Below are 48,324 nucleotides of genomic sequence, written 5' to 3'. Positions count from 1 at the left end.
AGACCTCCCTTGAGGGCCGTGGAAGACGACCACGTCGATAGGCCGGGGGTGCAAGCGCGGCGACGCGTTGAGCCGACCGGTACTAATCGCCCGATTGGCTTGATCGCTCTCGTGATCCGTGTCCGGACTGGTTCGGCAGCCGCAAGGCTGGCGAACCAGACGATGCGGTTGCAAAACAGACCAGAGGCCGTCCTCGCCAAAGCGCGACGACCGCCACCACATGCTTGCCGAACCGGACACCCGCCGTCGCAGCACCCTGCGAAGGCCCGTCCGACAAAGAATTGCGATGCGCCGGTCTGGTGGCCTGAGCGGCGTGCCCAGAACCCGATCCCATCTCGAACTCGGCCGTTAAACACGCCAGCGCCCATGGTACTGTGTCTCAAGACACGGGAGAGTCGGTCGCCGCCAGACCCGCACATCGCAAGCAACAGCCCCTCACCACGTACACCGATCCGGCCCCCGGACATACCGCCCGCTCACCAGAGCCGGCGCATCCGGGCCAGCCGCACACACTTGCGGATCATCCGCACACACTTGGCGCGGGGTGGAGCAGCCCGGTAGCTCGTCAGGCTCATAACCTGAAGGTCACAGGTTCAAATCCTGTCCCCGCAACCAAATCCCGACACACGAAACCCGCCGCGCCCACAAGCGCGGCGGGTTTCGCGTTTTCCGCGATCTCTTGCGCTGGCGCGCCCTTAGCGCGGACCCGCGCCGGCATCCGTGCTCCGGCAGGGGAGGGGAGGCCGAGAACCGCGCGGTGATCGGCCGCGGTGCCGAAGCGATGACGCCGCTCAGGATTGCCCGACGGCCAGCCGCGCCCGGAGCAACCGATCCAGGTTCGTGGGCACGGACTCCGTGCCGCGACCTTGGCGGTGTTGGCCTCGCAGGCACCTGGCCTTAAGATGCGGCGGGGTACGCCGTGATACGGCGTGAGGGGGGAATGGCATTGATCTCACAGGCAGGCGGCACGGCCGACCTCGATCGGAGCTGAAGAGCGCGGTTTGCGCGTCTCCGCTCCTCCTCATCGTCCGGCCCGCCCGGTGATGCGTCGCGCGTCGCTGCGGAGGCTGGCCGTCCTGTCCCTGGCCCTGCTGGTCGTGGCCGGGGCGCAACCCGCGCGCGCCTTCGACCTGTTCGGCCTGTTCGGCAGCGAGCCGGAGCCGCCGCCACCGAGCGCGACCGCGCTGCCGTACACGCAGCGGATCACCGGCACGGACGATTCCGACGTGCTGCGGGCCCTGCAGGACACGTCCACGCTCTATCGCCTGCGGCAGGAGCCGCCGCCTGACGGCGAGGGCCTGCTGCGCCGGGCCGAGACCGACCGCGCCAAGCTCGCCGACGTCCTGTCGGGCTACGGCTACTATCAGGGAACGGTGTCGATCCGGATCGACGGCGCGCCGGTGCCGGGCCAGGCCGCCTCCGCGGTCGGCGCCGCAGAGGCGTGGCGCAACCGCGGCCTGGTCCCGGTGCGGATCGCGGTCGATCTCGGGCCCCTCTACCATCTGCGCCGGATCACCGTGCGCGATCCGGCGGGCAACCCGTTCCCGGACTCCGCGCTGCCCGCGCGGGTCACCCGCGTCGACGAGGATGTCCCGGCGCGCTCCGCCACGGTTCTGGCGCGGGAAGCGCAGATCGTCGACCAGTTCCGCGCGCAGGGCCATCCCTTCGCGAAGGTGATCGCGCGCGACCCCGTGGTGGACGATTCCGCCCACGTCATGGACGTGACCTTCACGGTGGCGCCGGGCCCGGTGGCCGCGCTCGGCCCGGTCGCGGTCAGCGGCGCGCCGGGGATCGACCCGGCGACCATCCGGTCCTTCATCTACGCCGAGCCGGGCGACCCGTACTCGCCCCAGGCGGTGGCGGCGATCCGCCGGTCGGTGGCGCGGATCGAGGGGATCGGCGGCGTCCGGGTCCGCGAGGGCACGACCCTCGACGCCGACGGGAACCTGCCGCTGTTCGTCGCGGTCACCGAGCGCGAGCGCAATCTCGTGGGCGTCTCGGCGCGCTACTCCACCGTCGACGGGCCGGGCGTCCGGGCCTACTACGCCAACCGCAACCTGTTCGGCGGCGGCGAATCCTTCCGGGTGGACGCCGACATCTACTATCTCGGCCTCGGCAACGACCCGTTCGCCAACCAGCGCAAACTCGCGGGGATCGGCACGAACGGCCTCGGCGGGCGCCTCTCGGCGACCTACGTCCAGCCGGCCGTGTGGGGGACGCGCAACGACTTCCTCGCGAACGCCTTCGTCACGCGCGAGGTGCAGCAGAGCTACCTCGTGGATGGCGGGGGCGTCTCGGGGGCGATCCGGCACCGGTTCTCGGACACGTTCTCGGCGCAGGTCGGGCTCGATGCCCAGGCCGGCCGGTCGAAGGACGCCCTCGGCACGGTCAATTACCGGCTGATCGGCGTGCCGGCCTCGGTGACCTACGATTCCACCGACAGCCTACTCGACCCGACGCGGGGCGTCCGGGCCATCGCGTCGCTGGCCGTCTATCCCGGCGCGATCTCCTCGCCCGGCATCGTCGTGGCCAAGGCGCAGGGCTCCACCTACTACGCCCTCGACGACGAGGCCCGCGTGATCCTGGCCGGCCGCGTCGGCTTCGGCTCGGTCTCGGGCGCGCCGCTGGGGGAGATCCCCGACAATTTCAGGTTCTTCGCGGGCGGCGGCGGCTCGGTGCGGGGTTATCCGTACCGGACCCTCGGGCCGATCGGACCCTTCAACCTCCCGATCGGCGGCCGCAGCCTGCTGGAGGCCTCACTCGAGGCGCGCATCAAGGTCACCGACACGATCGGCGTGGTGCCGTTCTTCGACGCGGGCACCGCCTTCGCCTCGGCGACGCCGGATTTCGACGAGAAGATCCGCAAATCCGTGGGTATCGGACTGCGCTACTACACCGGCATCGGGCCGATCCGCGCGGACGTCGCCTTCCCGCTCGACCCCTACAAGGGCGGACACGTGCGTCCCGCCGTCCTGTATCTCAGCCTGGGGCAGGCGTTCTGAATGGTGTTCCGAACCGGACTCACGCCGCCCATCGCGCGTCCGACCGCCCGTCACGGCCGGTGGAGTCTGGCGCTCGTCCTGGTCTGCCTCGCCCTGCTGCTACCCTGGACCCTCGCGGCGACGCGCGCCGACGAGGGTGACAAGTCCGTGCTCGGCGGACTCCTGTCCCGCGCCCTGTCGACACCGTCGTCGCGGGTGGCGATCGGCGCCGTCGACGGCGCCCTGTCGTCCGACGCCACCATCCGGGACGTGGCGATCAGCGACCGCGACGGCGTCTGGCTGAAGCTCGACCGGGCCCGAATCGTCTGGCGGCGGCTTGCCCTCCTGTCGGGCCGGCTGGAGGTCGACAGCCTCGAGATCGGGCATCTCGACGTCCTGCGCCGGCCGATCCCAGGCCCGCCGCCGCCCGAGGCCAAGCCCGACGGGCGGCTCCTCCCGGACCTGCCGGTCAAGGTCGAGATCAAAGGGTTCAAGCTGGCCGAGCTGACGCTGGGCGAGGCGGTGGCCGGGCAGCCGGCGCGGCTGTCGGCCGAGGGCCGGGCGAAGCTCGGCGCCGCCAGCGAGGGGCTCGACCTGCAGGCGAAGGCGCAGCGCCTCGACGCGCCGGGCCGCTTCCTGCTGTCGCTGCTATTCGTGCCGAACGGCGAGCGGCTTGAACTCAAGGCGAACCTGGTCGAGCCGGCGGGCGGCCTACTCTCGAAGGCCGCCAACCTGCCCGGCACCCCGCCGATCGACTTCGCGCTCGACGGGACCGGGACACTGGATGCCTGGGGGGCCAAGCTCGACTTCACGGCCGGTCCCGACATCGGCGCCAGGGGCGGGGCGAAGATCTCCCGCATTGGGGCCGAGCGGCGCCTCGCCCTCGACCTCGCGGCCCGGATCGAGGGGCTGATGCCCGGTCCGGCGGCGGCGGTCTTCGCCGGCACCACCAAGCTCGACGGCGGCCTCGCCTTCGCGGATAGCGGCGCCTTCCGGATTGACCGGCTGGAGCTGACCTCCCGCACGGCGCGCCTGACGGCCGGCGGCAGCCTGACCCGCGACCGGGTCGCCGACCTGACGCTGCAGGCGCGCGCCGTGCCGACGGAGGGCGACGTCACCCGGGCCGGCGAGGCCGAGATCGGCAAACTCGTCTTCGACGGCAGCCTCAAGGGACCGCTGGCGGCGCCAACCGTCCGGGGCCGTCTCGACGCGGCCGCCCTGCGCAGCCGCGACTCTAGCCTGGACCGGATCGAGGCCAGCCTCGGGATCGACCCGCAGGGCGAGCCCTCGGCGCAGCGTTTCGCCATCGCGGCGGACGGCCGGGTCGACGGCCTGAAGCTCGCCGACCCGGCCCTGCGCCGGGCGATCGGCAGCCGGGCCACCGTGACGCTCCGGGCCTCGGCCAGCGCCGACGGCGTTCTCGATATCGCGGCGCTCAAGCTCGATTCCGACACGGCGCGGGCCGCCTATGCCGGCCGGGTCGGCCAGAACACCCTGACCGGCACCGTGGACGCGGCGCTGCCGGACCTCTCCGTCTTCTCGGGTCTCGCGGGCCAGGGCCTCGCGGGCAGCCTCGACGCCAAGGCGCGGCTCAGCGGCGACCCGGCGCGCAAGGCCGTCGCCGCCGACCTCGCCGTGACGACGAGCGGCCTCGTCACCGGGATCCGGGCGGCCGACCGCACCCTCGGCCGCGCGCCGACCCTCCAGGGGCGCGTCTCCCAGACCTTCGACGGGTACGGCTTCGACCATCTGCGCCTGGAAGGTTCCGGCGTCACCGCGACCCTGCAGGGTGAGGCGACGTCAGCGCGCGCGGACGTCACCGGACGGATCGACCTCAAGAGCCTCGCGGATCTCGACGGGCGCCTGACCGGCAGGGCCGGCGTCGACGCGCGCCTGACCGGATCCCTGGAGCGTCCGGACGTGACCGCGACCCTGACAGCCCCCTCCGCCACCGCGGCTGGCAGGCCGATCCGGGACCTGCGCGTCGAGGCGGTCCTGCGGGACGCGCTCCTCGCGCCGGACGGCACGGTCCGGCTCGGCGGCGATGTCGGCGGCAAGCCGCTGACCGGCGGCGCGCACCTCGCGCGCGTGGGCGGGGACTGGGTCCTCGACCGGCTCGGCCTCGATCTCGGCTCGGTCTCCGTCGCCGGCCAGGCGACGGTCGCGGCCGACACGTGGCTGTCGGCGGGCGCGCTCGCCGTGCAGGCCGGCGACCTGACGGACATCGCGCCCCTGGTCCCGGAACCGGTCGCGGGCCGCCTCGACGCCGCGCTGACCCTCGCCCGGGACGGCGGGCGCCAGGACGTGACCCTCCGCGCCGCCGGGGCCGGTCTCCGCTACGGCGAGACCGCCCTCGCGCGGCTCGACGCGGACCTCACGGGCCGCGACCTGCGCGCCCACTCGGTCATCGACGGGCGCGTCGAGGCCGACCGGCTCCTGGCCGGCGGCCAGCAGGTCGACACGATCCGGCTCGTCGCGAACGGCACCCCCGCGTTCAGCGACGTGAGCCTCACCGCCAAGGCGCGCGGGTTCAATCTCGACGGCGCCGCGCGGGTCGTCCCGGCCGCGGACACGCGGATCGAGATCCAGCGCCTGACGGCGGCCCGCGGCACCGACCGCTTCGCCCTCACAGGGCCGGCGGCGATCACGCTCCGGGACGGCAGCGCGGTGATCGACGGCCTGTCGATCGCGGCGGGGTCCGGCCGCATCGCGGTCGCGGGCCGCGCCGGACGGGATCTCGACCTCAAGGTGGCGATCCGGTCGCTGCCCCTGTCGCTCGCCCGGATCGCCGCGCCGAGCCTCGCCCTCTCGGGGACCCTGGACGGGGAGGCGGATCTCCGCGGCCCCGCGACGCGGCCGGAGGGGCGCTACGCGGTCAGCGTCGCCAAGCTCGTCGCCCCGCAGACGCGGCAGGCCGGCTTGCCGGCGATCGACGCGACCGCCAAGGGCACGCTGTCGGACGGGCAGGCGAGCCTGGACGGACGGGTCACGGCCGGGCGCGGCGTCGCCCTGACGGTCTCCGGGTCGCTCCCCGTGGAGGCCGGGGGTCCGCTCGACCTGCGCGCCCGCGGGACACTCGACGCCGCCCTCGCCAATTCCCTCCTGAGCGTCGGCGGCCAGAGCGTCACCGGAAAGGTCGCCATCGACGGCGGCGTCACCGGCACGCTCGCGGCACCGCGGGCCCAGGGCGCCGCGGTGCTGAGCGGCGGGAGCTTCACCGATCCGCTGAACGGGCTCCGCTTCACCGGGATCGAGGGTCGCGTCACCGGCCGCGGCGACAGCGTCGTGGTCGAGCGCCTGACCGCGACCGCCCGCAACGGCGGTCAGGTCTCCGTCACCGGCCGCGTCGCCCTCGCGCCCGACTTCCCGGGCAATTTCCACGTCGTCGCCGACAAGGCCGAGCTCGTCTCGAGCCCGCTGATGACGGCCGTGTCGAGCGTCGACATCACGCTGGCGGGGCCTCTGGCGCGGACGCCGCGGATCGCCGGCCGGGTGAACGTCGTGTCGATCGACGTCGCGGTTCCGGACCGGCTGCCGGCCACCATCCGGCCGCTGCCGGGCGTCCGCCACGTCAACACGCCGCCGGCCCTGAAGGCGCGCCTGGCGCAGCGGGCGGAGCGGAAGGCCGCGACCCGGTCCGGGCGACGGGGCGGGAAGCCGGCCGTCCCGTTCGACGCCACCCTCGACGTGACGATCGACGCGCCGAGCCGCATCTTCGTGCGCGGGCGCGGCATCGACGCGGAACTCGGTGGCGCGCTGCGCGTCACCGGCACCTCCGCGTCGCCCGACGCCAACGGCGCGTTCTCGCTGCGGCGGGGCCAGTTCGAGCTCGTCGGCCAGCGCCTGGATTTCAGCCGCGGCCGGCTGACCTTCGCCGGCAGCCTGACCACGCCGGAACTCGATTTCGTCGCCGAGACCAAGGCCACCGACGTGACCGCCCGCATCGCGGTCTCGGGCTTCGCGGACGCGCCGCAATTCTCACTGACCTCGGACCCGGTGCTGCCGCAGGACGAGATCCTGTCGCGGATCCTGTTCAAGAAGGCCTCGGCCGGCCTGTCGCCGTTCCAGGCGCTGCAGCTCGCCCAGGCGGTCACCCAGCTCTCGGGCGGCGCCGCTGGTCCGGACGTGTTCGAGCAGGCGCGCAAGAGCCTCGGCCTCGACAGTCTCGACGTCTCCACCGGCGCGAGCGGCGGACCGGCGCTCGGCGCGTCCCGCTACATCTCGGATCGGGTCAGCGTCGGCGTGAAGGCCGGGGCGAAGCCGGCCGACACCGCCGTCGGGGTCGACTTCGATGTCACGCGGCGGATCAAGCTGAAGGGCGAGGCCGGGAGCGACGGCCGCACCAGCCTCGGCGTCGGCGCCGAGTACGAGTGGTAGCCGGCAAGGTCACACGGCCGGCCGTTCGACCGCGCCCCCGGGCGCTGCGGGATCGACACGCCCGGTCAATGGTTTAGGTTCGGCGCAGGCGGCCGCCAGGGCCGCCGTTCGGGCGGGAAACACCACGGGCGATGGACGAGCTTTTCGAGACCGATGACGATCCGCCGGTTCCGGAGGGCGGCCTTCTCCGCAAGCTCCCGATCATCAACAGGCGAGGCCTCCACGCCCGCGCCTCCGCGAAGTTCGTGCAGACTGTGGAGCGCTACGACGCCGCCGTGACGGTCACCCGGGCCGGCGAGACGGTCGGCGGGCGCTCGATCATGGGCCTGCTGACGCTGGGCGCCGCCATGGGCACGCGCATCGCCGTCACCGCCGTCGGCCCGGACGCGGAGAGCTGCCTCGACGCGATCGAGGCCCTGCTGGCCAACCGCTTCGGCGAGGACGAGTAGCGTCTAGGCCGTCGCCTTGCTCGGCCACGCGCAGAGGTCCGACACCGGGCATCGGGGGCAGGTGGGATTCCGGGCCGTGCAGATGTCGCGCCCGTGTCGGAACAGCCAGACATGGGCGTTGTCCCTGAACGCGTCGGGCACGATCCGGGCGAGACCGTCGGCCACCGCGTCGACCGTCGGGCCCGGGGCGAGGGGGATCCGGTTCGAGATCCGGAAGATGTGGGTGTCGACCGCGATCACCGGCTCGTGGAAGGCGAAGTTCGCCGTGACCTCGGCGCTCTTGCGGCCGATCCCCGGCAGGCGGCGCATCTCCGCGGCGGTGCGCGGGACGGTGCCGTCGTACTCCGCGAGCAGAACCGCCGAGAGCTTGACGATGTTGCGGGCCTTGGAGGGCCCGAGCCCGACCGGCCGGACGATCTCGGCGATCCGCTCCTCCCCGAGTGCCGCCATGCCGGCGGGATCGCGGGCCTCGGCGAACAGCGCCTCCGCGATCCGCGAGACGGTCGGACCCGTGGACTGGGCCGAGAGCAGCACGGTCACGAGCAGGCGGAACGGGTCTGTGCGGTCGAATCCGGCCTTCGGATCCGGGTTCCTGTCGGCGAGGCGCGCGAGGATGGCGGCCACCCGGTCGGCCTCGCTCGCCCCGCGCGGCCGCGGCGGCGTCCGTGCGGCCGCCTTCCGGCGCGGAGCGGGTCGGACGCCGTGGGGAAGGTCGCGGGTCATGGAGCGCAGCTAGGGTCGCCGGATCCCGGCGACAGGCATCCCGGACGCGGCGGATTGACCGCTCAGGCCCGGGCCCGGCGCCAGGGCACCGCGTTGGCGCCGGCGCACAGGTGGAGCGTGCCGGCGACGACCGCGCCGGCCCGGCGGCGGAACTCGACCCGCAGCGCGCCGCGGCGTGCGAACAGCCGGGTGACCACCCGGACAAGCGACGCCTCGGCCGGGTCGGCGATGATCGGCCGCGCGGCGGTGCGGGCGTCGAGGGCCAGGAAGGTCTCGACCGCGTCGCGGACCGCCTGCGGCTCGGTGACGGCGAGCATCTCGGTCTCCGACGGCTCCCAGCCCTCAGGGCGCACGCCGATCAGGTTCCCGGCCGGGATCGGCCGCGGCCGCGCCGGGCGGCTGGCCGCCAGGACGGGGCGGCGCGGCTCCGGGTCCTGGGCGGGCGCGGATTGGCCGACGAGACGGAGCGGGCGACGCAGCGCCCCGAGCCGCTCCCGCAGCGCCCGGTCGACGGCCTCCGCGGCCGCGCGCTCCACGAGGCCGGCCGCGTCCGGCTCCGCGGGCTGCCAGGGCCGGGCGCGGCGTCCCCAGACCGGATGCGGCATCGCCAGCGGGACGACGCCGCGCAGCGTCTCGTGGCCGTCGCGCGCGTCCCGGCTCCAGGCCAGGGCGACGGCGATGGGACCACCGGCCGGGTGGTGCTGGGCGAGCGGGAGGAGGTGGTCCGGGTCGCGCAGCGGGTCGGTCACCGCGTTGCGCACCAGCATGGCCCGCCACGCGGCCACGGAGGACGCGTCGACGGCACCGGGTCGGCGCAGATCGACCCGCCAACTACCGGCCTCGACGCCGGCCTCGCCGCCAGCCTCGGCGCCGACCTCGAGCTCCGGGTCCGCCGCGAGCTCTGGCCGCTCGGACAGCCCGCCCTGTATCACGGTGAAGCGCCGCACCATCCGTGTGTCCTGCCTCTCGACGATCCGTCCCGATCCGGGACGGTCCGGCGCCTCCGGGACGCCCTTCGCGTCGAGGGCTTCAAGGACGGTGCCGACCGCCTGCCGAGCGCCGGTGTCAGAAGCCGGGAATCGCCAGGGGATTGTCGGTGAGGGCCGCGGCGTCCGGGGCGTCGACCCGAGGGCGGCCGAGGAAGGCGTCCCAGAGCTGGCGCACGAAGGCCGGATCGAGGTCGCGCAGGATCAGCACGAGCCGCGACGTGTGGTCGGGATCCGGCCATTCCGGAAGGGTGACCGGCGCGTGGAACACGTGCTGGACGCCGTGGACGACGATGGGGTGCTCGGGGTCGTCGGCGAGGGCGAGGAGGCCCTTGAGCCGGAGCAGCTTCGGCCCGTGGCCGGAGCGCAGGAGATCCATGAACATCTCGAAGGCTGGGCGCGGCACGGGCGCCGCGCTGGTCAGGCAGATCGCCCGGATCGACGCGTCGTGCCGGTTCACGTCGGCGCGGTGGTGATGCGCCTGATCCAGGGTCGCGTCGCCGAGCCACGCGCGCACGTCGGCCGTCTTGCCGTCGAGGCCGAACAGACCGCCGAGGAGCGTCTCCGCGGGGGCGTCCGGCGCGAGGATCGGGGCGGACGGATTGAGCGCCGCCAAGCGCGCGCGGATGGCCGACAGGTCGCCCGCGAGGTCGGCCTTGGTCAGCACGATCCGGTCGGCGACCGCGGCCTGCCGCAGGGCCTCCGGATGGGCGTCGAGGGTCGCGGCGCCCGTGGCCGCATCCACCACCGTCACCACGGCCTGGAGGCGGTACCGCAGCACGAGGTAGGGGTGGTAGATCAGCGCGTGCAGGATTGGCGCCGGATCGGCGAGGCCCGTCGTCTCGATCACGACCCGCCGGAACGGCCGGATCCGGCCGTTGTCGCGCTTGCGCAGCAGATCCTCGAGGGTCGCGATCAGGTCGCCCCGCACCGTGCAGCACAGGCAGCCGGCGCCGAGCAGGATCATGTCCTCGTCGACGGTCTCGATCAGCAGGTGGTCGAGGCCGATCTCGCCGAACTCGTTGACGATCACCACCGTGTCGGCGAGCGCGGGATCGCGCAGCAGCCGGTTCAGCAGGGTGGTCTTCCCGGCTCCGAGGAACCCGGTGAGCACGGTCAGCGGGATCGGCTCCGGGCGGCGCCGGTCCGGAGCGGGGATGGGAGACTCTGACATAGGCGGCGAAGTGGGGTGTGTCGGCGTCCGCGGCAACGCGGCGGTGCGCCGGGCACCGGAGCGGGTCTACTCGTCGGCCGCGGCCTTCTTGGCGGCCGGCTTCCTGGCCGGGGCCTTGGCCGTCGCCTTGTGGGACGTCGCGTCGGCCTTGGCGGGCGCCGCCTTGTGGGCGGCCGCCTTCGGCGCCGGCTTGGTCAGGCCCTTCCCGGGCTTGGCCTCCGGCATCCCGGGCGTGACGTCCGCCGTGTAGGCGCTGGCGTTCCGCGGCACGCCGTGGCCCGGCTTCGCGGCGACCTTGGGAGCGGACTTGACGGCCGCCTTCGCGGCCTCGGCACGCTCCAGGCGCGCCGCGCGCGCCTGCTTGGCCGCCTCCAGGGCCGCCGCGCGCTTGGCCTTGGCGGCCTCGAGCTTGGCGGCGCGGGTGTTGGCGGCGGCGGCCTTCTGCTCGGCCTCCTGCGCCTCGAGGATCTGCTGGCTCTCGGCCGGGTTGCGACCGACCCAGACGGCGATCGGCTGGAGCGGCGCCCGCGGCGGCAGGGACCGCGCCCGCAGGGCCGGGTTGGAGAACGCGGCGAGCGCCAGCGCCGGCGAGTTCGCCGCCGAGCCGCCGATCAGCTGCGCGGCCGAGCCGGGGGCGCTCAGCGCGCCGGGACCGTCCTCGATGGCCGGGGGCTTCTTGCCACCGCACACGAAGGGACGCATGTCCGGCGGCGCCGGGATCGCGGAGGCCGGCAGCGCGTCGAGGGTCGGGCTGGTCCAGCCGGCGCTCTGGCCGAACGCGTAGTCGAACAGGTCGGCGGTCTTCACGTCGCGCTCGCGCGGGGTCGGCTGCCCCATCACGACGGTGACGATCCGTCGGCCGTTGCGCGTGGCGGTCGCCACGACGTTGAAGCCGCCCGAGCAGATGAAGCCCGTCTTCATCCCGTCCGTGCCGGGGTAGCGTCCGAGCAGGCCGTTGTGGTTCGCCATCACGGCGCGGCCGAACTGGATCGCCGAGATCGAGAACAGGTCGTGGGAATCCGGGAAGTCGCGGATCAGCGCCCGGGCGAGGACCGCCATGTCGCGGGCGGAGGTCCACTGGCGCGGGTCGGGCAGGCCGTTCGGGTTGAACCAGCGGCTGTCGTGCATGCCGATCCGCTGCCCGGTCTCGTTCATCAGCGCGGCGAAGTTCTCGACGGATCCCCCGAGCGACTCGCCGATCGCGTAGGCGACGTCGTTCGCCGACTTGACCATGATGATCTTCAGGGCGTTGTCGAGGGTGAGCTGCGTCCCCGGCTTGAAGCCCATCTTCGAGGGCGGCTCGGCGGCGGCGGCGGCCGAGATGGTGATCATCGAGTCGAGCGAGACCTTGCCCTGCCGGACGAGGTCCAGGGCGACGTAGGTCGTCATCAGCTTCGTGATCGAGGCCGGGTACCAGGGGTCGGTCGGCGCCTGCGCGTAGATGACCTTGCCGGAATCCACGTCGGCCACGAGGATCGGTACCGTCACGGCGTTCGCGGCGCCGATCCCGACGAGGCCCGCCCCGAGCAGACCCGTCAGCGCCGCAAGCCCGACGGTGAGGCGTCGGTAGAGAGAAGAGGACATTCGAGCCCGACTCGTCAGAGGATCGCCTGGATCGACGCCGCGGGGCGTCGGATTTCCGGCCGGCCAGCCGGAGAGCGGCGCAGCCCGGTCGGCCGAAGGCGGTCGCCGGACTGCATGTCGGCATGAACGAGCCTACCGTGGCAAGAGCAAGGCGAGATCAGATCGCGGGTCTGCACGGCGCGGTTGTCGATGGCCCGCGGGCGGCGCACGGCCTATGTGCAGGCCGGGCGCGCCGGCCGGATCGCGCGCGACGGTGACTGGGACGGTTGTGGCTTACGCGGTCAAGGAGATCTTCCACACGCTCCAGGGGGAGGGCGCGCAGGCGGGCCGGGCCGCCGTGTTCTGCCGCTTCGCCGGATGCAACCTCTGGTCCGGGCGCGAGGACGATCGCGCCGCGGCGGCCTGCCGGTTCTGCGACACCGACTTCGTCGGGATGGACGGGGAGGGCGGCGGGCGCTTCGCGGACGCGGCCTCCCTCGCCGGCGCGATCGCCGCGACCTGGGCGGGCGGCGCCGCGAACCGCTACGTGGTCTTCACCGGCGGCGAGCCGCTGCTCCAGCTCGACACGCCGCTGATCGAGGCCGTCCACGCGGCCGGGTTCGAGATCGCCATCGAGACCAACGGCACGCTGCCGGCGCCCCCGGGGATCGACTGGATCTGCGTCAGCCCCAAGGGGCGCAACGCCCTCGCACAGGTCTCCGGCCACGAGCTCAAGCTCGTCTACCCGCAGGCGGACGCCGATCCTGCGGCCTTCGTGGACCTCGCCTTCCAGCACCGCTTCCTCCAGCCCATGGACGGGCCCGACCGGGCGGCCAGCACCGAGGCCGCGATCGCCTATTGCCGGCGGGACGCCCGCTGGCGGCTCTCGCTGCAGACCCACAAGATGATCGGCATCCCCTGAGAGGCCCGGATTCGGTCCCGGGATTGGGTTCGGACGAAGTGATCGCCAAGCCGGTGCCGCACGAGGCGCCGGTCCCCTCTCCCGCACGGGAGAGGGGGTTACGGCGCGGGTGGCTCGACAGGGATCGCCGTCTCTCCGAACCGTCAGGACGCGATCGGGGACGGCACTATCTGACGATAGCCCTGAGCTGCGCGCGCGCCGCGCGGATCGCCGAGCGCGCGGCCCGGCCGACCGCGCGCGACGGGTCGGGATCCCGCCCGCCCAGCACAGCGCGGCGCAGGGCCACCAGCGCGGGATCGCCCCATCGGTCGAGGATTCGCCCGAACGCCGCGTGGCGCCCGGCATCGAACGGGACCGGCCGCCCGGCCCCGTCGCGCGCGGGATGCGCCGGATGCAGCGTCCCGCAGGGCACCCAACCCGGCGGGATCGGCGCGGTGGCGGCGTGCGTGCGTCCGAGCCGCAGGAGTCGCGGCAGGACGTGGCACCGCGGCCCGGACGCGGCAGCCGCCCGATCGTCCCCCGGTGCGAAGACCTCGACGCGACCGATGCGGGTGATGACGATCTGGTCCAGGCCCGAGATGACGGCGGACGGCATCGCCGCGGCGCCGGCGGCGAGGAGCGGTCGGCCCGCCAGGGCCCGCAAGCCGGCGATCCGCTCGGGGTCGGCGGTCCGGATGCAGGCATCCGCGGCGCGCAGACCGAGGCCGAGATCGAACAGGCGCGCGGCGCGGTCCTCCGGCCGGATCGCCGCCCCGTCGGGGCCCAGCTCGGTCAGAACGGTGCACCGGCCCGTCGCGCAGGCGGCGGCGGGAAGGCAGAGCGCGACCGACTGGCTCCAGCCGTCGGCGAAGCCGGTCTCGTAGGCGAACGGCCTGAGATCCGGATGCGCCCGGACCGCGAGTGCGCCGCGGGCCGTGCGGAGCCCGATCGCGTCGTCCTCGAGCGGCCATGCCGGCTCGCCGGGCTCCCGCGCGAACACGGCGGCGGCCCCGTAGCCGCCGAGGCTCCACGGGCAGGCCGGATCGGCCAGCTGGTCGCGCAGCAACCTGTCCACCGCGGATCCGGCTCCGCCCGTCATCGCCCCACTCGTGCACGCCACGGCAGCCGGCACGCCTTGACACGGACGGCGAATGACCGGAAGTCGCGGGGCATCACCGAGGTTGTGGTCGGCGAGGCGGGCGCGCAGCCCGGAACGACCGACGCGGAGACGTCCGCTGGACCTCGCGACGGGATCCGCAAGAGGGGCGCTGGCATGGACGTCATCGAGACCGAGATCCCGGACGTGAAGCGCGTCGTCCTGAAGCGCTTCGGCGACGCGCGGGGCTGGTTCTCCGAGACCTTCCGGGCCGACACCCTGGCGCGGGCCGGGATCACCACGCCGTTCGTGCAGGATAACCAGTCCTTCTCGGCCCCGCAGGGGACGGTCCGCGGCCTGCACTTCCAGATCGCCCCCCGCGCGCAGGCCAAGCTGATCCGCGTCCTGCAGGGCGCGATCCTCGACGTCGCGGTCGATATCCGCAGCGGCTCGCCGACCTACGGGAAGTACGTGGCCGTCACCCTGGACGCCGAGAAGGGCGAGCAGCTCTACATCCCGCACGGCTTCGCGCACGGCTTCTGCACCCTGACGCCCGACGTCATGGTCGCCTACAAGGTCGACGACTACTACAGCCCCGAGCACGACCGCGCGCTGTTCTGGAACGATCCGGCGATCGGGATCCCGTGGCCGGTCTCGGGAGATGCGGCGATCCTGTCCGACAAGGACCGCCGGGCGCCGAAGCTCGCGGATCTCGGCCACGTCTTCTGAAGAGCGCGGCCCGGCCGCAATTTTGTCACGACGGCCGGTCTTAGGCTGCCCCGGCTTTCTCAGTTCTCGTTCGATCCGAAGAGGTAATCCGCCATGCGCATCCTGGTGACCGGAGGCTGCGGCTTCATCGGCTCGGCGCTGGTGCTGCACCTCGTCAACGATCTCGGCCACGACGTCTGCACCCTCGACGCGATGACCTACGCGGCCAATCCGGTCTCGCTGGCGCCGCTCGCCGACAACCCGCGCCACCGCCTGGTCGAGGCCGATATCTGCGACCGCACCGCCGTGCAGAAGGCCTTCGCGGACTTCAAGCCCGAGGCGGTGATGCACCTGGCCGCCGAGAGCCACGTCGACCGCTCGATCACCGATCCGGGCGCCTTCGTGCGCACCAACGTGATCGGCACGCAGACCATGCTGGACGGCGCCCGCGGCCATTACGAGGCCCTGCCGGAGGCCGAGAAGAAGACCTTCCGCTTCCTCCACGTCTCCACCGACGAGGTCTACGGCTCGCTGCCGCCGGACGCGTTCTTCACGGAGGAGAGCCGCTACGATCCGCGCTCGCCCTACTCGGCCTCGAAGGCGGCCTCCGACCACCTCGCCCGCGCGTGGCACGAGACCTACGGCCTGCCGGTCCTGGTGACCAACTGCTCCAACAATTACGGGCCGCGTCACTTCCCCGAGAAGCTGATCCCGCTGATGATCCTCAACGCCCTCGAGGGGAAGAAGCTGCCCGTCTACGGCGACGGCCTGAACGAGCGCGACTGGATCCACGTGGAGGACCACGCCAAGGGCCTCGTGGCCGTGCTGGAGCGCGGCCGGATCGGCGAGACCTACCTGCTCGGCGGCCGCGCGGTGCGCAACAACCTCGCGGTGGTCAAGGCGCTGTGCGCGGCCTTCGACCGGCTGCGCCCGCAGGGCGCCCCGCACGAGCAGCTGATCAGCTTCGTGGCCGACCGCCCGGGCCACGACCGGCGCTACGCGATCGACTGCACCAAGGCCGAGACCGAGCTCGGCTGGCACCCGCGGAAGACCTTCGAGCAGGCGCTGGAGGAGACCGTGGCGTGGTACCTCGCCAACGAGGGCTGGTGGCGCCCGATCCGCGAGGGTCGCTACAAGGGCGAGCGCCTGGGGCTCAACGGCTGATGGACGTCCTCGTCCTCGGCGGCGCCGGTCAGGTCGGCACCGAGCTGCAGGCCCTGTCCTGGGCGGACGGCGTCACCGTCCACGCGCCGGGCCGCGCGGACCTCGACATCACCGACGCGGACGCCGTCGCGGCGGCGCTCGCCGCCCGCGACTACCGGGCGGTGATCAACACCGCCGCCTACACGGCGGTCGACAAGGCCGAGTCCGACGTCGTCGCGGCGTGGCGCCTCAACGCGCTGGCCCCGGCGATCCTGGCGGCCGCGACCGCCGCCAAGCAGATTCCGCTGGTGCACGTCTCGACCGACTACGTCTTCGCCGGCACGAAGCCCGACGGGGCCTACGCGCCCGACGCGCCGATCGACCCGCAGAGCGTCTACGGCGCCAGCAAGGCCGCCGGCGAGCTGGCGGTGCGCACCGGCAACCCGCGCCACGCCATCGTGCGGACCGCCTGGGTGGTCAGCCCGCACCGGGGCAACTTCGTCAAGACGATGCTGCGGCTCGCGGGCGAGCGCGACGCCCTGACCGTGGTGAACGACCAGCACGGGTGCCCGACCTCGGCCGCCGACCTCGCCGCGGCCCTCGCGACGATCGCACAGGCCATGGCCGCGGATCCGGGCGCGCCGACCGGCACGTTCCACTGCGTGAACCGGGGCGACACCACGTGGTGCGGCTTCGCCGAGGCGATCGTGGCGGGCTCCGCCCGGCGCGGCGGGCGCTCCGTTCCCGTCAAGGGCATCCCGACCTCCGCCTACCCGACACCGGCCCGGCGGCCGGCCAATTCGCGCCTGTCCACCGACAGCCTCAGCAAGGCCTACGGCATCGCGCCGCGGCCCTGGCAGGCGGCGCTCGACGACATCCTGGACCGGCTCGTCGGGCCGGTCTCAGAGGGAGTTTCCAAGCCATGAAGGGCATCGTTCTGGCCGGCGGATCCGGCACGCGCCTGCACCCGGCCACGCTGTCGATCAACAAGCAGCTCCTGCCGGTCTACGACAAGCCGATGATCTACTACCCGGTCTCGGTGCTGATGCTGGCCGGCATCCGCGAGATCCTGATCATCTCGTCGCCGGAGCACCTGGACAATTACAAGCGCCTGTTCGGCACCGGCGAGCAGTTCGGCCTGAAGTTCTCCTACGCCCTGCAGCCGCGGCCGGAGGGCCTCGCCCAGGCCTTCGTGATCGGGCGCGACTTCGTGGGCGACGACGACGTGGCGCTGATCCTCGGCGACAACCTGTTCTTCGGCGCCGGCATGGGCGAGCTCCTGGAGCGCGCGTCGAGCCGCAAGCAGGGCGCGACCGTCTTCGCCTACCACGTCGACAACCCCCAGGCCTACGGCGTCGTCAATCTCGACAAGTCGGGACGGCCGACGAAGATCGTCGAGAAGCCGCAGAACCCGGAATCGACCTGGGCGGTGACCGGTCTGTACTTCTACGACAACCAGGTTCTCGACATCGCCGCCGACGTGAAGCCCTCGGCCCGCGGCGAGCTGGAGATCACCAGCGTCAACGAGGCCTACCTGCAGCGCGGCCAGCTGCACGTGGAGCGCATGTCCCGGGGCTACGCGTGGCTGGATACCGGAACCCACGACAGCCTGCTGGAGGCGAGCGAGTTCGTCCGCACCCTGCAGAACCGGCAGGGCCTTCAGGTGGCCTGCCTGGAGGAGATCGCCTACCTCCAGAAGTTCATCACCCGTGACCAACTGGTGGCCCGCGGCGAGATGTTCGCCAAGACCGCCTACGGGCAGAACCTGCTGCGCCTCTCCCGCGAGAGCGAGGACGACCTGCGCCTGCGTCGCGGCAAGTAGCGCCGTCGGCGGCGCCCGGTCGCCGTCCCGCCGCCCGTCTAGCGGGGGGCGCAGCCGATGCAGATGCCGCGCATGAGCCGGTCGTTCTTCGCCTCGCGCGGCGTGCGCACCCGCCGGTCGTCCGGCGTCCCGGCACCGGCGCCGCGGCTCGGCGGCATGACGCGGCCGACCGACGAGGTGTTGGGGGCGGTCGCCGTGGAGGCGGGGCCGCCGCCGGTCCCGGTCCGGGCCTGAGCCAGCGCGGGGCCGGTCGCGAGGACCGGCAGGAGGACGGCGAGGCCGAGGGCGGTGAGGGGGCGGGTCATGGGTGCGGAACTCCGTGCCGGGCCATAACGCGGGTGTGACCATCCGGTTCGACCGGGCCGCGCGATCCCCACCTTTGTTCGCCTTTGCAGACGCGATGCGGCGCCGTATCAGGGGCCGCGTTCCCGCCGCCGCCATCCTGAAGCGTCGAAACTCGGAGCCGCCGCGACGATGCGGGACCCCAACGCGATCGACTTCTGGCGCGGCTTCGCCCTGATCACGATCTTCATCAACCACATCCCGGGCAACACGTTCGAGCGCTACACCTTCTCGCAGTACGGCATCTCGGACGCGGCCGAGCTGTTCGTGTTCCTGGCGGGCTGGTCGATCGGGATCGCCACCCGCGGGCGCGACGGCAACCCGGAACCGCCGGGCCGGAGCGTCGTGCGGCTCCTCGCCCGCACCGTCGAGGTCTACCGGGCGCAGCTTACCGTGATGCTGCTGGCGCTCGCGATCATCGCGGGCGCGGCGCTGCTGCTCGACAACCCGCTGATCCTCGAGTGGCACAACGCCGGCAACTTCTTCGCGGACCCGATCCAGTCGGTCTGCGGGATGGCGCTGCTGACCTACCAGCTCGGCTACTTCAACATCCTGCCGCTCTACGTGCTGCTGATCGGCATCGCGCCCGTCTTCGTCCTGGTCGGCCGGTTCAGCCTGCTCGCGGCCCTGGCGCTCTCGGTGAGCGTCTATCTCGCGAGCCTCGTCTTCGGGTGGAACGTGCCCTCCTGGCCCGGGGAGGGCGACTGGTTCTTCGATCCGCTCTGCTGGCAGCTCCTGCTGGTGCTGGGCTTCGTCCTGCAGGGGTGGAACCTCCGCTCCGACGCCCTGCGCCGCTGGTCGCGGCGCCTGTTCCCGGCGGGCGTCGTCATCGTTCTCCTCGGCATCGTGCTCGCCGTGACGGAGATCCGCCCGGACCCGATGCTCGTTCCGGAGCCGCGCCTGCTCTTCACGTTCGAGAAGACCTACCTGACACCGGCGCGACTGCTTCATTTTCTGGGGGTATTGTTAGCGTTTGCACCGCTTTACGCGGTGCTCGCCCCCCGAATCGGCCGCGTCGTCGGCTATCTGAGTCAGATGGGCCGGAATTCACTGGCTGTCTTCTCGATGGGCTCGATCCTGAGCCTGATCGGGCAGCTCGTGCGTTTCCAGACGGGCGGCGGCGCGCTGATCGATATGCTGGTCGCCGGCTCGGGCCTGGTCGGGCTGGGGTTTACGGCATGGTTCGTCGAGTGGCGCAGCCGCAGCAGATCGGCACGGCCCCGCGCATGACGCGGGTCCGGCTCGCCGCGGTGCTGGCCGTATCCCTGCTGTCGGGCACCGCCGGCGGAGCGGCCGCGGCCGAGCAGGCCGCCGGCCCGGTGGCGGACGATCCGACCCTGTCGCAGGAATGCCGGGTCCCGGGCGCGCAGCTCTACACCGTCGCCCAGCTCGGCGCCGTCAAGGCGGCCTTGGCGGAGAACCGGCCCCTGAAGATCCTGGCGATCGGCGGCAGCGCGGCGCCGGGCGCCTCGGCCTCCTACCCGGCCAAGCTCGAGGCCGCCCTGGAGCACGCCCTGCCGAAGGTCGACGTGGTGATCGACCACCGCGGACTGCCGGGCGAGATCGCCTCCGGGGCCGCGGAGCGGCTGCGCACCATGGTGGCCGAGGCCGAGCCCGACCTCGTCGTCTGGCAGGTCGGCACCCACGACGCCATCGCCCGCGTCGACGTGGACGCCTTCGCCAGCGCGCTGGCCGAGGCCGTGGGCTGGATGCGGTCCCACGGGATCGACGTGGTGCTGGTCGACCCGATCTACACGGCCAGCATGGCGGCCGACGTCGACTACAACCGGATCGTCGAGGCCGTCCGGGGCGTCGCGACCCAGCAGGGCGTGCCGCTGGTCCGCCGCTACGAGGCGCTGCAGTACCTGTCGCGCCGCAGCGACAAGGGCGAGGGCCACATGCTCGGCCGCCAGTTCCGGCTGAACGACCTCGGCCTGCGCTGCATGGCCGAGCACGTGGCGCTGACGATCGCCACCTCGCTGATGCGGACGGAAGCGCCCCAGGAGCCCAAGGCGGCCCCGGCCCAGCCGCCCTTAACCGGGCCGCAACGCGCCCCGGGCTAGACCGGACGGCCAGAGATCGGCCTCCCGCCGAGTTCAGGACCGGCGCGGAGCGCGTAGTGTCAGCCACGGCCCTCCCTGTCCTCGCGTTCCGGCACCTCCGGGCGCTGCGCGGCGGCCCGCAGCGGGCTGCCCTGACGGTCTTCGCGATCCGCGTCGGCTCCGCCGGCTTCGCCTACGGCGCCCAGGTGCTCGCGGCGCGGCTGATGGGATGGGACGCCTACGGGATCTTCGCGTCGGTCTGGGTCTGGACGGCGATGCTGGGCCACACCCTGACCCTCGGCCTGTCGCAGGGTGCCTGCCGGTTCGTGCCGGGCGACCAGGCGCAGGGCGACCTCGACCTCGCGCGCGGCTACATCCGGGCCGGCGCCCTCGTGACCGGCGGCGCGGCGCTCGCCGTCGCTGGCCTCGGCGCGGCGCTGCTCGCGCTGGAGCCGGACCTGTTCGCGCCCGCCTACCGGGCGCCGATCCTGGTCGCACTCTGCGTGATGCCGCTCTTCGCGCTCCAGGATTACCTCGAGGGGGTGGCGCGCAGCCAGAGCTGGGTCGGGCTCGCCATCGCGCCGCCCTACCTCCTGCGCCAGACCCTGATGATGGCCTGCATGGTCGCGGCGATCCTGCTCGGCGCGCCGCCCCGCGCCGAGGTCGCGATGGCCTGCATGCTGATCGCCGCCGCGGTCGCGACCGCCCTTCAGGCCGGCCTGCTCGCCGCGCGGCTCCGGCGGGACCTGCCGCCCGGGCCGCACCGCTACCGGTGGCGCACGTGGCTCGGCACGGGCCTGCCGATCGCCGCCATCGACCTCGCCAATGCCGGCTTCACCTTCGTCGACGTGATCGTGCTCGGCGCCCTGGTGAGTCCGGCGGAAGTCGGTGTCTACTTCGCGGCGACGCGCATCCAGCAATTCGTGGTGTTCGTGCACTACGCGGTCAGCGCGGCGACGCTGCAGCGCTACAGCGCCGCCCGAGCGCAGGCCAACCGATTCCTGCTCGCCGAGCTGGTCCGGCGCCAGGGCCGCCTGACGGCCGCCGCGACGCTCGTGGTCGGCGGCGCCGTCCTGGCCGTCAGCCCGCTGCTGCTGGCCATGTTCGGCCCGGGGCTGAACGACAGCGTGCCGATCCTGTGCATCCTGATCGCCGGCAGCGTCGGGGCGAGCCTGTTCGGCCCGGGCGAGGATCTCCTGACCATGCTGGGCGGGGAGCGGCTCTGCGCCGGCATCACGGCGGGGAGCCTCCTCGCGGCCGCCGGCCTGTGCCTGGCCCTGGTCCCGGCCCTCGGGACACTCGGCGCGGCCGCGGCTTTGGCGGTGGCGAGTGTGGGCCGGGCCGCGCTGCTGGCGCGGGCCGCAGGGCGGATCCACGGGCTGCCGACGCCGGTCTGGGCCGCCGGGGCGGTCCGATGATCCCGGCGAGCACCCTCGGCACGGCGACCGGAGGCGGCGTCACCCTCGGCGACGCGCCGGAGCCGGCGGCCTGGGACGCGCTGGTTGCGGCAAGCGCCGCGCCCCACCCGCACTTCGCGCGGCACGTCATCGAAGCTCATCGGACCGCCGGGTTGCTGCCGGCGGACCTCCGCTACGTCACGGTCCGCGCGGGCGACCGGCTCGTCGCGCTGCTGCCGTACCGGGCGGCCCGGGACCTGTCGGGCCTCGGCGGCCGGGTCCTGCGGCCGTTCCTCTCGCCCTACGTGACCGCCACGGCGCCGCTGGTCGCCGACGGTCCGGACCGGGCCGCGCACGCGCATGCCCTGGTGGAAGGCCTCGAGGCCGCCTCCGGCGGATGCGCGTGGCGCTGGCCGCTGCTGCCGACCGCGGCGGGGGCGGTGCCGGAGATGCTGGCGGCGATGCGCGCGCGCGGCTGGGCCATCGGCACGGTGGCGGGCTTCGACCGCCCGGTCATGGACCGGCGCGCCGATCACGCGGCGTTCCTGGCCGGTCATCCCGGTCGGGCGCACTTCAAGGATCTGCGCCGCCGGGCCCGTCGCCTGGCCGAGACCGGGACCGTCACGCACGCGAGCGCCACGGCCGGGGCGGACCTCGCCCGCCTCGTCGCGGCCTTCCTCGACCTGGAGCGGGCCGGCTGGAAGGGGCAGGCCGGCACCGCCATGGCCTGCCGGCCCGAGGGTGCCGCGCTGGCCCGGGCGCTGTTCACCGACGCTCCGGGTCCGATCGGCGTCCGGGCCGACGCCCTGTACCTCGACGGCCGGCCGGTCGCCGTCAGCCTCGCCCTCGTCGACGGCGGCACCGCGACCTTGCTCAAGACCGCCTACGACGAGGATCTGCGCAGCCACGCCCCCGGGCTGCTGCTCGAGGCCGAGATCGTGCGCGCCTGCCACGAGACCGGCTTCGCCGACCGGCTCGACTCGGCGACGCTGGAAGGATCGGCCCTCGAAGGTCTCTATCGCGACCGGATTCCGGTCGCCGAGATCGTCGCCGTCCCGCCCGGTCGGCAGGTGATCTCGCTGGAGCGGCGCCTCCGGCTCGCCCGGTTCGAGCGGGAGGCGCGGTCGGCCGCGAAACGTGCCCTGCGGCGGCGCTAGGGCCGGTCCCGATCGGACTGGGCGTTGCGATACAGCCGGGCCCGTGCCCCACGTGGCGCGGGTGCCCTCTCCGTGCGGGAGAGGGACAGGCTGGGGGATCGGGTCTGTCCGGACGAGGCGCACCCGGACCGATCAGCTCTACGGCGCGCTCGACCTCGAAGCGTCTTGTCCGTTCGCCCAACCCTCCCCCCGCACGGGAGTGGGAATATCGGCGAGGGAGCCCTGGCGCGGCTGCCTCGACCGGAGCCGCCGCCCCCCAGACCGTCGCAGCGCGACTCGGCGCGACCAGGAACGGCGCAAGCGCCGCGCGCCGCTCGTCCCGCGGCAGTTCCTCGGCGGCGCGGCCCGCTACCGGGCCCGGTACGGACCGTCGCCCTGCACCTGATCGTAGACGCCGTGCCCGGTCCGGGCCCGGTAGGCGCGGCCGGCGATGGCGCCGGGGGTCGGCGGCGTGCCGGGCTGGGCGAAACTCGTCTCCGGCCGGTAGGCCGGCCCCCAGCCGATCTCCTCGTCGCCCGCGGGATCCTTGCCCGGGAAGCCGGTGACGTAACCCGTGCTCTGCGCGAGCGCCGGCCCGGCGGCGAGGCCGAGCAGGAGCGCGAGGGTGCAGCGGTACGTTGTCCTGGGACGCATCGGCCGTATTCTCCGTATCCGGCCCGCCGAGCGGACCACCTGCCGAGCAAACCCGGATCCGGAACGGAGGGTTTTCCGGCGTGTACTCATGCCGCGGGCGAGACGGTGAGCGGTCTGCCCGGTCCACCGGCGGGCAGCATGGGGTCGGCGAAGGGCGGAGGCGTGCGTCATGGACGACTGGAAGGCGGGTCTCCGGGCGGAGATGCGGGCCATCGACATCGCCACGGGCGACGCGGCCTCGGCGCAGCTGCCGGACCTGCTGCGACGCCTGAGACACCATCAGGCCGGGCTCGGCGGCAACCCGGTCCTGTCCCTCTACCGGCGCTGGCGCATCCGGCGCCTCGCGCGCGCTGTCGCCGATGCGCGCTGGCTCGCGGAACAGGCGCGTCTCGCGCGTCGCGGCGGGCTCGATCCGCGCCCGTGAGCGGGCCCGCTCAGGCGACGGCCGAGCGGCCTGCGGCGGCCCGGACCGCCCGCGGCCCCTCGCGGAGGGCCGTCGCCGAATCGGCCGTCGCGGAACTGGACGGGCCGGGCGGAACGAGGACCTCCGGCCGCCCGTCCGGTGCGGCCGGCAGCCGGACGAGCACGATCGTGCCCACCGTCTCCTCGGAGCGGATCCGGAGCGAACCGCCATGCAGTTCCACCATCGAGCGGGTGATGGCGAGGCCCAGGCCCGACCCCTTGTGGCTGCGGGTCATCTGCCGCTCGACCTGCGTGAAGGGCCGGCCGAGCCGGGCAAGGTCGGTGCGGGGAATGCCGATGCCGTTGTCCTCGATGTAGAGGTGGGTGGACGCGCCGGCGCGGCGGCCGCGGACCGCGACGCGGCCGCCGGCGGGCGTGAACTTCACGGCGTTCTGCACGAGATTGGCGAGGATCTGCCGGATCGCCTGCGGGTCGGCCAACAGCTCGAGGCCGGGCACGACGTCGACGCTGACCGTGATCGCCTTCTCGCGGGCCGTCGCCTCGACGGGCTCGAGGGCCGCGCTGACGGCGGTCTCGGCGGAGATCGCCTTCGGGCTCAGGCGCACGCGCCGGGCCTCGAGCCGGGCCATGTCGAGGATGTCGTCGATCATGGACAGCAGGTGCGAACCGCTCTCGCGGATGTCGCGGCAATACTCGGTGTAGCGCGGGGTGCCGAGCGGGCCGAGGACGGCGTTCTCCATCACGTCGGCGAAACCGATGATGGCGTTCAGCGGCGTGCGCAGCTCGTGGCTCATGTTGGCCAGGAACTCGGCCTTGGCCTGGTTGGCCGCCTCGGCGGCCGCCTTCTGGTCGAGGTAGCGCTCGGCGAGGTCCGCGAGCTGCTGGGTCTGGAGTTCGAGGGTGCGGCGGGACCGTTTGAGGTCCTTCACGGTCTCGATCAGCTCGCGCTCGGATGCGAGGAGCTGCTCCTGATTGCGCTTGAGGCTGGTGATGTCGGTCCCCACCGAGACGTAGCCGCCGTCCTTGGTGCGCCGCTCGCTGATCTGCAGCCAGCGGCCGTCGGTGAGCTCGGCCTCGAAGGTGCGGGCCGCCAGGCCGGTCAGGGCCATCCCGGCCTCGGGCGATTCCCGCCGGACCTGCGGGAGCACGCCGCGGCCCATCACGTCCGTGTAGCTCCGGCCAGCCTGCGCGTCCTCGGGGCTCAGGGCGTGGAGGTGGCGGAACTTCGAATTGCACAGGACCAGGCGGTTGCCGGTATCCCAGAGCACGAAGGCTTCCGAGATCGCCTCGACGGCGTCCCGCAGACGCATGTCGGCCGCGGCGTTGGTCTCCTCCAGGGCCCGCTGCTCGCTGATGTCGGTGGCGATGCCGACGAGGTGGCGGCCACCGTCGGCGGCGTCGGCCACGACCTCGGCGCGGGCGCGCAGCCAGACATAGGCGCCGTCGGCGCCGCGCATGCGGAAGGCGTGGTCGATATGGGTCTGGTTGGCCGCGAGCCCCCGGGCGAGGCTGTACAGGTCACCGTCGTCGGGGTGGACCAGGCCGTTGACGTCACCGAACGAGAGGTACTCGTGCTGCCGCCGGTAGCCGAGCAGCGTGTACATCGAGTCGGACCAGTAGATCCGGCCCCGCGCGATGTCCCAGTCCCACAGCCCGCAGGCGCCGCGGCGGAGGGCGATCTCCAGGCGGCCGCGGATCTGCTCGCGGGCGCGGTCGGCGCGGGCGGCCTGGCGGGTCTGGAGACCGTAGGCGAGGCCGACGCCGACGATGACGATCGCGGCGGCGGCGATCAGGACGATCTGGTCGCGGGTGCGCGCGCTCCAGCCGCGCAGCAGCGGCTCGATGGGCTGCAGCACCGCCACCTGCCCCGCGCCGCCGGGCAGGCTGTGCATGGCGGCGAGCACGCTCTCGCCGCCGGGAAGTTCGAGGGCCATGGCGCCGGCGCGCTCGCCGAGGCCGGAGAGCGGCTCGCTCTCGCCGAGCACCGCGGCGAGGGTCGTCCGGTCGGCGGGCAGCGGCGGATGGGCGGCGACGATGCGGGTGTCGGGCCGGACCACCAGCAGACGGCGGCCGGGATGCCGCTCGCTCTCGGGCACCAGGGCGCGCAGGTCCTCCGCCACGGTGCCGGCCGGATCCACCGCCCGCGCGGCCAGACGGGCGAAGCCTTCGACCTCGGCCTTCGCACCCGCCAGGATCTCGGCCCGCTGGCCCTGGATGTGGAGCGCGGCGAGCCCGACGAGGCAGGCCAGGAACACCGCGAGCGTTCCCGGCACGGCGTAGCGCAGCCAGCGCTCGGCCTGGCCGAGACGCGGGTCCCGGCTCCGCATGGGCCAGGAGATCGTGAGACTCGAATCCGCACGCGCGGAGAAGGAAGCGGAAGCCGCCTCCGGCATGGCCGAACCTCGCCCGTGGGAACTGTGATCCGGTGCGGGCACCCGGCCCCCGAAGGCCCCCCGAATCTGACTGAATACAATCACTTCGGGGGGCCGTTTGTCCACGGATTTTTTACCATAAGGGCTTGACGAAGGCCGGGTGTTGCCCGGCCGCCCGAGAATCGATTTCGGCCGCGGGTTCAGACGCTTAGCCGCCTCCGAGGGTGCGCGCGAGGATGTCTGCCGTGTCCCGCGAGAGCCCGGGGATCGCCTTGATCCTATTCAGCATTTCGACCGCCTTGGCGCCGCGTGATTTTTCCAGCCGGCGCCACGATCCGAAGGCCGTGAGGAGCCGCGCGGCGACCTGCGGGTTGGTCGAATCGAGTGCCGCGACCGTTTCGGTCACGCGGGCGAATCCCGCCCCGTCCGGCCGTGCGAACTGGGTCGGATTGCCGAACGCGAAGCTCCCGATCAGCGCCCGCACGCGATTCGGGTTGGTCATGGTGAAGGCCGGGTGTTCCTGCAGCCGCGCGATCCGGTCGAGGGTGCCGGGTTCCGGGATCTGGGCCTGGAGGGCGAACCACTTGTCGAGGACCAGGGGCTCGTCGGCGTAGCGGGCCGCGAACTCCGCGAAGGCGGCCTCGCGGGTCTCCCCCGGGATCAGCGCCAGCGTGCCGAGGGCGGCGAGCCGGTCGGTCATGTTGGTGGCCTCGGCCAGCCGCGCGGCGGCGCGGGCGGCGCCCTCCCGGGGATCGCCGGCGGCGACCAGGTCGAGGGCGGCGTTGCGGAGCGACCGGCGCCCCGCCGAGGCGGCGTCGGGGCTGTAGGGCGCGCCGGCCACCGGCGCGAGCGCCGCGTCGATCGATTCGAGCCGCGGCCGCAGGGCCTGGCCCAGACGCGCCCGCAAGTTGAATCGCGCCCGGTGGATCGCGTCGGGATCCACGTCGGCCGGCACCGCGTCGGCGGCCTCGCCCTCGCTCGGCAGCGCCAGGACCAGGGCCGCGAAGGCCGGGTCGGCCAAGGCTTCTTCGTCGAGGAACCGGCCGAGTGCCGCGGCGAACGCCTCCGTCCGATCGGCGTCGGGCTCGAGGATCAGCCGCAGAGCCACGTCCTGCGCGGCCTGCCAGCGGTTGAACGGGTCGCTGTCCTGCGCGAGCAGCCGCATCCGCTGCGCGTCGGTCAGGGCGAGGTCGAGCCGCACCGGGGCCGAGAAGTCGCGCAGCAGGGAGGGTACCGGCTCCTCGGCGACCGCGTCGAACACGATCTCGGCCTCGGGGCGGTCGAGAACGTAGACGCCGTCCCGCATGTCCGGGCAGGTCGCGCCCGTCAGCGGCCCGGACGCCCCGACGAGGCCGAGGGCCACGGGGATCACCAGCGGCGGCCCGTCGGGCTCGGCGCCGGCGCCGGGCAGGCTCTGGGCGAACCGGAGGGTGTAGCGCGCGGCGGCCGGATCGTACGCGGCCGTGACCGCGAGGCGGGGCGTGCCGGGCCGCTCGTACCAGCGGGCGAAGGCGTCGAGATCGCGCCCGATCACTGCCGCGAAGGCCGCGAGGAAATCCTCCACCGTGGCGGCGCGCCCGTCATTGTCGGCGTAGTAGCGGTCCATGCCGGCCCGGAAGGCCTCGGGACCGATCAGCGTCCGCAGCATCCGGACGACCTCGGCGCCCTTGTCGTAGACGGTCGCCGTGTAGAAGTTGTTGATCTCGGCGTAGGCCCGCGGCCGCACCGGGTGCCGCAGGGGCCCGGCATCCTCGGGGAACTGGCGCGCCCGCAGGGAGCGCACCTCGGCGATGCGATGCACCGGCCGCGAGCGCATGTCGGAGGAGAATTCCTGGTCGCGGAAGACCGTGAGCCCCTCCTTCAGGCAGAGCTGGAACCAGTCCCGGCACGTGACGCGGTTGCCGGACCAGTTGTGGAAGTACTCGTGCGCGATGATCGCCTCGATCGCCGCGTAGTCGCCGTCGGTGGCGGTCTCGGGGCTCGCCAGAACGTACTTGTCGTTGAAGATGTTGAGGCCCTTATTCTCCATTGCGCCCATGTTGAAGTCGGACACCGCGACGACGTTGAACACGTCGAGGTCGTAGGCGCGGCCGAACGCGGTCTCGTCCCAGGCCATGGAGCGGATGACGGCGTCGAGGGCGTAGCCCGCCCGGTCCTCCTTGCCGGGCTCGACGTAGACCGCGCAGGTGACGGGGCGGCCCTCCATCGTGGTGAAGCGCGTCTCGACCTGGCCGAGCCGGCCGCCGACGAGGGCGAACAGGTAGGCGGGTTTCGGGTGGGGATCGTGCCAGATCGCGAAGTGGCGGCCCGGCCCGGCCGCGCCGGTCGCGACGGGATTGCCGTTGCCGAGCAGGACCGGCGCCTCGGCCAGGTCGGCCTCGATGCGCGTGGTGTAGACCGACAGCACGTCCGGCCGATCGAGGAAGTAGGTGATCCGGCGGAAGCCGTCGGCCTCGCACTGGGTGCAGTAGACCCCGTTCGACCGGTAGAGGCCCATCAGCTTGGTGTTGGCGGTCGGATCCACCTCCGTGACGAGACGCAGCGCGAAGGGCTGCCGCGGCGGATCGCGGAGGATGAGGCCGGACGGCGTCGCCGCGTAGGCGTCGGGCGCCAGCGGCGCGCCGTCGAGCTCGGCCGAGACCAGCCGGAGATCGTCGCCGTCGAGGGTGAGCGGCACCGCCGGCACGCCGGCCGGGTTCGGCCGCAGCGTCAGCGTCGCGTCGATGCGGGTCGCGTGCGGGTCGAGACGGATGTCGAGGTCGACGCGATCGATCAGGTAGTCGCTGGGCCGGTATTCCTCGAGGCGGATCAGCGGCGGCGTCTCGGTGCGCATTCGGCTCACTCCGGGTGCGGAAGGGGCCCGTTCTGGTCCCTCAGAGCGCGCGGCGCAACGATCGGCCCCGTCGAAACGGCGTGCGCGGGGCGGTCCTCGCCCGGCTCAGAGCCCGGGGGCCGTGCGCCGCTCCGCGAGCAGCGGCCGGTCGAGGCCGACCCTGTCGAGCGTGGCCGACAGGCGGGCGCGGACGAAGGGCTCGGCCCAGCGCATGAGGGTGTAGCTCAGCAGAAGCATGGCGCCGCACGCGGCGACGAGCGCCGTGTAGGGCGGAACGCCGGCGTCGACGAGGCGGTGAATCAGGGCGGCCCCGTTGACGTTGTGCAGGAGATAGAGCGGGTAGGTCATCAGCCCGAGCCGGCAAGCCAGCGCGCAGCCCCGGTCCCCGAGCCGCGCGCGGAGCCACGCGTTGCCGCGCACGCTGGCTACGATCATCAGGACGCAGCCCGCGAAGGCGAGGCGCGGGAGGAGCGGAGCCCCGCTCCGGCCCATCTGGAACAGGAACGATCTGGCCGCGTCTCCGATCTCCACGAGCGCCCCGACCGCGCAGAGGGCGATCACGCACAGACGTCCGGCCGTCGGCCCCTTGACCAGCGCCAGCCACAGGAAGACGCCGAGCGCGAAGAGGCAGCCGTGGCGCAGGAGCGTCAGTTCGGCCAATCGGGTCGCCGCCAGGTCGGCGAGGTTCGGCACGGCCAGGGTCGCGAGCCAGAAAAGGGTGCTGGCGCCGCCGACCGCCGCGCAGACCGGGCCGATGCTCCGGAACCGCCCGAGCCGCAGCAGCGCGAAGACGAGCCCGTAGAACGCGATCTCCACGCCGAGGGTCCAGTAGACGCCGTCCAGCCATGGCGCGACCGGAACGAACAGCACGCAGTCGAGATAGGCCCGCAGCACCTGCCGGACGGATCCCATGCGGCCAATGGCGAGCGAGACGAGGGCCGTGAGTGTGGCGCAGATCCAGACCGCCGGCACGAGACGCAGGAGGCGGCTGCGCAGGAAGGTGCGCGCGGTCGCGTGCTCGGCCGAGTAGGCGATCACGAAGCCCGAGATGACGAAGAACAATTCGACCCCGATCCATCCGAACCACGTCCAGGCGAACAATTCGGGATAGGCCGCTGCGGAATCGAAGGCACGGCCGGCCGTCGAGAGCGGCGCCTGCCAAGCGTACGCGCCGAGATGAAATGTCATGACCAGCATCGCGGCGAGGAAGCGCGCCGCATCGAGACCGATCATCTGTGCATCGTGCCTGTCTCGCGCGGACCCCTGCGTCTTCATCACGGCCTCCGACGTTCGAAAGCGCACCTGTCATCCCGTGGAATAAGGCGGACCCGTCGCGTTCCAGCTACATCTTGGTGGTAAGCCGCCCACCATCTTTCAGCCGAAGTATCTCTCCATCGATGGATCGGAATATCCTTCGGAGGAATGGCCGGAGTCACCCGGCCCGCCGCCAGACCTCGGGCGCATTACTCCCGAGGGCCTGGGGCCACAGCGTCCACTTCGGCTCGGCGGGTTCCGACCCGTCCGGACGCCCGGGCCGTTTTGTCCCGACTCCGTACCGGACGGCCTTCTCACCGCCGGGCCGGCCTCTAGCTAGCGGGGCGTGTCAGCCGGAGGCGGGCCAGCGGTCCGTCTTCGAAGAGCAACAGGACAGGTCCCGATGGAATATCTGCACACCATGGTCCGGGTCGCCGACCTCGATCGGGCGCTCGCGTTCTACGTCGACACGTTCGGCCTGAAGGAGGTGCGCCGCGTCGAGAACGAGAAGGGCCGCTTCACCCTCGTGTTCCTCGCCGCGCCCGGCGATGTCGAGCGCGCCTCGGCAACGAAGTCGCCGCTGATCGAGCTCACCTACAACTGGGATCCGGAGACCTACTCGGGCGGGCGCAATTTCGGCCATCTCGCCTATCAGGTCGATGACATCTACGGCTTCTGCGCCCGGCTGCAGGAGAAGGGCGTCACCATCAACCGGCCGCCGCGTGACGGCTACATGGCCTTCGTGAAGTCGCCGGACGGCATCTCCATCGAGATCCTCCAGAAGGGCGGCGCCAAGGAGCCGCAGGAGCCGTGGAAGTCGATGGAGAACACCGGCACTTGGTAACGGGCCCGCACCCTTGACCCGGACGGCCCCGCGGGCGCATCTGCCCGCGGATCAGCCGGCCGGGCGGCCGCTCCGGGCGCGCGAGCGTTCGGGGAGGAAAGTCCGGGCTCCATGGAGAGACGGTGCCGGATAACCTCCGGCGGGGGCGACCCCAGGGACAGTGCCACAGAGAGCAGACCGCCCCGGATCCGTCCGGGGTCAGGGTGAAAGGGTGCGGTAAGAGCGCACCGCGGACGCGGCAACGCGGACGGCACGGCAAACCCCACCGGGAGCAAGACCGAATAGGGGCGGCGCGCCCTTCGCGAGAAGGGCAGGCCGGCTCTCCAGGCCAGTCGCCCGGGTTGGTTGCTCGAGGCGGTCGGCAACGATCGTCCCAGAGGAATGGCTGCCACGTCGGGGCGCGCGAGCGCTCCGGCCCTACAGAACCCGGCTTACAGGCCGGCTGATCCACCTCCCGATAAAGCCTGAATCCTCAACGCCTTGTCGACCCACCGCCGTGGCCGGGCCGGCAGGCACCGCGCCGAAGATTCGGGCGCGGCAAAAACCTTCGGTTAACCTTGCCAGGTTCAGATCGGTCCGCGCGGCAGCGCCAAGCTTGTGCGTTGACGATCCTCCGAGGCCCATGATACCCGGCATCCTCCCGTCAACGGCGTGTATCGGATCGCCGGGCGCACCCTGCCATCGCGCAGGTCCCGTCCGTGCGCGGCGTTTTGCGCGCTCCGCATCCGGTGCCGTTCCCGTCACGCGCGCCGCGCTCGCGCGGCCCGGCACAGGGCACCATGAGACGCACGAGCCGCACCCGCGCCCGGATCTCCGGGGCGCGCCGACACTCCGCCCGTCCTCGCGCGCCACGGCACGCCGCGCCGGCGAGGCGATCATGAGCCGGCGCCGCTCCGCTCCCGAGACGTCGCCCCGCCACGGCGGCGCCGACGCGCCGGCAGAACCGCACGTCCCCGTCCTCCTCGCGGAGGTCGTCGAGGCGCTCGGCACCGCGGGCGGGATCGCGGTCGACGGCACGTTCGGCGCCGGCGGCTACACCCGCGCGCTCCTCGCGGCGGACCCGGCCCTGCAGGTCGTGGCGATCGATCGCGACCCCACGGCCATCGCGGCCGGACAGGCGCTCGTCGCGGGGTCCGGCGGGCGCCTGCGCCTCCTGCCCGGCCGCTTCGGCGATCTCGACAGCCTCCTCGCGGAGGCGGGCATCGCGCAGGTCGACCGGGTGGTCCTCGACATCGGCGTCTCGTCGATGCAGCTCGACGCGCCGGAGCGGGGCTTCTCGTTCCGCAGCGACGGCCCCCTCGACATGCGCATGGGCCGCGATGGCCCGAGCGCCGCGGATCTCGTCAACGAGGCCGACGAGACCGTGCTGGCCGACATCATCTACCATTACGGCGAGGAGCGGCGCTCGCGGGCGGTCGCGCGGACCATCCTCGAGGCGCGGCGCCGCGGTCGGATCGAGTCCACCGCGCAGCTGGCCGAGCTCGTCGCCGGCGTGGTCCGGACCGAGCCCGGAAGCCACATCCACCCGGCGACGCGGACCTTCCAGGGCCTGCGAATCGCCGTGAACGACGAGCTGGGCGAGCTGGTCCGTGCCCTGCACGCGGCCGAGCGCGTGCTCAGGCCCGGCGGACGCCTCGCCGTCGTGACGTTCCACTCGCTCGAGGACCGGATCGTCAAGCAGTTCTTCGCGGCGCGCAGCGGCCGCTCGGCCCAGGGCTCGCGCCATCTGCCCGGAGGTCCGGCCGAGACCGTCCGCAGCTTCCGCCCCGTCACCAAGGGCCCGGTCCTGCCGGGCGAGGCCGAGACCGCCCGCAACCCGCGCGCCCGCTCGGCCAAGCTCCGGGCCGCGGAGCGCACCGAATCCGACGTTCCCGAACCGCTGGCCGCGCTGACCGCGCTGGCGAGCCTGCCCGACGCGGCCCGCGGAGGCCATCGCCGATGATCCGGCTCTTGAACCTGCTGGCGGTGGCCGGTCTCGTCGCCTCGGCGATCTACGCCTACTCGATCAAGTACGACACGCTCTATCAGGGCGGTCAGGTCTCGAAGCTGCAGACGGCCCTGCACAAGGAGCGGCAGGCGATCGCCGTCTTGCGCGCCGAGTGGCAGTTGCTGACGCGGCCGGACCGCCTGCAGGCGGCCGTCGACAAGCATCTCGCCCTGGAGCCGATCGGCACCAGCCACCTCGCGCGCCTCTCGGACCTGCCCGCCCGGCCGGAGCGCGGCGACGAGATCGGCCGGCTGCTCGCCGCCACGGCGACGCCCAAGGACAAGGGCGCGATCGAGCCGCGCACGACCGGCTCGATCACCCGCACCGTCACCACGACCCGCACCCCGACGACGGCTTCGAGGTAAACCCCCGTGTCCGATCACGCCGACCAGACCCTAGACCCGGCGGTCGAGCCCGCCGTGTCGGACCACGAGGCGGCGCTGCTCGAAGCCGCCGCGCTGGCGCACGCCGCCGGTGCGCCGCGCCCCCTGGACGAGGAGGCGCGCGAGCCCGAGCCGCGCGCCGACCGCGCCAAGGCGCTCCTGCGCAGCATGTTCCGGCTGGCGATCGAGCGCTCGCACATGCGTGTCGCGCTGGTCGGGCTGGTCTTCGTCGGCGTGTTCGGGACGATCTCGGCCAAGCTCCTGATGATGGCGATCTTCGGGGAGCCGCCCAGCCAGGAGCACCGGGTCGCGGCCGCGTCCTCGACCGCCTTCCGGCCCGACATCGTCGACCGCAACGGCGAGATCCTGGCCACCGACATCCGCACGGTCTCGGTCTTCGCCGAGCCGGGCAACATCTACGACAAGGACGAGGCGGTGGAGCTGCTCACCGCCGTCCTGCCGGAACTCAACGCCTCGGAGCTGCGCGCCAAGCTGACGCAGCGCAAGGACAAGAAGGGTGCGGGCTTCGTCTGGGTGAAGCGCGAGCTGACGCCGAAGCAGCAGGCCGAGGTCCACCGGCTCGGCATCCCCGGCATCGGCTTCCTGCCCGACCACAAGCGGGTCTACCCGAACGGCGTCGCGGCCGCCCACATCCTGGGCGCGACGAACCTCGACGGCGTCGGCATCGCCGGCATGGAGAAGTACATCGACTCCACCGGCCTGCAGGCCCTCAACAGCTTCGGGCTGATCAACAAGCAGGCCGACCTGAAGCCGGTGCAGCTGTCGATCGACCTGCGCGCGCAGTTCGCCGTGCGCGACGAGCTGGCCTGGGGCATCGACCACTTCAAGGCCAAGGCCGGCGCCTCGATGATCCTCGACGTGAAGACGGGCGAGGTCATCGCGCTCGTCTCGATGCCGGATTTCGACCCGAACGACCCGAAGGACGCGCTCTCGCCCGACCGCATCAACCGGATGAATGTCGGCGTCTACGAGATGGGCTCGACCTTCAAGGCGATGACCCTCGCCATGGCGCTCGATTCCGGCAAGTACAACGTCAACTCGACCTTCGACACCCGGGGCGGCGTGCTGAACTGGGGCCGGCAGAAGATCCACGAGTACCACGGCACCAACCGCGTCATCACCATGCCGGAGGTGTTCACCCACTCCTCCAACATCGGCTCCGCCAAGATGGCGCTCGGCGTCGGCGTGCCCGGCCACAAGGCCTTCCTGAAGAAGATGGGCCTGCTCGACCGGCTGCGCACCGAGCTGCCGGAGAGCGCGGCGCCGATCGTCCCGTCGCGCTGGACCGAGATCAACACCATCACCATCGCGTTCGGCCACGGCATCGCGGTGGCGCCGATCCAGGCCGCGGCCGCGGTGGCGGCGATCGCCAACGGCGGCGACCTGATGACGCCGACCTTCCTCAAGACGACGCCCGAGGCGGCCAAGGCCCGCGCCACGCACGTGCTCTCCGCCCAGACCTCCGAGGCGATGCGCTACATCATGCGGCTCAACGCCTCCGAGGGCTCGGCCAAGAAGGCGGCGATCCCGTACTACTTCGTCGGCGGCAAGACCGGCACCGCCGAGAAGGTCATCGGCGGCCGCTACATCCACAACCGCCTGTTCACGACCTTCATGGCGGCCGCGCCGATGAACGACCCGAAGTACCTGTTCGTCACGATCATGGACGAGCCGCAGGGCCTGCCGGAATCGGGCGGCTACGCCACGGCGGCCTGGAATTCCGGCGTGGTCACCGGCAAGGTGATCGAGCGCGTGGCGCCGATCCTCGGCCTGCCGCCGCAATTCGAGCCGCCGGTGCGGCCGTTCCCGCAGATGGTCAAGCTCAACGCCTACCACGTCAACCAGCTCGGCGGCCCGTGAGAGTGGATCGATGAGAGTGGATCGATGAGCGCGCGGCTCGCCGACCTCTTCCCAGAGGCCGCCGGCCCCGCGGGGGAGCTGACCGTCTCGGACCTCACCGCCGACAGCCGGCAGGTGGCGACCGGCACGGTCTTCGTCGCCGTGCCGGGCACGAAGGCCGACGGCCGCCGCTTCGCCGCGCAGGCCGCCCAGCGCGGCGCCGCCGCGGTGGCCGGGGAGGGGAGCCGCCCCGCCGACCTGCCCGACGCGGTCGCCTGGATCCCGGTCGCCGACGCGCGCCGGTCGCTGGCGCTCGCCGCGGCGCGCCTCGCGGGCCCGCAGCCCGGGATCGTGGTGGCGGTGACCGGCACCGCCGGGAAGAGCTCGGTGGCCGACTTCGTCCGCCAGATCCTGGCGCGCCTCGGCCGCGACGCCGCGAGCCTCGGCACCGTCGGGATCGTCACCGACCGCGGCGCGCAGTACGGCTCCCTCACGACCCCGGATCCGGTGACGCTGCACCGGACGCTGGCGCGGCTCGCCGCGGAGGGCGTCACCGACCTCGCCATGGAGGCGTCCTCCCACGGGATCGAGCAGCGCCGGCTCGACGGCGTGCGCCTCGACGCGGCCGGCTTCACCAATCTCGGCCGGGACCATCTCGACTATCACGCGAGCATCGAGGAGTACCTCGCGGCCAAGCTGCGCCTGTTCACGGACCTGCTCCCGCCGGGCCGGCCGGCCATCGTCAACGCCGACGGCGCCTACGCCGAGCGGGTGATCGCCGCCGCCGAGACCGCCGGCCGGCCGGTCCGCACGGTCGGGCGGGGCGGCCGGGACCTGCGGGTCGAGGCGGTCCGTACGGAGGGGTTCGCGCAGGCCGCCCGCGTCCTGTTCGCGGGTAGGGCCCGGGAGCTGCACCTGCCGCTCGTCGGCGAGTTCCAGGTGGAGAACGCCCTGGTGGCGGCCGGCATCGCGCTGGCCACCCCGGCCGGGGCGGCCGATCCCGACGGCGTCTTCGCGGCCCTCGACCACCTCACCGGCGTTCCCGGCCGCATGGAGCGGATCGGCGAGGCGCGCGGCGGCCTCTGTCTCGTCGACTACGCCCACAAGCCCGAGGCCCTGGAGAGCGTGCTCGCCGCGCTCCGCCCCTTCGCGTCGGGCCGGCTGATCGTGGTCTTCGGCTGCGGCGGCGACCGCGACCGGGGCAAGCGGCCGCTGATGGGCGCCATCGCCAAGCGGCTCGCCGACATCGTCATCGTCACGGACGACAATCCGCGCACCGAGGAGCCCACCGCCATCCGCCGGGCGATCCTGGACGCGGCTCCGGGCGCGGAGGAGATCGGCGACCGCTCCGAGGCGATTCAGAGCGCCGTCGGCCGGCTCGGACCGGGCGACGTGCTGGTCGTGGCCGGCAAGGGTCATGAAACCGGCCAGATCGTGGGGGATCGGACGCTGCCGTTCTCGGACCACGAGGTCCTGCGTGCCGCGATCGCCGCGGCGGCCTGAGGGCGACGGGGGACCGACCATGACCGCACTCTGGACGCGGGAGGAGCTGGAATCCGCGACGGGCGGCCGCCTGACCGGCGCGGAGCGCGCCATCGGCGGCGCCTCGATCGACACGCGCACGCTCCGGCCCGGCGACCTGTTCTTCGCGATCCGCGGCGACGCCCGCGACGGCCACGACTTCGTCCCCGACGCCCTGGGCCGCGGGGCCGGCGCCGCCGTGGTGAGCGCCGCGCGCGCCGACGCGCTCGCCGCCCACGGCCCCGTCCTGGCGGTGCCCGAGGCGGGCGTCGACCCGGTCCTGACCGCGATGGTGCGCCTCGGTGCCGCCGCCCGGGCCCGGACGCGCGCGCAGGTCGTGGCGGTCACTGGGTCGGTCGGCAAGACCGGGACCAAGGAGGCCCTGCGCCACGTCCTGTCCGAGCAGGGCGAGACCCACGCCTCGGCGGCCTCCTACAACAATCACTGGGGCGTGCCCCTGACCCTGACGCGAATGCCGCGCTCGGCGCGCTACGGCGTGTTCGAGATCGGCATGAACCACGGCGCCGAGATCGTGCCGCTGACCGCCCAGGTCCGGCCGGACATCGCGCTGATCACCACGATCGCGCCCGCCCATATCGAGCATTTCGCCTCGCTCGCCGCCATCGCGGACGCCAAGGGTGAGATCTTCTCCGGGCTCCAGCCCGGCGGCGTCGCGATCCTGAACCGCGACGTCGAGCATTTCGACCGGCTGGTCGCCCACGCCCAGGCCTCCCGGGCGGGCCGGGTGGTGACCTTCGGCGAGCACCCGGATTCCGACGTCCGCGCCCTGAAGATCGTGCTCCGGCCCGACCTGTCGGTGATCGACGCGGTGGTGATGGGCCAGCCCGTCACCTACAAGCTCGGCACCGCCGGCCGGCACGCCGCGCTGAACTCCCTGGGCGTCATGGCGGTGGTGCACAGCCTCGGGGCGGACCTCGCCCGCGCGGCCCTGTCGCTCGGCGGGCTGACGCCGCCGGCGGGGCGCGGCGAGCGCACCGCCCTCGAGATCGGCGGCGGCACCGCCTACCTCGTGGACGAGAGCTACAACGCCAATCCCGTCGCGGTCCGCGCGGCGCTGGCGACCCTGGCGGGGATCGAGACCGGGCCCCGCGGCCGCCGGATCGCGGTGCTGGGCGACATGCTGGAACTCGGCGCCGCCGCGCCCGACCTCCATCGCGGCCTGGCGGAGGCGATCGAGGCGGCCCGGGTCGATCTGGTCTTCACGGCCGGTCCGCTCATGCGCAACCTGTTCGAGGCCCTGCCGGTGAGCCGCCGCGGCGCGGTGGCCGACACCGCCACCGACCTGCTCGAGCCGCTCGCCCGGACCCTGCGGTCCGGCGACGCCGTCATGGTGAAGGGATCGAACGGCAGCCGCATGGGCCCGATTGTCGAGGCGCTGAAAGCCCGCTACGCGGTCGATCCGACCCGGCGGACCCAGGCCGTCCCGTGATCGGCACGTCCGCGCGCACGGCGCGACCGGCGCCGTCCCCCGAAACCTGAGCCTGAACAAGGGGGCCGAGCGCCCGGATGCTGTACCTTCTCTCGGACCTGAGCAGCAGCTTCACGCCGCTCAACGTGTTCCGCTACATCACCTTCCGCACCGGCGGCGCGCTGTTCACGGCGGGCCTGTTCGTGTTCTGGTTCGGGCCCTGGATCATCTCGCTGCTGCGGATCCGTCAGGGCAAGGGGCAGCCGATCCGCGAGGACGGGCCGCAGACCCACCTGCTGACCAAGCGGGGCACGCCGACCATGGGCGGCCTCATGATCCTGGCCGGCGCCGTCGTGGCGATCCTGCTCTGGGCGAACCCGCGCAACCACTACGTCTGGGTGACGCTGACCGTCACCCTCGGCTTCGGCGCCATCGGCTTCTACGACGATTACCTCAAGGTCACGAAGCAGTCGCACAAGGGCTTCTCGGGCAAGTTCCGCCTCGCCCTCGAGGCGGTGATCGCGATGGCGGCCTGCGTGACCATCGCGGTCTACTCGCCCGCCGCGCTCCAGAACCAGCTCGCCTTCCCGGTGTTCAAGGACGCGCTTCTGAATCTCGGCTGGTTCTACCCGCTGTTCGGCGCCTTCGTGATCGTCGGGGCGGGCAATTCCGTGAACATGACCGACGGCCTCGACGGCCTCGCGATCGTGCCGGTGATGATCGCCTGCGGCACGTTCGGCTTCATCGCCTACCTCGTCGGCAATTCGTTCACCGCCAGCTATCTGCAGGTGAACTACGTCCGCGACACGGGCGAGCTCGCCGTGGTCTGCGGCGCGGTCATCGGCGCAGGCCTCGGCTTCCTCTGGTTCAACGCGCCGCCGGCCCAGATCTTCATGGGCGACACCGGCTCCCTGGCGCTGGGCGGCCTGCTGGGCTCCATCGCGGTGGCGACGAAGCACGAGATCGTCCTGGCGATCGTCGGCGGCCTGTTCGTGCTGGAGATGATGTCGGTGATCATCCAGGTCGCGTCGTTCAAGCTGACGGGCAAGCGCGTCTTCCGCATGGCGCCGATCCACCACCATTTCGAGCAGAAGGGCTGGAAGGAGCCGCAGGTCGTGATCCGCTTCTGGATCATCGCGGTGATCCTGGCGATGGCCGGTCTGGCGACGCTGAAGCTGCGCTGAGAAATTGTGCTAGAGGGCGATCTGAGAGGTCGATCCGATCCTCGCCCCCATCCTGAGGCGCGGCCGCGGAGCGGGCGCCTCGAAGGAGGCTCCCGGCCAGCCGCGCGATCCCTGGAGCCCGCCTTCGGGGAACGCCGCCGCGGGCACCTCGGGATGACGGGCGCGGTCGGATCGGCCGGGTTCGGCCGCCGCATCCAGAGTTCCGCATGACACCCGTCACCGTCTTCCAGGACAAGACCGTCGCCCTGTTCGGACTCGGGGGCTCGGGGCTCGCCACGGCGCTGGCGCTGAAGGCGGGTGGCGCGGCCGTGCAGGCCTGGGACGACAATGCCGACAGCCTCGCCCGCGCGCGGGAGGCCGGCATCGAGACGCGGGACCTGCGCGCGGCCGACTGGTCCGCGTTCGCCGCCTTCGTGCTGAGCCCGGGCGTGCCGCTGACCCATCCCGAGCCGCACTGGAGCGTCCGGCTCGCCCGGGACGCCGGGGTCGCCATCGTCGGCGACATCGAGCTGTTCTGCCGGGAGCGGCGGGCGCAGGCGCCGGGGGCGCCGTTCGTGGCGATCACCGGGACCAACGGCAAGTCGACCACCACGGCGCTGATCGCCCACGTGCTCGCGCAGGCGGGCCGCGACGTCCAGATGGGCGGCAACATCGGGACCGCCATCCTGTCGCTGGAGCCGCCGGCCGCCGGCCGCGTCCACGTGATCGAGATGTCGTCGTTCCAGATCGACCTGACGCCGAGCCTCGACCCGAGCGTCGGCGTGCTGATGAACATCACGCCGGACCATCTCGACCGGCACGGCACGATGGAGCAGTACGCGGCCATCAAGGAGCGCCTGGTCCAGGGCGCCGGCCTGGCGGTGGTCGGCGTCGACGACGCCCCGAGCCGCGCCATCGCGGATCGCCGCGGCGCCGACCTCATGCGCGTCCACGTGCCCCACGGCGACGTGCTGTGCACCGACGCGCTGACGGTGCGCGACGGGATCGTCCGGGAGCCGGACGGGACAGCCCTCGCCGACGTCAACGGGATCGGCTCGCTCCGGGGAGCGCACAACTGGCAGAACGCCGCGGTGGCGGTCGCCGTGGCGCGGGCCCTCGACCTGTCGCCGGAGCAGATCCAGGCCGGGCTGAGCTCGTTCCCGGGCCTGCCGCACCGGATGGAGGAGGTCGGTCGGCGCGGCCACGTGCTGTTCGTCAACGATTCCAAGGCGACGAACGCGGATTCCACCGAGAAGGCCCTCACCGCCTTCCGCGACATCCACTGGATCCTCGGCGGCAAGGCCAAGGAGGGCGGGATCTTCCCGCTGGTGCCGTATTTCGAGCGGGTCGCCCACGCCTACCTGATCGGCGCGGCCTCCGACGCCTTCGCGGCGACCCTGGAGGGCGCCGTGCCCTACACGCGCTGCGAGACCCTCGAGAACGCCGTCCCGAAGGCCGCCGAGAACGCCGCCGCCTCGGGTGCGCCGGAGCCGGTGGTGCTGCTGTCGCCGGCCTGCGCGTCCTACGACCAGTTCCGGAACTTCGAGATCCGCGGCGACCGGTTCCGCGAATTGGTGCAGGCGCTGCCCTGAGGCAGCGCCGGCCTCAGCGCGCCAGAACCTTGGCGGCGTCGCGGGTGGTGTCGACCGCCTGCGAGACGTTGGCCACCGACTGGACGATCGCCCCGATATTGCCGGTGATCTCCGTGACGGCGCCGGCGGCGCTCTGCATGCTCTCGGCGAGATCCCGGGTCACGGCGCTCTGCTCCTCGATGGCGGCCGCGGTGGCGACCACGGTCTCGCGCATCACCGAGACCGAGGACCCGATCGAGCTGAGAGCCTCTACGACCTCCTGCGAGACGCGCTGCACGCTGGCGATCTCGCCGTTGATCTGACCGGTGGCGCGCGCCGCCTGGTCGGCCAGCGCCTTCACCTCCGAGGCGACGACCGCGAAGCCGCGGCCCGCCGCGCCAGCGCGGGCGGCCTCGATGGTGGCGTTCAGCGCCAGCAGGTTGATCTGGCCGGCGATGTCCTGGATCAGGCCGACGATGCCGGTCATGGCGGTGGCGGTCTCGGCGAGCCGCTTCGTGTGGCCGTCAGCGTCCTGGACGCAGGCATAGGCGGTGTCGGTGGCGCTCTGGGAGCGCACGATGCTCTGGGACATCTCGGCCACCGAGGCGGCGAGTTCCTCGGCCGCCGCCGCGACGGTCTGGACGTTGCCGGAGGTCGAGTCGGCCGCCGAGGAGGCGAGCGAGGCCGCCGTGGTCGAGTGCGTCACCGCCCGCTCGATCTCGCCGAAATTCTGATCGATGAGGGTCCGCAGGTTGGCGAACAGCCGGACCTGATCGCTGATGTCGGTGGCGAACTTCACCACCTTGTAGGGCCGGCCCGCGGCATCGAGGATCGGATTGTAGGACGCCTGGATCCAGACCTCGCGCCCGTCCTTGCCGATCCGCCGGAACTGCGCCGCCTGATAGGTGCCGTTCCGAAGGGCCGCCCAGAAGGCCCGGTAGGCCTCGCTCTCGCGGTAGGCAGGCTCCACGAACAGGCTGTGATGCTGCCCGATCACCTCGGCGCGGCTGTAGCCCATCGCGGCGAGGAAATTGTCGTTCACCGCGATCACCGTGCCGTCGAGGTCGAAGGCGATGACCGCCTGCACCTTGTCGATCGCGGCGATCTGCCCGGCGCGGTCGGCCTCCTCGGTCCGCTGCTGCGTGATGTCGGTGGCGAACTTCACCACCTTGTAGGGCCGGCCGCGGACGTCGAGCATCGGGTTGTAGGACGCCTGGATCCAGATCGACCGGCCGCCCCGGCCGACCCGCTGGAACTGGCCGGACTCGAAGCCGCCGGAGCGCAGGCGCTCCCAGAACGCCCGGTATTCCGGCGCGTCCCGCTGGGCCGGTTCCATGAACATGCTGTGGTGCTGGCCGACGATCTCCGGCAGCGCGTACCCGACCACGTCGAGGAAGTTTTGGTTCGCCGACAGGATCCGTCCCGCCAGGTCGAACTCGATCACGCCCTGGACCCGGTCGAGGGCCGCCAGCTTGGCATGCGCTTCACGGACATTCAGGGCAGAGAACATGGCACGTCGGCTTCCGCTGGGCGGACCGGGCGCGGGGCACCGCGACCCGCCGGGGGGATACATCCGGAAGTTGCAGTAGGAAGATTAACATGGAGTGTCTTTTTACCAGTATTGCGGCGGCCAAATACAGCATTCCAGCGGCCTCCAGACGTGCGGCCGACGCGCGCCGACGCGCCGGCCATAAGGCTCCGTTTACCATTCCTGCCGAGGATCCCGTCCGACCCGCGCGGATCGGCATCCGCGCGGCCTGGAGTCGTTGCCCGGCATGATGTCACGCGCGGAACGCACCCCCCTGACGGACTGGTGGTGGACCGTGGACCGCGGTCTGCTGGCGGCGCTGTTCGCGCTGATGGTCGCGGGCCTCGTCTTCCTGATGGGCGGCGGCCCGCCGGTGGCCGAGCGGATCGGCCTGCCGACTTTCTACTTCCTCAACCGGCAGGCGATGTACCTCGCGCCGACCATCCTGCTGATCTGCGCGGTCTCGTTCCTGTCGCTGCGCGGCATCCGGCGGCTCGCGCTGGTCACCTGGATCTGCGGCGTCGCCCTGTGCCTGCTCGCCGGCAAGTTCGGGCCCGAGATCAAGGGCGCGCACCGCTGGATCCAGTTCGGCTCCTTCGGCCTGCAGCCCTCGGAATTCGTGAAGCCGGCCTTCGTGGTCGTCGCCGCCTGGGCCTTCTCGGAGGGCGCCCAGCGCCGCGACATGCCGGGCGGCATCCTGGCGCTGCTGCTCCTGCCGATCACCATCGTGCCGCTGCTGCTCCAGCCCGATTTCGGCCAGACCATGCTGATTACCATGGTGTGGTGCGCGCTGTTCTTCGTGGCCGGCCTCCACCTGATCTGGGTGGCCGTCCTCGGCGTGCTGGGCCTCGGGGGTGTGTTCGCTGCCTACCTGTTCTTCCACCACGTGCGCGAGCGCTTCAACAAGTTCCTCGACCGGGATTCCGGTGGCGGCTTCCAGGACTTCTGGTCGCGCGAATCGTTCCGCTCGGGCGGCTGGTTCGGCACCGGGCCGGGGGAGGGCGTGGCCAAGCGCCACCTGCCGGACGCGCATACCGACTTCATCTTCTCGGTCACCGGCGAGGAGTTCGGCGTGATCGTCTGCCTCTGCCTCGTGGCCCTGTTCGCCTTCATCGTGCTGCGCGGACTCAAGCTCGCGCGGCGCACCGACGACACCTTCTCGCGGCTGGCGATCACCGGCCTGACCACGCTGTTCGGTCTGCAGGCCTGCATCAACATGGCGGTGAACACGCAGCTGATGCCCGCCAAGGGCATGACGCTGCCGTTCGTCTCGTACGGCGGCTCCTCGCTGATCTCGCTGGCGCTCGGCACCGGCTTCCTCGTCGCCCTGACCCGCAAGCGGCCCCGCACCGTCATGCTCAGCCAGAAGCCCCCCGGCACCGCGCCCGCCACCGTCGCCGGGGTGATGCGGTGACCGTCTTCACGCCCACGATCCTGCTCTGCGCGGGCGGCACCGGCGGCCACCTGTTCCCGGCCGAGAGCCTCGCCCACGCGCTGCGGGCCCGCGGCATCCGGGTGGCGCTCGCCACCGACGCCCGGGTCGATTCCATCGCGTCCGAGTTCCCGGCCTCCGAGGTGGTGACCATCGCCTCGGCGACGCCGTCCGGCCGCTCGCCGCTGAAGCGGGCAAGCGCCGTGCTGACGCTCGGCCGCGGGTTCGGCGTCGCGGCGAAGGAGATCCGGCGGATCAATCCGGCCGCCATCGTCGGCTTCGGCGGCTACCCGACCGTGCCGCCGGTGCTGGCCGGCCAGATCCTGCGCGTGCCGACGATCCTGCACGAGCAGAACGCCGTGATGGGTCGGGCCAACGCCTTCCTGGCGCGGGGCGCGCGCACCATCGCCACCGGCTTCAAGGTCGTGCGCGGCGTGCCCGACAAGGCCCGCGCGCCGCGGATCCACACCGGCAACCCGCTCCGCCCGGCGGTGATCGAGGCGGCCAGGGTCCCGTTTCCGCCCTTCGGTAACGACGACGCCCTGCGGCTCCTGGTGTTCGGCGGCAGCCAGGGCGCCCGGGTCATGGGCGAGGTCGTGCCGGAGGCGATCGCCCGCCTGCCGGACGCGCTGCGCGCCCGCCTGCACCTCGTCCAGCAGGTCCGCCCCGAGGACCTGACGGCGGTGCAGAACCGCTACCTCGCCATGGGGCTCGCCGGGATCGAGGCGGCGCCGTTCTTCAAGGACCTGCCCGCGCGGATGGCCGCGAGCCACCTCGTGGTCGCGCGCTCGGGCGCCTCGACGGTCTCGGAACTCGCCGCGATCGGCCGCCCGGCGATCCTCGTGCCCCTGCCCGGCTCGCTCGACCAGGACCAGGCCGCCAACGCCGCGACCCTCGACGCGATCGGCGCGGCGCTCGCGGTGAAGCAGTCGGATTTCACGCCGGACCGCCTCGCCGCGGAGCTGACCGCCTGCTTCGAGACGCCGGCAAAATTGACCGCGGCGGCCGATGCGGCCAGAAGCGCGGGCATCCACGACGCCGCCGAGCGGCTGGCCGAGGTCGTCGTCGAGACGGCCGCCCGCACCTGATTTCTTGAGGGATTCCGCACCGGCGGTCCCGCCACCAGACGGTTCGACCCATGAAGCTGCCCGACAAGCTCGGCCCCATCCACTTCATCGGCATCGGCGGCATCGGCATGTCCGGCATCGCCGAGGTCATGCACAATCTCGGCTACACGGTGCAGGGCTCGGACGCCTCCGACAACGCCAACGTCCGCCGTCTCGCCGAGAAGGGCATGCGCACCTTCGTGGGCCACGATGCCAAGAACGTCGAGGAGGCGGCCCTCGTCGTCGTCTCGACCGCGATCCGCCGCGACAACCCCGAGCTGCAGGCCGCCCGCGAGCGGCGTCTGCCGGTGGTGCGCCGGGCCGAGATGCTGGCCGAGCTGATGCGCTTCAAGTCCTGCGTGGCGATCGCCGGCACGCACGGGAAGACCACGACCACGTCGCTCGTCGCCACCCTGCTCGACGCCGGCAACCTCGACCCGACCGTGATCAACGGCGGCATCATCAACGCCTACGGGACCAACGCCCGCATGGGTGCCGGCGAGTGGATGGTGGTCGAGGCCGACGAGTCGGACGGCACCTTCCTGAAGCTGCCGGCGGACGTGGCGATCGTCACCAACATCGACCCCGAGCACCTCGACCATTTCGGCTCGTTCGACGCGATCAAGGACGCGTTCCGGCGCTTCATCGACAACATTCCGTTCTACGGCTTCGCGGTGATGTGCATCGACCACCCGGTGGTGCAGGACCTCGTCGGCCACATCGAGGACCGGCGGATCATCACCTACGGCGAGAATCCGCAGGCCGACGTGCGCCTGATCGACGTGGACCTGCGCGGCGGCCAGAGCCGCTTCCGGGTGATGATCCGCGACCGTCGGCCCGGCTACCGGATGGAGATGGAGGATCTCGTCCTGCCGATGCCCGGCAAGCACAACGCGCTCAACGCCACCGCGGCGCTCGCCGTCGCGCACGAGCTCGGCGTGAAGCCGGACGCGATCCGCCAGGCGCTCGCCGGGTTCGGCGGCGTGAAGCGGCGGTTCACCCGCACCGGCGAGTGGAACGGCGCGACGATCTTCGACGATTACGGACACCATCCGGTGGAGATCAAGGCGGTGCTCAAGGCCGCCCGCGCCTCGACCGAGCACGGGGTGATCGCCGTGGTGCAGCCGCACCGCTACACCCGGCTGCAATCGCTGTTCGACGATTTCTGCACCTGCTTCAACGATGCCGACACGGTCATCGTGGCGCCGGTCTACGCGGCCGGCGAGCAGCCGATCGAGGGCTTCGACCGCGACAGCCTCGTGGCCGGCCTGCGCTCCCGCGGTCACCGCGACGCCCGGGCCCTGGAGCGGCCGGAGGAACTCGCGGGGATCATCGCGGAGCTCGCCAAATCCGGCGACTACGTGGTCTGCCTCGGCGCCGGCACGATCACCCAGTGGGCCTACGCCCTCCCGGACGAACTCGCCGCGCGGGGACGGTAGGCGCGGTGCGTCAGCCCGCCCCGGGAGGCCTCTCGGGTCGTCGGCACCGTCGACCGTCCACTGCGGGCTGCGCTCTGAGGATGAACCCGGCGGTGACTCTCCGGACCCCGGCCTCGCAGCGCCCGCTGCCACCCCGATGCGACGACACCAGGATCGCCGCATCCCTCTCCCCGCGGGCGGGGCGAGGGGAGACACACAGATGACCGCCTCTCTGCACGATCGCATCCGGGCCGCCGCGCCCGACCTCCGCGGGCGCCTGCTCGCCGACCAGCCGCTCGCCGACCTCACTTGGTTCCGGGTCGGCGGACCGGCCGAGGTGCTGTTCACCCCGGCCGACGAGGAGGATCTCGCCCGCCTCCTCGCATCCCTCGATCCGGACGTGTCGGTCACGGTGATCGGGCTCGGCTCGAACCTGATCGTTCGGGACGGCGGCGTGCCGGGCGTGGTCGTGCGCCTCGGCGGCAAGGCCTTCGGCAGCATCGCGATCGACGGCGACACCCTGACCGTCGGCACCGCGGTCCCGGACATGCGCCTCGCCAAGGCGGCGGCCGAGGCCGGGCTCGACGGGCTCGCCTTCTACCGCGGCATCCCGGGCTCGATCGGCGGCGCGCTGCGCATGAACGCGGGCGCGCATGGCGGCGAGACCACCGACGTGCTGGTGGAAGCCCGCGGGGTCGACCGGACGGGCGCGTCGCGCACCTTCAGCCACGCCGACATGGGGTTCTCCTACCGGCACGCGGACGCGCCCGAGGACGTGATCTTCACGCGCGCCCTCTTCCGCGGCCGGCCCGGCGACCGCGTCGCCATCGAGGCCGAGATGGAGCGGGTCACGGCCGCCCGCGAGGCCGCGCAGCCGATCCGCGAGCGGACCGGCGGCTCGACCTTCGCCAATCCGGACGGCGGCAAGGCGTGGCAGCTCGTCGACGCCGCCGGCTGCCGCGGGCTGAGGCGGGGCGGCGCCCAGGTCAGCGAGATGCACTGCAACTTCCTGATCAATACCGGAACTGCGACCGCGGCTGACATCGAGGGGCTCGGCGAGGAGGTCCGCCGCCGCGTCCGGGAAACCAGCGGGGTCGAGCTGCGCTGGGAGATCCGGCGCATCGGCCGGCCCGCCGGCACGATGTGAGAGCGATGTTCGGGACGCGCCGACGCGGCCGAGACACGGTGCTCGGTCGTCACCGCGGCCGTTCGCGCGTTCAGATCCTGATTGAAGCCGACCTATTCGAGGTGCCCTGATGTCCAAGCACGTCGCCGTCCTGCTGGGCGGCACCTCCGCCGAGCGCGAGGTCTCCCTCAGTTCCGGCAAGGCCTGCGCCGACGCGCTCGAAGGCGAGGGCTACCGGGTGACCCGGGTCGATGTCGGCCCCGACATCGCGGCCGTCCTGACGGCGCTCCGGCCGGACGTGGCCTTCAACGCGCTCCACGGGCCGGACGGCGAGGACGGCACCATCCAGGGCCTGCTGGAGATCCTGAAGATCCCCTACACCCATTCCGGCGTCCTCGCCTCGGCGCTCGCCATGAACAAGGAGCGGGCCAAGACCGTCATGCGCGCCGCCGGCGTCGACGTGCCCGAGGGCCGGATCGTTAACCGTCGTGAGGCCGCCAGGACACACCCGCTGCCGCCACCCTACGTCGTGAAACCGATCGCCGAAGGCTCATCGGTGGGTGTGATCATCGTGCGCGAC

General features: G+C 72.6%; 37 protein-coding genes, 1 tRNA gene, 2 rRNA genes and 1 other RNA gene (1 of these 41 running past the window's edge). 30 read left to right on the top strand and 11 right to left on the bottom strand.

Annotated elements, in window-relative coordinates:
* From ACLBXO_RS12855 to ACLBXO_RS12830, 6 genes are all read left to right on the top strand, one after another.
* Nucleotides 1-107: ribosomal RNA gene (locus ACLBXO_RS12855) — 23S ribosomal RNA — on the top strand; the annotation flags it as partial.
* A 188-nt stretch (nucleotides 108-295) separates the two neighbouring features.
* A 5S ribosomal RNA gene (rrf, locus tag ACLBXO_RS12850) occupies nucleotides 296-411 on the top strand.
* 127 nt (nucleotides 412-538) lie between these two features.
* Nucleotides 539-615 (top strand) — tRNA-Met (locus tag ACLBXO_RS12845).
* 428 nt (nucleotides 616-1,043) lie between these two features.
* The gene (locus tag ACLBXO_RS12840; RefSeq protein ID WP_447685601.1) at nucleotides 1,044-3,002 is read left to right on the top strand and encodes an autotransporter assembly complex protein TamA; all 1,959 of its coding nucleotides are present in this window, start codon (nucleotides 1,044-1,046) and stop codon (nucleotides 3,000-3,002) included.
* Nucleotides 3,003-7,358: a translocation/assembly module TamB domain-containing protein gene (locus ACLBXO_RS12835; RefSeq protein WP_447685600.1), complete on the top strand. Its 4,356-nt coding sequence runs from the start codon at nucleotides 3,003-3,005 to the stop codon at nucleotides 7,356-7,358. It begins immediately after the preceding gene.
* A 131-nt stretch (nucleotides 7,359-7,489) separates the two neighbouring features.
* A complete protein-coding gene (locus tag ACLBXO_RS12830) occupies nucleotides 7,490-7,807 on the top strand; it encodes an HPr family phosphocarrier protein (protein WP_091681076.1) in 318 nt (105 codons plus the stop codon).
* A 3-nt stretch (nucleotides 7,808-7,810) separates the two neighbouring features.
* Here the strand turns inward: ACLBXO_RS12830 and ACLBXO_RS12825 are convergent, their stop codons facing one another.
* The 4 genes from ACLBXO_RS12825 to ACLBXO_RS12810 form a co-directional block, all read right to left on the bottom strand.
* Complete coding sequence (locus tag ACLBXO_RS12825; RefSeq protein WP_447685599.1) at nucleotides 7,811-8,530, bottom strand: endonuclease III domain-containing protein; 720 nt, start codon at nucleotides 8,528-8,530, stop codon at nucleotides 7,811-7,813.
* A gap of 62 nt (nucleotides 8,531-8,592) precedes the next feature.
* Nucleotides 8,593-9,480 (bottom strand): hypothetical protein, encoded by an 888-nt coding sequence (locus tag ACLBXO_RS12820; RefSeq protein ID WP_447685598.1) that lies wholly within the window; start codon nucleotides 9,478-9,480, stop codon nucleotides 8,593-8,595.
* Between the two features lie 115 nt (nucleotides 9,481-9,595).
* Entirely contained in the window at nucleotides 9,596-10,690 is a 1,095-nt protein-coding gene (locus tag ACLBXO_RS12815; protein WP_447685597.1) for a CobW family GTP-binding protein, read from the bottom strand.
* Between the two features lie 66 nt (nucleotides 10,691-10,756).
* A complete protein-coding gene (locus ACLBXO_RS12810; protein WP_447685596.1) occupies nucleotides 10,757-12,274 on the bottom strand; it encodes a D-alanyl-D-alanine carboxypeptidase family protein in 1,518 nt (505 codons plus the stop codon).
* Between the two features lie 268 nt (nucleotides 12,275-12,542).
* On the opposite strand from ACLBXO_RS12810, the gene queE reads away from it, so the two are divergent.
* Nucleotides 12,543-13,175, top strand: coding sequence for a 7-carboxy-7-deazaguanine synthase (gene queE / locus ACLBXO_RS12805; protein ID WP_331318663.1), 633 nt, complete (start codon nucleotides 12,543-12,545; stop codon nucleotides 13,173-13,175).
* A 166-nt stretch (nucleotides 13,176-13,341) separates the two neighbouring features.
* Here queE and ACLBXO_RS12800 read toward each other — a convergent pair whose 3' ends face one another.
* Nucleotides 13,342-14,253 (bottom strand): DUF6925 family protein, encoded by a 912-nt coding sequence (locus tag ACLBXO_RS12800; protein ID WP_447685595.1) that lies wholly within the window; start codon nucleotides 14,251-14,253, stop codon nucleotides 13,342-13,344.
* A gap of 174 nt (nucleotides 14,254-14,427) precedes the next feature.
* Between ACLBXO_RS12800 and rfbC the strand changes: the two genes are divergently transcribed.
* From rfbC to rfbA, 4 genes are all read left to right on the top strand, one after another.
* Complete coding sequence (gene rfbC / locus ACLBXO_RS12795; RefSeq protein ID WP_331318300.1) at nucleotides 14,428-14,979, top strand: dTDP-4-dehydrorhamnose 3,5-epimerase; 552 nt, start codon at nucleotides 14,428-14,430, stop codon at nucleotides 14,977-14,979.
* A 93-nt stretch (nucleotides 14,980-15,072) separates the two neighbouring features.
* On the top strand, nucleotides 15,073-16,122 hold the full coding sequence (gene rfbB, locus ACLBXO_RS12790; RefSeq protein WP_331318302.1) for a dTDP-glucose 4,6-dehydratase: 1,050 nt from the start codon (nucleotides 15,073-15,075) through the stop codon (nucleotides 16,120-16,122).
* The gene (gene rfbD / locus ACLBXO_RS12785) at nucleotides 16,122-17,027 is read left to right on the top strand and encodes a dTDP-4-dehydrorhamnose reductase (RefSeq protein WP_447685594.1); all 906 of its coding nucleotides are present in this window, start codon (nucleotides 16,122-16,124) and stop codon (nucleotides 17,025-17,027) included. Before rfbB ends, rfbD begins: the two co-directional genes overlap by 1 nt.
* Entirely contained in the window at nucleotides 17,024-17,923 is a 900-nt protein-coding gene (gene rfbA, locus ACLBXO_RS12780) for a glucose-1-phosphate thymidylyltransferase RfbA (RefSeq protein WP_056534087.1), read from the top strand. Before rfbD ends, rfbA begins: the two co-directional genes overlap by 4 nt.
* A 38-nt stretch (nucleotides 17,924-17,961) precedes the next feature.
* Here the strand turns inward: rfbA and ACLBXO_RS12775 are convergent, their stop codons facing one another.
* Nucleotides 17,962-18,228: a hypothetical protein gene (locus tag ACLBXO_RS12775; protein ID WP_331318306.1), complete on the bottom strand. Its 267-nt coding sequence runs from the start codon at nucleotides 18,226-18,228 to the stop codon at nucleotides 17,962-17,964.
* A gap of 169 nt (nucleotides 18,229-18,397) precedes the next feature.
* On the opposite strand from ACLBXO_RS12775, the gene ACLBXO_RS12770 reads away from it, so the two are divergent.
* Genes ACLBXO_RS12770 through ACLBXO_RS12755 form a run of 4 tightly spaced genes read left to right on the top strand, consistent with a single transcriptional unit; the run spans nucleotide 18,398 to nucleotide 22,861 of the window.
* Entirely contained in the window at nucleotides 18,398-19,495 is a 1,098-nt protein-coding gene (locus ACLBXO_RS12770; protein ID WP_331318309.1) for an OpgC family protein, read from the top strand.
* Nucleotides 19,444-20,328 carry an SGNH/GDSL hydrolase family protein gene (locus ACLBXO_RS12765; protein WP_447685593.1) on the top strand — a complete coding sequence of 295 codons (885 nt, stop codon included), beginning with the start codon at nucleotides 19,444-19,446 and terminating at the stop codon, nucleotides 20,326-20,328. The genes ACLBXO_RS12770 and ACLBXO_RS12765 overlap by 52 nt, the downstream gene beginning before the upstream one ends.
* A 56-nt stretch (nucleotides 20,329-20,384) precedes the next feature.
* Entirely contained in the window at nucleotides 20,385-21,725 is a 1,341-nt protein-coding gene (locus tag ACLBXO_RS12760; RefSeq protein ID WP_447685592.1) for a lipopolysaccharide biosynthesis protein, read from the top strand.
* Nucleotides 21,722-22,861: a GNAT family N-acetyltransferase gene (locus tag ACLBXO_RS12755; protein ID WP_447685591.1), complete on the top strand. Its 1,140-nt coding sequence runs from the start codon at nucleotides 21,722-21,724 to the stop codon at nucleotides 22,859-22,861. Before ACLBXO_RS12760 ends, ACLBXO_RS12755 begins: the two co-directional genes overlap by 4 nt.
* A gap of 348 nt (nucleotides 22,862-23,209) precedes the next feature.
* Here the strand turns inward: ACLBXO_RS12755 and ACLBXO_RS12750 are convergent, their stop codons facing one another.
* Nucleotides 23,210-23,494 (bottom strand): hypothetical protein, encoded by a 285-nt coding sequence (locus ACLBXO_RS12750; protein ID WP_331318315.1) that lies wholly within the window; start codon nucleotides 23,492-23,494, stop codon nucleotides 23,210-23,212.
* A 169-nt stretch (nucleotides 23,495-23,663) separates the two neighbouring features.
* On the opposite strand from ACLBXO_RS12750, the gene ACLBXO_RS12745 reads away from it, so the two are divergent.
* On the top strand, nucleotides 23,664-23,918 hold the full coding sequence (locus tag ACLBXO_RS12745) for a hypothetical protein (protein WP_331318317.1): 255 nt from the start codon (nucleotides 23,664-23,666) through the stop codon (nucleotides 23,916-23,918).
* A 10-nt stretch (nucleotides 23,919-23,928) separates the two neighbouring features.
* On the opposite strand, the gene ACLBXO_RS12740 is transcribed toward ACLBXO_RS12745, so the two are convergent.
* The 3 genes from ACLBXO_RS12740 to ACLBXO_RS12730 form a co-directional block, all read right to left on the bottom strand.
* Nucleotides 23,929-26,310, bottom strand: a complete 2,382-nt coding sequence (locus ACLBXO_RS12740; protein WP_447685590.1) for a PAS domain-containing sensor histidine kinase — start codon at nucleotides 26,308-26,310, stop codon at nucleotides 23,929-23,931.
* 187 nt (nucleotides 26,311-26,497) lie between these two features.
* On the bottom strand, nucleotides 26,498-29,122 hold the full coding sequence (pepN, locus tag ACLBXO_RS12735) for an aminopeptidase N (protein WP_447685589.1): 2,625 nt from the start codon (nucleotides 29,120-29,122) through the stop codon (nucleotides 26,498-26,500).
* A gap of 105 nt (nucleotides 29,123-29,227) precedes the next feature.
* Nucleotides 29,228-30,355, bottom strand: a complete 1,128-nt coding sequence (locus ACLBXO_RS12730) for an acyltransferase family protein (protein WP_447685588.1) — start codon at nucleotides 30,353-30,355, stop codon at nucleotides 29,228-29,230.
* A 424-nt stretch (nucleotides 30,356-30,779) separates the two neighbouring features.
* On the opposite strand from ACLBXO_RS12730, the gene ACLBXO_RS12725 reads away from it, so the two are divergent.
* From ACLBXO_RS12725 to murD, 9 genes are all read left to right on the top strand, one after another.
* On the top strand, nucleotides 30,780-31,220 hold the full coding sequence (locus ACLBXO_RS12725) for a VOC family protein (protein ID WP_447685587.1): 441 nt from the start codon (nucleotides 30,780-30,782) through the stop codon (nucleotides 31,218-31,220).
* 51 nt (nucleotides 31,221-31,271) lie between these two features.
* Nucleotides 31,272-31,670, top strand: an RNA gene (gene rnpB, locus ACLBXO_RS12720) — RNase P RNA component class A.
* A 427-nt stretch (nucleotides 31,671-32,097) separates the two neighbouring features.
* Nucleotides 32,098-33,162 (top strand): 16S rRNA (cytosine(1402)-N(4))-methyltransferase RsmH, encoded by a 1,065-nt coding sequence (gene rsmH / locus ACLBXO_RS12715; protein WP_447685586.1) that lies wholly within the window; start codon nucleotides 32,098-32,100, stop codon nucleotides 33,160-33,162.
* Nucleotides 33,159-33,572 carry a cell division protein FtsL gene (gene ftsL / locus ACLBXO_RS12710; protein ID WP_012319332.1) on the top strand — a complete coding sequence of 138 codons (414 nt, stop codon included), beginning with the start codon at nucleotides 33,159-33,161 and terminating at the stop codon, nucleotides 33,570-33,572. Before rsmH ends, ftsL begins: the two co-directional genes overlap by 4 nt.
* Nucleotides 33,573-33,578: 6 nt before the next feature.
* On the top strand, nucleotides 33,579-35,471 hold the full coding sequence (locus tag ACLBXO_RS12705; RefSeq protein ID WP_331318327.1) for a peptidoglycan D,D-transpeptidase FtsI family protein: 1,893 nt from the start codon (nucleotides 33,579-33,581) through the stop codon (nucleotides 35,469-35,471).
* 24 nt (nucleotides 35,472-35,495) lie between these two features.
* Nucleotides 35,496-36,953, top strand: a complete 1,458-nt coding sequence (locus ACLBXO_RS12700) for a UDP-N-acetylmuramoyl-L-alanyl-D-glutamate--2,6-diaminopimelate ligase (protein WP_447685585.1) — start codon at nucleotides 35,496-35,498, stop codon at nucleotides 36,951-36,953.
* A 19-nt stretch (nucleotides 36,954-36,972) separates the two neighbouring features.
* A complete protein-coding gene (locus ACLBXO_RS12695) occupies nucleotides 36,973-38,421 on the top strand; it encodes a UDP-N-acetylmuramoylalanyl-D-glutamyl-2,6-diaminopimelate--D-alanyl-D-alanine ligase (RefSeq protein ID WP_447685584.1) in 1,449 nt (482 codons plus the stop codon).
* A 77-nt stretch (nucleotides 38,422-38,498) separates the two neighbouring features.
* Nucleotides 38,499-39,584, top strand: a complete 1,086-nt coding sequence (mraY, locus tag ACLBXO_RS12690; RefSeq protein ID WP_012319328.1) for a phospho-N-acetylmuramoyl-pentapeptide-transferase — start codon at nucleotides 38,499-38,501, stop codon at nucleotides 39,582-39,584.
* Nucleotides 39,585-39,790: 206 nt separating this feature from the next.
* Entirely contained in the window at nucleotides 39,791-41,155 is a 1,365-nt protein-coding gene (gene murD / locus ACLBXO_RS12685) for a UDP-N-acetylmuramoyl-L-alanine--D-glutamate ligase (protein WP_447685583.1), read from the top strand.
* Between the two features lie 13 nt (nucleotides 41,156-41,168).
* Here murD and ACLBXO_RS12680 read toward each other — a convergent pair whose 3' ends face one another.
* A complete protein-coding gene (locus tag ACLBXO_RS12680) occupies nucleotides 41,169-42,644 on the bottom strand; it encodes a methyl-accepting chemotaxis protein (RefSeq protein ID WP_331318333.1) in 1,476 nt (491 codons plus the stop codon).
* A gap of 265 nt (nucleotides 42,645-42,909) precedes the next feature.
* On the opposite strand from ACLBXO_RS12680, the gene ACLBXO_RS12675 reads away from it, so the two are divergent.
* The 5 genes from ACLBXO_RS12675 to ACLBXO_RS12655 all read left to right on the top strand — a co-directional run.
* Entirely contained in the window at nucleotides 42,910-44,076 is a 1,167-nt protein-coding gene (locus ACLBXO_RS12675) for an FtsW/RodA/SpoVE family cell cycle protein (protein ID WP_331318335.1), read from the top strand.
* The gene (gene murG, locus ACLBXO_RS12670) at nucleotides 44,073-45,182 is read left to right on the top strand and encodes an undecaprenyldiphospho-muramoylpentapeptide beta-N-acetylglucosaminyltransferase (RefSeq protein ID WP_447685582.1); all 1,110 of its coding nucleotides are present in this window, start codon (nucleotides 44,073-44,075) and stop codon (nucleotides 45,180-45,182) included. The genes ACLBXO_RS12675 and murG overlap by 4 nt, the downstream gene beginning before the upstream one ends.
* 50 nt (nucleotides 45,183-45,232) lie before the next feature.
* Entirely contained in the window at nucleotides 45,233-46,639 is a 1,407-nt protein-coding gene (gene murC, locus ACLBXO_RS12665) for a UDP-N-acetylmuramate--L-alanine ligase (protein ID WP_331318337.1), read from the top strand.
* A 199-nt stretch (nucleotides 46,640-46,838) separates the two neighbouring features.
* The gene (murB, locus tag ACLBXO_RS12660) at nucleotides 46,839-47,765 is read left to right on the top strand and encodes a UDP-N-acetylmuramate dehydrogenase (RefSeq protein ID WP_447685581.1); all 927 of its coding nucleotides are present in this window, start codon (nucleotides 46,839-46,841) and stop codon (nucleotides 47,763-47,765) included.
* Nucleotides 47,766-47,874: 109 nt separating this feature from the next.
* Nucleotides 47,875-48,324, top strand: partial view of a D-alanine--D-alanine ligase gene (locus ACLBXO_RS12655; RefSeq protein ID WP_020094130.1) — the 5' portion only. The gene runs 474 nt beyond the window's last position; the window shows 450 of its 924 coding nt (coding positions 1-450); it begins with the start codon at nucleotides 47,875-47,877; its stop codon lies off the right edge, out of view.

The sequence above is a fragment of the Methylobacterium sp. C33D genome, from assembly GCF_053345825.1.
Note: the sequence above shows the minus strand (reverse complement) of the source record. Positions and strands in the feature narration are given on the sequence as shown.

Excerpts from the sequence above, each read along its gene's own strand:
- ACLBXO_RS12800 (WP_447685595.1), bottom strand. The coding sequence starts at position 14,253 with ATGACGGGCGGAGCCGGATCCGCGGTGGACAGGTTGCTGCGCGACCAG.
- ACLBXO_RS12770 (WP_331318309.1), top strand. The coding sequence starts at position 18,398 with ATGCGGGACCCCAACGCGATCGACTTCTGGCGCGGCTTCGCCCTGATC.
- ACLBXO_RS12745 (WP_331318317.1), top strand. The coding sequence starts at position 23,664 with ATGGACGACTGGAAGGCGGGTCTCCGGGCGGAGATGCGGGCCATCGAC.
- ACLBXO_RS12840 (WP_447685601.1), top strand. The coding sequence starts at position 1,044 with ATGCGTCGCGCGTCGCTGCGGAGGCTGGCCGTCCTGTCCCTGGCCCTG.
- rfbC (WP_331318300.1), top strand. The coding sequence starts at position 14,428 with ATGGACGTCATCGAGACCGAGATCCCGGACGTGAAGCGCGTCGTCCTG.
- rfbA (WP_056534087.1), top strand. The coding sequence starts at position 17,024 with ATGAAGGGCATCGTTCTGGCCGGCGGATCCGGCACGCGCCTGCACCCG.
- ftsL (WP_012319332.1), top strand. The coding sequence starts at position 33,159 with ATGATCCGGCTCTTGAACCTGCTGGCGGTGGCCGGTCTCGTCGCCTCG.
- ACLBXO_RS12830 (WP_091681076.1), top strand. The coding sequence starts at position 7,490 with ATGGACGAGCTTTTCGAGACCGATGACGATCCGCCGGTTCCGGAGGGC.
- murC (WP_331318337.1), top strand. The coding sequence starts at position 45,233 with ATGAAGCTGCCCGACAAGCTCGGCCCCATCCACTTCATCGGCATCGGC.
- ACLBXO_RS12695 (WP_447685584.1), top strand. The coding sequence starts at position 36,973 with ATGACCGCACTCTGGACGCGGGAGGAGCTGGAATCCGCGACGGGCGGC.
- ACLBXO_RS12725 (WP_447685587.1), top strand. The coding sequence starts at position 30,780 with ATGGAATATCTGCACACCATGGTCCGGGTCGCCGACCTCGATCGGGCG.
- ACLBXO_RS12835 (WP_447685600.1), top strand. The coding sequence starts at position 3,003 with ATGGTGTTCCGAACCGGACTCACGCCGCCCATCGCGCGTCCGACCGCC.
- ACLBXO_RS12775 (WP_331318306.1), bottom strand. The coding sequence starts at position 18,228 with ATGACCCGCCCCCTCACCGCCCTCGGCCTCGCCGTCCTCCTGCCGGTC.
- rfbD (WP_447685594.1), top strand. The coding sequence starts at position 16,122 with ATGGACGTCCTCGTCCTCGGCGGCGCCGGTCAGGTCGGCACCGAGCTG.
- murD (WP_447685583.1), top strand. The coding sequence starts at position 39,791 with ATGACACCCGTCACCGTCTTCCAGGACAAGACCGTCGCCCTGTTCGGA.
- ACLBXO_RS12755 (WP_447685591.1), top strand. The coding sequence starts at position 21,722 with ATGATCCCGGCGAGCACCCTCGGCACGGCGACCGGAGGCGGCGTCACC.
- ACLBXO_RS12675 (WP_331318335.1), top strand. The coding sequence starts at position 42,910 with ATGATGTCACGCGCGGAACGCACCCCCCTGACGGACTGGTGGTGGACC.
- ACLBXO_RS12730 (WP_447685588.1), bottom strand. The coding sequence starts at position 30,355 with ATGATCGGTCTCGATGCGGCGCGCTTCCTCGCCGCGATGCTGGTCATG.
- ACLBXO_RS12750 (WP_331318315.1), bottom strand. The coding sequence starts at position 23,494 with ATGCGTCCCAGGACAACGTACCGCTGCACCCTCGCGCTCCTGCTCGGC.
- mraY (WP_012319328.1), top strand. The coding sequence starts at position 38,499 with ATGCTGTACCTTCTCTCGGACCTGAGCAGCAGCTTCACGCCGCTCAAC.
- ACLBXO_RS12765 (WP_447685593.1), top strand. The coding sequence starts at position 19,444 with ATGGTTCGTCGAGTGGCGCAGCCGCAGCAGATCGGCACGGCCCCGCGC.
- ACLBXO_RS12740 (WP_447685590.1), bottom strand. The coding sequence starts at position 26,310 with ATGCCGGAGGCGGCTTCCGCTTCCTTCTCCGCGCGTGCGGATTCGAGT.
- pepN (WP_447685589.1), bottom strand. The coding sequence starts at position 29,122 with ATGCGCACCGAGACGCCGCCGCTGATCCGCCTCGAGGAATACCGGCCC.
- ACLBXO_RS12815 (WP_447685597.1), bottom strand. The coding sequence starts at position 10,690 with ATGTCAGAGTCTCCCATCCCCGCTCCGGACCGGCGCCGCCCGGAGCCG.
- murB (WP_447685581.1), top strand. The coding sequence starts at position 46,839 with ATGACCGCCTCTCTGCACGATCGCATCCGGGCCGCCGCGCCCGACCTC.
- ACLBXO_RS12825 (WP_447685599.1), bottom strand. The coding sequence starts at position 8,530 with ATGACCCGCGACCTTCCCCACGGCGTCCGACCCGCTCCGCGCCGGAAG.
- ACLBXO_RS12700 (WP_447685585.1), top strand. The coding sequence starts at position 35,496 with ATGAGCGCGCGGCTCGCCGACCTCTTCCCAGAGGCCGCCGGCCCCGCG.
- rsmH (WP_447685586.1), top strand. The coding sequence starts at position 32,098 with ATGAGCCGGCGCCGCTCCGCTCCCGAGACGTCGCCCCGCCACGGCGGC.
- ACLBXO_RS12810 (WP_447685596.1), bottom strand. The coding sequence starts at position 12,274 with ATGTCCTCTTCTCTCTACCGACGCCTCACCGTCGGGCTTGCGGCGCTG.
- ACLBXO_RS12820 (WP_447685598.1), bottom strand. The coding sequence starts at position 9,480 with ATGGTGCGGCGCTTCACCGTGATACAGGGCGGGCTGTCCGAGCGGCCA.
- rfbB (WP_331318302.1), top strand. The coding sequence starts at position 15,073 with ATGCGCATCCTGGTGACCGGAGGCTGCGGCTTCATCGGCTCGGCGCTG.
- ACLBXO_RS12680 (WP_331318333.1), bottom strand. The coding sequence starts at position 42,644 with ATGTTCTCTGCCCTGAATGTCCGTGAAGCGCATGCCAAGCTGGCGGCC.